This is a genomic window from Psychrobacillus sp. FSL K6-1267 (genome assembly GCF_038003265.1).
GTDB classification, from domain to species: domain Bacteria; phylum Bacillota; class Bacilli; order Bacillales_A; family Planococcaceae; genus Psychrobacillus; species Psychrobacillus faecigallinarum.
In genome coordinates this window covers 115,344-168,690 of record NZ_JBBOOR010000002.1, presented here as the reverse complement: position 1 = coordinate 168,690, position 53,347 = coordinate 115,344, and the positions used below count along the sequence as shown (strand labels likewise).

General features: G+C 34.4%; 40 protein-coding genes (1 of these 40 running past the window's edge). 14 read left to right on the top strand and 26 right to left on the bottom strand.

The window, feature by feature from the left end; all coding sequences use genetic code 11:
• The 15 genes from MHB55_RS22245 to MHB55_RS22175 form a co-directional block, all read right to left on the bottom strand.
• Nucleotides 1–6,191 (bottom strand): ZmpA/ZmpB/ZmpC family metallo-endopeptidase-related protein (locus tag MHB55_RS22245; RefSeq protein WP_340864001.1); only part of this gene is annotated, 6,191 nt, incomplete at its 3' end.
• Nucleotides 6,192–6,336: 145 nt separating this feature from the next.
• On the bottom strand, nucleotides 6,337–6,528 hold the full coding sequence (locus tag MHB55_RS22240; protein ID WP_340845309.1) for a hypothetical protein: 192 nt from the start codon (nucleotides 6,526–6,528) through the stop codon (nucleotides 6,337–6,339).
• 15 nt (nucleotides 6,529–6,543) lie between these two features.
• Nucleotides 6,544–7,530, bottom strand: coding sequence for a hypothetical protein (locus MHB55_RS22235; RefSeq protein ID WP_340845310.1), 987 nt, complete (start codon nucleotides 7,528–7,530; stop codon nucleotides 6,544–6,546).
• Nucleotides 7,517–8,068, bottom strand: coding sequence for a hypothetical protein (locus MHB55_RS22230; protein ID WP_340845311.1), 552 nt, complete (start codon nucleotides 8,066–8,068; stop codon nucleotides 7,517–7,519). The genes MHB55_RS22235 and MHB55_RS22230 overlap by 14 nt, the downstream gene beginning before the upstream one ends.
• Nucleotides 8,069–8,086: 18 nt before the next feature.
• The gene (locus MHB55_RS22225; protein ID WP_340845312.1) at nucleotides 8,087–8,407 is read right to left on the bottom strand and encodes a hypothetical protein; all 321 of its coding nucleotides are present in this window, start codon (nucleotides 8,405–8,407) and stop codon (nucleotides 8,087–8,089) included.
• A gap of 130 nt (nucleotides 8,408–8,537) precedes the next feature.
• Nucleotides 8,538–8,999, bottom strand: a complete 462-nt coding sequence (locus MHB55_RS22220; RefSeq protein ID WP_251554964.1) for a hypothetical protein — start codon at nucleotides 8,997–8,999, stop codon at nucleotides 8,538–8,540.
• A gap of 182 nt (nucleotides 9,000–9,181) precedes the next feature.
• Complete coding sequence (locus tag MHB55_RS22215; RefSeq protein WP_340845314.1) at nucleotides 9,182–11,254, bottom strand: hypothetical protein; 2,073 nt, start codon at nucleotides 11,252–11,254, stop codon at nucleotides 9,182–9,184.
• Nucleotides 11,251–13,116, bottom strand: coding sequence for an ATPase, T2SS/T4P/T4SS family (locus tag MHB55_RS22210; protein WP_340845315.1), 1,866 nt, complete (start codon nucleotides 13,114–13,116; stop codon nucleotides 11,251–11,253). The genes MHB55_RS22215 and MHB55_RS22210 overlap by 4 nt, the downstream gene beginning before the upstream one ends.
• Nucleotides 13,113–13,928 carry a hypothetical protein gene (locus MHB55_RS22205; RefSeq protein ID WP_340845316.1) on the bottom strand — a complete coding sequence of 272 codons (816 nt, stop codon included), beginning with the start codon at nucleotides 13,926–13,928 and terminating at the stop codon, nucleotides 13,113–13,115. The genes MHB55_RS22210 and MHB55_RS22205 overlap by 4 nt, the downstream gene beginning before the upstream one ends.
• 24 nt (nucleotides 13,929–13,952) lie before the next feature.
• Nucleotides 13,953–14,678, bottom strand: a complete 726-nt coding sequence (locus MHB55_RS22200) for a hypothetical protein (RefSeq protein WP_340845317.1) — start codon at nucleotides 14,676–14,678, stop codon at nucleotides 13,953–13,955.
• Nucleotides 14,675–15,628: a hypothetical protein gene (locus tag MHB55_RS22195; RefSeq protein ID WP_340845318.1), complete on the bottom strand. Its 954-nt coding sequence runs from the start codon at nucleotides 15,626–15,628 to the stop codon at nucleotides 14,675–14,677. The genes MHB55_RS22200 and MHB55_RS22195 overlap by 4 nt, the downstream gene beginning before the upstream one ends.
• Nucleotides 15,629–16,005: 377 nt before the next feature.
• Complete coding sequence (locus tag MHB55_RS22190) at nucleotides 16,006–16,500, bottom strand: hypothetical protein (protein ID WP_340845319.1); 495 nt, start codon at nucleotides 16,498–16,500, stop codon at nucleotides 16,006–16,008.
• Between the two features lie 17 nt (nucleotides 16,501–16,517).
• Nucleotides 16,518–17,993 (bottom strand): hypothetical protein, encoded by a 1,476-nt coding sequence (locus MHB55_RS22185; protein WP_340864000.1) that lies wholly within the window; start codon nucleotides 17,991–17,993, stop codon nucleotides 16,518–16,520.
• Nucleotides 17,994–18,261: 268 nt separating this feature from the next.
• On the bottom strand, nucleotides 18,262–19,083 hold the full coding sequence (locus MHB55_RS22180; RefSeq protein WP_340845321.1) for a hypothetical protein: 822 nt from the start codon (nucleotides 19,081–19,083) through the stop codon (nucleotides 18,262–18,264).
• 158 nt (nucleotides 19,084–19,241) lie between these two features.
• The gene (locus MHB55_RS22175) at nucleotides 19,242–20,243 is read right to left on the bottom strand and encodes a 30S ribosomal protein S1 (RefSeq protein ID WP_340845322.1); all 1,002 of its coding nucleotides are present in this window, start codon (nucleotides 20,241–20,243) and stop codon (nucleotides 19,242–19,244) included.
• Between the two features lie 387 nt (nucleotides 20,244–20,630).
• Here MHB55_RS22175 and MHB55_RS22170 point away from each other — a divergent pair, with 387 nt between their 5' ends.
• The 4 genes from MHB55_RS22170 to MHB55_RS22155 all read left to right on the top strand — a co-directional run bounded on the left by MHB55_RS22170 (nucleotide 20,631) and on the right by MHB55_RS22155 (nucleotide 22,598).
• The gene (locus MHB55_RS22170; protein ID WP_340845323.1) at nucleotides 20,631–20,822 is read left to right on the top strand and encodes a hypothetical protein; all 192 of its coding nucleotides are present in this window, start codon (nucleotides 20,631–20,633) and stop codon (nucleotides 20,820–20,822) included.
• A 202-nt stretch (nucleotides 20,823–21,024) separates the two neighbouring features.
• A complete protein-coding gene (locus MHB55_RS22165; protein WP_340845324.1) occupies nucleotides 21,025–21,465 on the top strand; it encodes an ASCH domain-containing protein in 441 nt (146 codons plus the stop codon).
• 196 nt (nucleotides 21,466–21,661) lie between these two features.
• Nucleotides 21,662–22,195, top strand: a complete 534-nt coding sequence (locus MHB55_RS22160) for a hypothetical protein (protein WP_340845325.1) — start codon at nucleotides 21,662–21,664, stop codon at nucleotides 22,193–22,195.
• Nucleotides 22,196–22,376: 181 nt separating this feature from the next.
• A complete protein-coding gene (locus tag MHB55_RS22155; RefSeq protein WP_340845326.1) occupies nucleotides 22,377–22,598 on the top strand; it encodes a hypothetical protein in 222 nt (73 codons plus the stop codon).
• A 128-nt stretch (nucleotides 22,599–22,726) separates the two neighbouring features.
• On the opposite strand, the gene MHB55_RS22150 is transcribed toward MHB55_RS22155, so the two are convergent.
• Together MHB55_RS22150 and MHB55_RS22145 are read right to left on the bottom strand one after the other, a co-directional pair.
• Nucleotides 22,727–25,522 (bottom strand): type IV secretory system conjugative DNA transfer family protein, encoded by a 2,796-nt coding sequence (locus tag MHB55_RS22150; RefSeq protein WP_340845327.1) that lies wholly within the window; start codon nucleotides 25,520–25,522, stop codon nucleotides 22,727–22,729.
• The gene (locus tag MHB55_RS22145; protein ID WP_340845328.1) at nucleotides 25,519–26,913 is read right to left on the bottom strand and encodes a replication-relaxation family protein; all 1,395 of its coding nucleotides are present in this window, start codon (nucleotides 26,911–26,913) and stop codon (nucleotides 25,519–25,521) included. The genes MHB55_RS22150 and MHB55_RS22145 overlap by 4 nt, the downstream gene beginning before the upstream one ends.
• A gap of 1,134 nt (nucleotides 26,914–28,047) precedes the next feature.
• Between MHB55_RS22145 and MHB55_RS22140 the strand changes: the two genes are divergently transcribed.
• The 9 genes from MHB55_RS22140 (at nucleotide 28,048) to MHB55_RS22100 (ending at nucleotide 39,014) form a co-directional block, all read left to right on the top strand.
• On the top strand, nucleotides 28,048–28,377 hold the full coding sequence (locus tag MHB55_RS22140; RefSeq protein WP_340845329.1) for a hypothetical protein: 330 nt from the start codon (nucleotides 28,048–28,050) through the stop codon (nucleotides 28,375–28,377).
• 17 nt (nucleotides 28,378–28,394) lie between these two features.
• Entirely contained in the window at nucleotides 28,395–29,699 is a 1,305-nt protein-coding gene (locus tag MHB55_RS22135) for a plasmid replication protein (protein ID WP_340845330.1), read from the top strand.
• A gap of 350 nt (nucleotides 29,700–30,049) precedes the next feature.
• Nucleotides 30,050–30,985 (top strand): coiled-coil domain-containing protein, encoded by a 936-nt coding sequence (locus tag MHB55_RS22130; protein ID WP_340845331.1) that lies wholly within the window; start codon nucleotides 30,050–30,052, stop codon nucleotides 30,983–30,985.
• A 908-nt stretch (nucleotides 30,986–31,893) separates the two neighbouring features.
• Nucleotides 31,894–33,444 (top strand): hypothetical protein, encoded by a 1,551-nt coding sequence (locus tag MHB55_RS22125; protein ID WP_340845332.1) that lies wholly within the window; start codon nucleotides 31,894–31,896, stop codon nucleotides 33,442–33,444.
• A gap of 480 nt (nucleotides 33,445–33,924) precedes the next feature.
• On the top strand, nucleotides 33,925–34,806 hold the full coding sequence (locus MHB55_RS22120; protein WP_340845333.1) for a site-specific integrase: 882 nt from the start codon (nucleotides 33,925–33,927) through the stop codon (nucleotides 34,804–34,806).
• A 123-nt stretch (nucleotides 34,807–34,929) separates the two neighbouring features.
• Nucleotides 34,930–35,547, top strand: a complete 618-nt coding sequence (locus MHB55_RS22115) for a hypothetical protein (protein ID WP_340845334.1) — start codon at nucleotides 34,930–34,932, stop codon at nucleotides 35,545–35,547.
• Nucleotides 35,534–36,268 (top strand): hypothetical protein, encoded by a 735-nt coding sequence (locus MHB55_RS22110; RefSeq protein WP_340863999.1) that lies wholly within the window; start codon nucleotides 35,534–35,536, stop codon nucleotides 36,266–36,268. The genes MHB55_RS22115 and MHB55_RS22110 overlap by 14 nt, the downstream gene beginning before the upstream one ends.
• 2 nt (nucleotides 36,269–36,270) lie before the next feature.
• Nucleotides 36,271–37,116, top strand: coding sequence for a hypothetical protein (locus tag MHB55_RS22105; RefSeq protein WP_340845336.1), 846 nt, complete (start codon nucleotides 36,271–36,273; stop codon nucleotides 37,114–37,116).
• A gap of 566 nt (nucleotides 37,117–37,682) precedes the next feature.
• Nucleotides 37,683–39,014: a replication initiation protein gene (locus tag MHB55_RS22100; RefSeq protein WP_340845337.1), complete on the top strand. Its 1,332-nt coding sequence runs from the start codon at nucleotides 37,683–37,685 to the stop codon at nucleotides 39,012–39,014.
• 281 nt (nucleotides 39,015–39,295) lie between these two features.
• Here the strand turns inward: MHB55_RS22100 and MHB55_RS22095 are convergent, their stop codons facing one another.
• The 7 genes from MHB55_RS22095 to MHB55_RS22065 all read right to left on the bottom strand — a co-directional run bounded on the left by MHB55_RS22095 (nucleotide 39,296) and on the right by MHB55_RS22065 (nucleotide 44,291).
• On the bottom strand, nucleotides 39,296–39,760 hold the full coding sequence (locus MHB55_RS22095) for a hypothetical protein (protein WP_340845338.1): 465 nt from the start codon (nucleotides 39,758–39,760) through the stop codon (nucleotides 39,296–39,298).
• A gap of 170 nt (nucleotides 39,761–39,930) precedes the next feature.
• Nucleotides 39,931–40,341, bottom strand: coding sequence for a DUF3888 domain-containing protein (locus tag MHB55_RS22090; RefSeq protein WP_340845339.1), 411 nt, complete (start codon nucleotides 40,339–40,341; stop codon nucleotides 39,931–39,933).
• Nucleotides 40,342–40,770: 429 nt separating this feature from the next.
• Nucleotides 40,771–41,238: a DUF2691 family protein gene (locus tag MHB55_RS22085; protein ID WP_340845180.1), complete on the bottom strand. Its 468-nt coding sequence runs from the start codon at nucleotides 41,236–41,238 to the stop codon at nucleotides 40,771–40,773.
• A 149-nt stretch (nucleotides 41,239–41,387) separates the two neighbouring features.
• A complete protein-coding gene (locus MHB55_RS22080; RefSeq protein WP_340845181.1) occupies nucleotides 41,388–42,395 on the bottom strand; it encodes a DUF4179 domain-containing protein in 1,008 nt (335 codons plus the stop codon).
• Nucleotides 42,373–42,915, bottom strand: a complete 543-nt coding sequence (locus MHB55_RS22075) for a sigma-70 family RNA polymerase sigma factor (RefSeq protein ID WP_340845182.1) — start codon at nucleotides 42,913–42,915, stop codon at nucleotides 42,373–42,375. The genes MHB55_RS22080 and MHB55_RS22075 overlap by 23 nt, the downstream gene beginning before the upstream one ends.
• A 222-nt stretch (nucleotides 42,916–43,137) precedes the next feature.
• On the bottom strand, nucleotides 43,138–43,590 hold the full coding sequence (locus MHB55_RS22070; RefSeq protein ID WP_340845183.1) for a VOC family protein: 453 nt from the start codon (nucleotides 43,588–43,590) through the stop codon (nucleotides 43,138–43,140).
• Nucleotides 43,591–43,826: 236 nt separating this feature from the next.
• The gene (locus MHB55_RS22065; RefSeq protein ID WP_340845184.1) at nucleotides 43,827–44,291 is read right to left on the bottom strand and encodes a VanZ family protein; all 465 of its coding nucleotides are present in this window, start codon (nucleotides 44,289–44,291) and stop codon (nucleotides 43,827–43,829) included.
• A 715-nt stretch (nucleotides 44,292–45,006) separates the two neighbouring features.
• Between MHB55_RS22065 and MHB55_RS22060 the strand changes: the two genes are divergently transcribed.
• Complete coding sequence (locus MHB55_RS22060) at nucleotides 45,007–51,609, top strand: DNRLRE domain-containing protein (RefSeq protein WP_340845185.1); 6,603 nt, start codon at nucleotides 45,007–45,009, stop codon at nucleotides 51,607–51,609.
• Between the two features lie 426 nt (nucleotides 51,610–52,035).
• On the opposite strand, the gene MHB55_RS22055 is transcribed toward MHB55_RS22060, so the two are convergent.
• Entirely contained in the window at nucleotides 52,036–52,902 is an 867-nt protein-coding gene (locus MHB55_RS22055; protein WP_340845186.1) for a ThiF family adenylyltransferase, read from the bottom strand.
• A gap of 2 nt (nucleotides 52,903–52,904) precedes the next feature.
• On the bottom strand, nucleotides 52,905–53,347 hold the end of the coding sequence (locus tag MHB55_RS22050; protein ID WP_340845187.1) for a hypothetical protein. The gene runs 550 nt beyond the window's last position; the window shows 443 of its 993 coding nt (coding positions 551–993); the start codon falls outside the window, past its right edge — the gene reads right to left on this strand; the stop codon is at nucleotides 52,905–52,907.

Below are 53,347 nucleotides of genomic sequence, written 5' to 3'. Positions count from 1 at the left end.
GCCTTTACAACCGCTTGAGTTGCTTTCACTAATAGGTCAGCTTCAGCTTGTCCGTTATCAATTTGAATCGCATCTAAACGATTTGTCAGGTCTATTTTGTCTTGACCATCTGATAATTGATTTACCAATGCACGAGCAGCATCTACGTCTGATTGTGTTCTACTTCCTTCGGCCTTTACAACCGCTTGAGTTGCTTTCACTAATAGGTCAGCTTCAGCTTGTCCGTTATCAATTTGAATCGCATCTAAACGATTTGTCAGGTCTATTTTGTCTTGACCATCTGATAATTGATTTACCAATGCACGAGCCGAATCCACATCGGCTTGCGTTCTACTTCCTTCGGCTTTTAACACCGCTTGCGTTGCTTTCGCTAATAGGTCTGCTTCAGCTTGTCCGTTATCAATTTGAATCGCATCTAAACGATTTGTCAGGTCTATTTTGTCTTGACCATCTGATAATTGATCTACCAATGCACGAGCCGAATCTACATCGGCTTGCGTTCTACTTCCTTCGGCTTTTAACACCGCTTGCGTTGCTTTCGCTAATAGGTCAGCTTCAGCTTGTCCGTTATCAATTTGAATCGCATCTAAACGATTTGTCAGGTCTATTTTGTCTTGACCATCTGATAATTCATTTACCAATGCACGAGCCGAATCTACATCGGCTTGCGTTCTACTTCCTTCGGCTTTTAACACCGCTTGCGTTGCTTTCGCTAATAGGTCTGCTTGTCCTTGATTATTATCAATAATTTGTTGTACTGCATCTAAGCGGTCGGTTAAGTCCTTTTTGTCTTGTCCATTCGGCAACTGACTAACCAACGGGCGAGCCGTGTCTACATCTGCTTGCGATTGAGAGCCTTCCGCTTTTACAACTGCCTGGGTTGCTTCTGCTAGTTTTTGAGCCTCGTTTTGTGCATCGATAACTTGTTGAACTGCGTCTAAGCGTTCTGTTAATACGGTTTTGTCAGTTCCGTTAGGTAACTGATTTACTTTGTCACGCGCTGCGTCTACGTCTACTTGCGACTGAGAACCTTCGGCTTTAGTCACTGCATCGGTCGCTTCAGTTAACTTCTCCGCTTCGGCTTTCGCATCGTCAATTGCCTGTTGTACTGCATCTAAACGGTTGGATAAATCGGTTTTGTCTTGACTATTCGGCAACAAATTCACCAGAGGTCGAGCAATATCTACATCCGCTTGGGACTGTGAGCCTTCCGCTTTCACCACAGCATTGGTCGCATCCGCCAACTTTTGAGCTTCGTTTTTCGCAATATCAATTAGTTGTTGTACTGCATCTAAACGGTTCGTTAAATCGGTTTTGTCTTGTCCATTCGGCAACTGACTAACCAACGGGCGAGCCATGTCTACATCTGCTTGCGATTGAGAGCCTTCGGCTTTTACAACTGCTTGGGTTGCTTCTGCTAGTTTTTGAGCCTCGTTTTGTGCATCGATAACTTGTTGAACTGCGTCTAAGCGATCTGTTAATTCGGTTTTGTCAGTTCCGTTAGGTAACTGATTTACTTTGTCACGCGCTAAGTCTACATCTGCCTGCGACTGAGAACCTTCGGCTTTAGTCACTGCATCGGTCGCTTCAGTTAACTTCTCCGCTTCGGCTTTCGCATCGTCAATTGCCTGTTGTACTGCATCTAAACGGTTGGATAAATCGGTTTTGTCTTGACTATTCGGCAACAAATTCACCAGCGGTCGAGCAATATCTACATCCGCTTGGGACTGTGAGCCTTCCGCTTTCACCACAGCATTGGTCGCATCCGCCAACTTTTGAGCTTCGTTTTTCGCAATATCAATTAGTTGTTGTACTGCATCTAAACGGTTCGTTAAATCGGTTTTGTCTTGTCCATTCGGCAACTGACTAACCAACGGGCGAGCCATGTCTACATCTGCTTGCGATTGAGAGCCTTCGGCTTTTACAACTGCTTGGGTTGCTTCTGCTAGTTTTTGAGCCTCGTTTTGTGCATCGATAACTTGTTGAACTGCGTCTAAACGATCTGTTAATTCGGTTTTGTCAGTTCCGTTAGGTAACTGACTTACTTTGTCACGCGCTGCATCTACATCTGTCTGCGACTGAGAACCTTCTGCCTTAGTCACTGCATCGGTCGCATCTGCTAATTTTTCCTCCTCAGCTTTTGCATCGTCAATCGCTTGTTGCACTTCATCTAAGCGGTTGTTTAAGTCCGTTTTGTCTTTTCCTTCAGGTAAAAGATTTACTTTGTCACGAGCTGTATCAACGTCTTCTTGTGATTTTGTTCCTTCCGCTTTCTCAACTGATGCAATCGCATCTGCTAATTTCTCCGCTTCAGCTTTTGCATCGTCAATCACTTGTTGCACTTCATCTAAGCGGTTGTTTAAGTCCGTTTTGTCTTTTCCTTCAGGTAAAAGATTTACTTTGTCACGAGCCGTATCAACGTCTGCTTGTGATTTTGTTCCTTCAGCTTTCTCAACTGTTACAATCGCATCTGCTAATTTTTCCGCTTCAACTTTTGCATCGTCAATCACTTGTTGAACTTCATCCAAACGGTTGTTTAAGTCCGTTTTGTCTTGTCCTTTCGGTAACTGGTTTACTTTGTCACGAGCAACATCTACATCTGCCTGCGACTGAGAACCTTCTGCCTTAGTCACTGCATCGGTCGCATCTGCTAATTTTTCCGCCTCAGCTTTTGCATCGTCAATCGCTTGTTGAACTTCATCTAAGCGATTGTTTAAGTCCGTCTTGTCTTGTCCTTCCGGTAACTGGTTTACTTTGTCACGAGCAACATCTAAATCGGTTTGAGTTTTAGATCCTTCGGCTTTTTCCACTGATGCTATCGCATCTGCAAATTTATCTGCTTCAGCTTGTGCATCGTCAATCGCTTGTTGTACTTCATCTAAGCGGTTGTTTAAGTCCGCTTTGTCTTTTCCTTCAGGTAAAAGATTTACTTTGTCACGAGCCGTATCAACGTCTGCTTGTGATTTTGTTCCTTCAGCTTTCTCAACTGTTACAATCGCATCTGCTAATTTTTCCGCTTCAACTTTTGCATCGTCAATCACTTGTTGAACTTCATCCAAACGGTTGTTTAAGTCCGTTTTGTCTTGTCCTTCCGGTAACTGGTTTACTTTGTCACGAGCAACATCTACATCTGCCTGCGACTGAGAACCTTCTGCCTTAGTCACTGCATCGGTCGCATCTGCTAATTTTTCCGCCTCAGCTTTTGCATCGTCAATCGCTTGTTGAACTTCATCTAAGCGATTGTTTAAGTCCGTCTTGTCTTGTCCTTCCGGTAACTGGTTTACTTTGTCACGAGCAACATCTAAATCGGTTTGAGTTTTAGATCCTTCGGCTTTTTCCACTGATGCTATCGCATCTGCAAATTTATCTGCTTCAGCTTGTGCATCGTCAATCGCTTGTTGTACTTCATCTAAGCGGTTGTTTAAGTCCGTTTTGTCTTTTCCTTCAGGTAAAAGATTTACTTTGTCACGAGCCGTATCAACGTCTGCTTGTGATTTTGTTCCTTCAGCTTTCTCAACTGTTACAATCGCATCTGCTAATTTTTCCGCTTCAACTTTTGCATCGTCAATCACTTGTTGAACTTCATCTAAGCGGTTGTTTAAGTCCGTTTTGTCTTTTCCTTCGGGTAACTGGTTCACCTTGTCTCGAGCTGTATCTAAATCATTTTGAGTTTTAGATTCTTCGGCTTTTTCCACCGCTAACTTAGAATCTTTTAAATCATCAATAAATTTTTGAACAATATCTAAACGGTTCGTTAACTCTGTTTTACCCTGTCCTTCAGATAATTGATCTACTAAATCACGGGCAGAATCAACATCTACTTGTATTTTAGTTCCTTCGGCTTTCTCGACAGCCAAAGTTGCTTCGGTAATTGCATCAAAATCTCCGTCAAGAGTGGGGACGTTCGGATTGAATACTAATGAAGGAAGACTTTCATTTTCTGTTATTCTCCAAATAGGTGTATCTCCCAGGTCTCCAAACTCAAATCCTAAATAAGTATTTTTTTGACTAGCTTGTTCTACTGTAATGGTTTGAGTAATATTATTCGAATGACCTGGCCCTACTAAGGTATCAATTGCAGAAATCCCTGATATTGTCGAATTATTATATACAATACCAAAAGCCTTTCCAGCTTTATCAATACTAGTGGAAATAACCGCTTCATTTAAGGCAAGTAAATTAGAATAGGTAGTGGCAGATGATTGACCTACTAGTCCACCTGTAAAATCTCCACCAATAACAGTTCCAGTTGCAAACCCATTTGATAGATGAACTGCTCCTGTTCCGACTAGTCCTCCAACTAACTTACCTCCTTCAATATCTCCGGTACTATAAACATTTTTAACAGAGAGTTCGGAAGAATTTCCTTGCCCTAATATACCACCCACGGAGTTATCCGTTGCCTTTACGTTACCAGTACTAAAACTGTTCTGAAGAACCCCATAACTGATTAAACCAACAACTCCACCTACGAGACTTTCTCCAGTTACATGAACAAATGAAGCCATTTCTTCTAGGTGAGCACCTTTATCACTCGAACCACCTATGATTCCACCAACGTATTGTTTACCCGTAACTGTTCCTTCAACAGATACATTTTTCACAATCGCAGCTGAAGATTGACCCATCAATCCACCGACTCGATTTCCACCTTGTATATTAACATTCGACAGATGAATATTTTTTATAGTACCTTTTTTTACATAACCAAATAGCCCTACATTATCCTTAGTTGTATTCACTCTCAACCCTGTAATTTTATGGCCGTCGCCATCAAAGTTCCCTGTAAACTGTTCAGCAGTGAGACTGTCCCCTATAGGCGTCCACTCGACACCTGTTAAATCAATATCATTCATTAATAAATAATCTACATTTAAGCTATCATTCATTTGTTGTAATTCTTCTTTAGTAGTTATAGCAGCATAAATGATGCCATCTCTCTCGACATAATTAACTTTTTCATTTAGTACAATATCGTCTAATGACTGTCTATTGAATGAAAGTACTGGCAATTGAGATACGGAATCGATTTCCCACAATCCTGTTGATATTAACTCTCTGTATGTTTCAGGACTTTTAACTCCTTCATTTGTCAGTAGCTTAGTAACAGTTTGCTGATTTCCAACTCCAATCGAAGTTTCAGGGAGGTAAACAGAAGAAATAGTCGATCCTTGACTAGCTTCACCAAAAGCCTTTCCTGCCTTATGAGAACTAGTGGATGTAACCTTTTCGTTTAGTGCATATAGATTAGAATGTGCCGTTGCTGGTGCTGATCCAACAAGTCCACCTGTATAATCTCCACCTGTTACAGTACCCGTTGCAAGCCCATTTGAGAGACTAAACGAACCATTTCCCACAAGTCCACCGACATATTGTGCTCCTTCAATATCTCCTGTACTAAACACATTCAATACCTTGACAGTTCCGGTTGCTCCTTGTCCTAAAATACCTCCAACTGAGTTACCACTTGCTTTTACGTTACCCGTGCTAAAGCTATTCTGAATTGTTCCATAGCTATTGGACCCCACTATTCCACCCACACTTGTTTCGCCTATTACGTCAACAAATGAAGCCATTTCTTCTAGAACTTTACCGTTAATATTTGAATATCCTACTACCCCTCCGACAAATTGTTTACCTGATACAGTCCCTTTAACGGATACATTTTTCACAGTTCCAGCTTGAACATACCCTACCAATCCACCGACTCGATTTGTACCTTTTACATTAACACCCGTCAAATGAATGTTTTTTATAGAACCCCCATTCATATAACCAAAAAGACCTGCCATATCAGTAGTGGTATTGACTGTCAAGCCACTAATTGTGAACCCGTCCCCATCAAAACTTCCTTTAAAAATGGTAGTATTCGAACCTACAGGTATCCAAGCCACCCCACTTAAATCAATATTGCCTGTTAATTTAAAGTGACTTGTTAAGTTATTTCGCATTTCATTTAACTGGATTTTATTTGAAATTAAATATGGATCTGTAATAGTTCCTGTACCACCGTCAAACAAACTTGCTGCCTCTGCGGATTCTACTCCGATAGAATACGGAAAATGCCCTGTAACTGGTAGGCCAGCTCCCATTGATGTAACTAATGAAGTTGCTAGTACAACCTTTGCAACTGGACTTTTCAATACATTATACGGAACTGATAACTCTACTTTGCTATTAGTCTTTTTCATTTTATTTCCCCCTAAATCAATTTTGATTTCAAATAATGTTTAAGCATGACTTTTCTTTTTATCTAGCTATATCTACTTTTTTAAAACAATCCTTCATTAGAATAATCGCCATTAAATTCCTTCCAACTTTTAAATCTCTATCTTTTCATTTATTTTCATCGTTTAGTACCTGTGTCTTTCTCTTATTTATATATTTATTGAATTCAACATTACATAGTAAAACTGCTCCAATTAGAAATAGAATTGCCCCCATATAAGTGAGTTGAAAACTTAGGGAAATCAGCGAAAAGCAAACCGATAACCCTAAAACAATACTGGCCTTATTTTCTTTTCTCATTTGTACGACTCCTTTTTAATTCTTAACATTGAGACAAGATTTTTCTATATATCCAGCTTTAGCAGCTTCTTTCTTGGAAGGGTAAATTTCCTCCACTTGATAAGGAAATCCACAAGATTTATTAAAGAAGATCCTTTCCCCATTAACGGTTGCTGCTTGTATCACATCTTCTTTTAATAATTTGGTCCCAGCTAATGCAAATTGATTAAATGTTCCCTCAGCTCGCTGATAGGGATAACCCTGTAGGAATGCAAATACACCTATATCATCAACCGTGTTGTACCAATCATCTTGAGGAATTAATGGAAGCATAAATTTGTATGTAATACCTAACCGTTTGGTGTAAGTGTTATGTTCGTTGATATAGTAGGATAGTTCTTCTTGAAAGGTATTTACAATAGTATCTCTGCGGATTCTTTCAAAAGTATCTCCATCATGCAGGAGTGGTATATTTACATCTGTTTTTATTTCATTTCGATTACCACTAACCCATTCATTCATACCAACATCAAATACAGTCACATAATCATCAAGCGTAAAAGATATAACGTTTCCTGATTCATCATGGTAAGTAAAAGGAATTTTAGGTAGCCAAGTTCTTTTTAGTTCTTTTAAGCCTTGTGCATTTGTAAACTCTCGGTACACATTAAAATGTGCTCCATCATAATCAAGGATTGCGAAAACAGGTATATATCTCGCCATAACATCTTCAGTAATCTTGTCTTCTACTTCCATATTTAAGGACAGTGTGTGAATAAAGGTTTGAAATGCTGGCTCTGGATTAACACGGTTAAACTTTAGCGAGTTATAGCCAGCTTCTGCAGAAGGGTCTACATTTGTTCTTAATTGATCAATTGCATCATGTGATGCTACGGTCATTGCCCTGTCATATTGTCTATTTAAATCCGTGAATGCCTTTGTATCTTCATAACGCCAAAGGGTAAATACAAGAAGGATAGAAATGATTAAAATATAAATTACTGAAAAACTAGTAATCCTCATTTAAAACCATCCCTCCATACGGTATGGAAATCACTACATCATTTCCTCCTATGCCCAAAGTGAAAAAGTCAAACATCATAGTTGCCTTTGTTTTAGACATGTTTTCTACATAAACAGAGAAAAAATCATCCTTTGATAGCTTATACATTCGCTCATTTTTAGGAATAGGGTTAGATTCATCAAAAAGAAAGTCTTTTATCTGTTCCCAGTAATATTCATCGTAATCAACTACATACTCGCCTGTGAATGTAGCTGGATTAGTTGGGTCTGTATAGATAGGGGTATAAACCTTTTTCTCGTGCTTTATTTCTGTTCGGAATAAGATAAACCCTAGCTCTAATTCCTGTTGAAAATCTTCATACATCTTTGGTGTTATGTAGCCCTTAGTTCGTACATTATCTACAAAGTCCGTTACCGCTTGTTCTGCTTTTAACTTCTGTAGGTTTTCTTCATTTTTGAAAATATAATAGGTAGGTACACAGAATAGGAGCAGCAACGCTATAAAATAAGATAATAATTTAGTAAATGAATCTGGCACAGTTGCCCCCCCTTTAGATCACAACTTAGTAAAATTAATTTTGGTAATTTCTCCACTATCATTCATTTCAAATACTTTGCTATATCGTGCGTCTAAATCAACGGTTTGTTGATAGGTCAATACATCTGCTTCCGTTTGAAATAAAATCCCGTCCACCTCGATTAAAATATTCTCTATGCTTAGCCGATACAGTTTGGCTACAACCTGGTTTCCATTCCAACTAACTTCCTCTGGAATGTGTGTTTCTTCTATAAAGACTGTTGCTGCAGAAGGAATATGCTCATATGCAGAAGCCCATTCCGTCATGGACCAAAATGTATAGGCTAAACTTAGCAGCATCAATATGAATCCCAATGTAAACTCAATTGTGCGATCAATAGTTTCATTCATCATAAAAATATGGGGGATACTAAAAGCTGTATCCCCTTCCTCCTTTTTAGGTAATGGAGTACCATACCATTAAACTTGCTTAGTTTTGTTGGAACTTAATTGCTCTTATAACTTGGTTAGAGTCACGAATTACTGTTGCTTTAAATAATCCTGATGGATTGACGTACTCTGCATGAGTATTGTTGTTTACATTCGTTGGTTTTGGAGCAGCTGTTATGGAATTACCGTCACTTGAGACAGTATTGTAGTACCAAGAACCATTTCCAGTACCAGTTTTTACGTAGATTCCTAGAGTTCCACCAGCACCGTCTTTTTCAAATTTACGTAAAGCATTTACCACTTGTGAACCTGCTACTTCAGTGCTGTCGAACGTTAAATATTTTGTATCTTTTAATTCGGACGTAACACTACTAAACTCGGACGTTGCTGCTTTACTGCTGTCTGTTGCTAAAATGAATACACCTACCACTAAAGTGATCAATGCTAGAGCAAGAAATATGGTTGCTCCAAATGACAGGGATCTTTCTGTACTGTTTTCCATTTCTTATTTCTCTCCTTTTTTGTTGAAAATGTATTGCTCTATATACTAAACAAGTCTATTGACTTGGCCGTACCATTAAATAAAGTACTGGAACAAAGCAAGGAAGATTATTGAAGTAAAAGTGATTGCCGATATAATCAATGCCTTCATTGGATGTTTGTCCATTTTATTGTTCTCCTTCTTTATTGAATCCGTGAAAATAGTTCTACCGATTCGGACAAAGCAAGATATACCAATGGAATTACGAGATAAAGGAACGTTAATGTGTATAGCGGAGCCATCGCTAGCTTGTTCGCCCACATACCTTTGGAATTTAAGGAACGAAAATTCGCCTCTTCTCTTTGCTCTAAGTAATATTCTCGTTCCATCTCTATATCATTAAAGGATTCGTATACAGAAATTCGAATGACCGCTAGCTTTAACCTCTCTACTATTTGTTGAAATGGTTCAAAACTTACTTGATCATTTAATTTTTCTAGAGCTTCCTCGGGACCAGCATCATAGTTTTGAATTGCTTCTTGTAGGGGTTCTTTAAAGATAATTCCAAACCGTTCTAACCAGGTCAGTAACGTAAAGACGCTAGTGCGCTCGAATTCTTTTAAGATGTTGAGTATTACAAGATAGCGATAAACTTCATTTTCCATATCTTTATAACGAATAGATCGTTGAAAATTTAGAATAAGGATTGGGATTTGAGCAGCACCAAAAGCAACTACGAATGAAATTAGAACCTCCCACCACTTAAGGAAAGCATTTTCAACATCAACCCATTTATCAGTAATTCTATTAACGGTCGCTTTAAACTGTTTGTCTCCTTCATCCGTTACCCCAAGTTGCTCGGCTACATAACTTTGTAACTTCTCAGGAGTTAAACCTTCTATCTTTTGAAGATCCTCTATCACCCTTCTATCGAAAGCTGCCCTCTCTTCCAGTTCTAACATCTCTTGTTCTGCAATATTTCCAGTCATTAGAGATTGTGGGACTGCTGAATATAAAGAGGAGTGTTTTTCCCTTGCATGGCCTAAACTAAGCCCCCCTACAAGTAATAGAAATACTCCTACTGCTATTAACATTCTTTGAATCGTTAGCCATTCAACTTTTAGTGGTGAATTAGCATCCTTTAATAGCTTGCTAAGAGTTAAATGTTGTTTTGTATTTTCTGCTGGAGAAAACATTTTTGCTAAAGTACGAACAATTCCTACTTTTTCAAACAACCATTTTTCTATTTGTACTTTTTTTAATTTGGCGCGGTATTTGGCTTCTGTAATTTCGCTGATTTTTCTAATCAATAAGTAACTAAGTATTGCCACGCCGTATACCAGTATCTCTGCTAAAAACCCCAATCGAGAGGTATAAAATGTCTCCATTATCGGGAAAGAAGAAATACCCCATTTTTGAAGTGGTAAAGCTAAGAAGACTGGAGTTAATGCAATTAAGCTAGAATAACGAACACGGTAAGATAGTTTCGCCCTAAGAAGTATTTCAGAGTTTAATAGTTGATTTACAGCTGTTAAACCCTGTAGAAAGGCACTTCCTTTAGTTTTACCGCCCATTTGAATGACACGATCACCTTGTTCCTTAATGGTTACTGATAAACCAGCAACAATTTTTAAGAATTCATTAGGGGCAACCTCGTCATACTTGTTTAATTCTTCTGTAGGATCAGCACTCGTTAAAATTTGATACATTCTATCTGCTTGTACTTTCATCTCCGGACCAACAAATTGCATACTCTCAAAGATCGCTTCATCGACCATTTTTGTCTGAGTATAATAAAATCTGACTCGGTTATTAAAATCTCTTTGTTGTTTTAACAGCCGGTTCTCTACTCGATAAACAAAAAAGTCTAACATAATCCCTGACACAAACAGGAGGCCAAGCAATATCCAAAATACAACTAACCATCCTGGTTGTAGAACAATTAAAGAAAGAACTACTAACGTGATAACCGCAAATATTCTAAATACAATTGTCATAACTGCTTCACGAAGGTTATACATATCGTAGACTGCTAGTGTCTCTATTCGAAGACTAATTCTTGCTAAAATCCCTTTAAGTACAGGAATACGCATTAAAAAGCTATAAGACTTCTGAGCAAATTCCTGATAGCGCGTCTTCCAATGAGGCTTGCTTGCAAATACATCTAATTTATTCTTTTTCGATTTATTCCCTCGAATACTGTTATAAACATATCCAAGGGCTATAATTACCATCCCGCTTATAGAGATAAACAAAATGATTTTCAGTAGTGTCATGAGGCATCACCCCAGTGTTTCTCAATAAATTCTTCAAATTCTTTCCTATCCTCTTCAGATAGTTTTCTTTTAATTTCTTCTTGTCTTTTCTTGCTAATCGGATTCACTGCAACATACTTTCCGTCTCTAAACTCTACGATGTTGCTCTCTACAAACTGTTTACGCTGAGTTTGTTGCTGAAAGTATTTAGTAGCAGACTCAAGCATTATATTTAATCTCTCTTCATGTGACTGTGGTGCAGGTAGTTCTTTGTATACTTCGCCATGCCCATGTACAGGTATACATTCTGTTATACGCTCAATAAACCGTTCTCCTACGTAATTCTGTTCTGGATGTATGTCAAACTCGATTACATTAACCACTTCTTGTTCGGCTGACTTTTCATCTGAAAATAGTTTTTCTCTCATCAAGGATCTTACTAGGTCGTTAACTAAATCTTGTAGAGTCTTTGCATGGTGAGTGAATAATGTAAACAAACTTGCAACTTGAGCAGATTGAACCACACTTGCCGCTACTGGAGAAGTAGCTGCCTCCCCTACAATATTTACATGGCCATCTGTCTTCTTTATGAAGCTCATTAGATCCTCACCTGTAACAGTTTCAGTTTCTTGGAATGTTAAGATGTTTCGTTTGGGATATAATTTCCGTAGACCTAACTCAAACATGGTTTCTACTACACGAAGGTTTAATGATTCGTGTATATATCCGACTACTATTTGAAGTAAGGTAGTCTTCCCAGAGCCTTGTGCCCCTGTTATAGCTGAAACTCTATTTCCTTTGACAAGGAATCTTATTACTCCGATAGGTAATTCCGCATTCTCTTGTGTAATCAATTGTTCTATTTCTAACTTTTTACTGTCATATTTCTTACGGATAAAAAAGTTCCATGACTCTGCTGCAGCTGGTCGAGAAACTGTTACACGAGAACCATCGTGCATCTCATTGACCATTAATGGCTTTGATTCCGACAGTTGACCAGGATAGTTATACTTGTAAACGTTCCCGACAATCCTACGGAGTTCAGATACTGTTTCAAAATCCAAGAAACTAATATGAATAGTCTTACCTTGATACATTATCCAAACACTTCTAAAACCACTGAAAGTATTGTTCATCATACTTGTTACTAGCAGCTGTTCATCATCTATATTTTCAAAACTAGAAGGAATATCCGATACTCCTCCGGACACACCATCGATAGCCATATCACATATTTCATCGATCACTCCGAAACCTTTATATGAGCTATAATTTCTCTGTGTGATTACACGAATTTTGTCTTCAAGAGAAAGGTTTTTTACTTTTTCTTTGTAAATAGTTCGTATTTCTAATTCATTTATCCGAAACCCGCCACCTTTTTTAGGTTTGGCAAGTTCATATTCATCAATCATTGTTCCAAGAGCATATTTTCCATGCTTTTTTTGATACACATATAACAAAATGTCAAAGCACTCACGGGCACTTAATTGATTAGGTCTATCGAAAGGAATAACCCAATTAACATTGTCTTCATTAAAGCCATAACCTTTCGTTAACTCATCAAACATAAATTCCCGAACATAGGTCTTAGCCGAGATGTTACCCGTATTACAATTTCTCAGCATTTCTTTGAGTTCTTTTTGCCTCTTCTTTTGACGTTCAAATTCTGTAGGGTTAAGCCCTAGACTATATAAGTCCATAGTGGTTAATTCCGTCATACGATTGGATATATAACTTTGAATTGCTGGAAGACTGTATTTTTCTCGTTCGTGCTCGTTATCTACTGTTACAACGTTTCTGTTTTGAAAAAAACGAATACCGACCACCAGCACAACAGTAGCTATTATGAGAAGGATGATTAGTAAGTTTAATTGGAAACTCATAAACCATCTTCCTCCTTCTCAAGCCCTAACGCTTTCCTTACACTTTCATTGACAGTCCGGATAGCTCGTATGAAGGAGTATGCCGGATCCCCATTTTGAATTCGATTTACTCGGTAGAAAAATTCCGCTACGGTGTGATTATTCATTGCATCCAAATAAGTTGGTGAAAAAGGTACAGGAAGGATTGGCACTTTCACTTTATGAGCTCTTTTTATATTTCTTACAGTGAGAGAAGAATTTTCCTCATATCTACTAATCAAAATAATATAAGGTTTATTTCTTAACTCCGTCGGAAAATAATCTCCTGTGAAAAAACGCTCAAGTACATATTTATTTTGTGGTAAACAAACCACAACTAAATCTGCTGCTTCTAATAGGGTCTTACTAGTATCATTATGTACACCTGCATGTGTATCGACCCAAACGGTGTCATAATGTCCCTTAGCTGAATATAGTATTCTGCTTATCGTGCGAAGGTTATCACTTGCTGAGTCCTCATTTTCTTTCAAACTCCCAATGAGTAAATCCATTTTTCTCTTGTAGATAGTGTCCGTATAATCTGGAATATCTTCAGGTTGTAATAAATTACTTTTTACTTTTCGTTCAAGTGCCTGTATTCCTGAATTTTCAAAACCTACCGCTCTTTTCTCTTTGCTATAATATGAATCCAATGGAGAATAGGTTAGCTGAGTATGGGTAAGTAAAGAATGACTAGACTGTTCTAATGAAAACAATGAAGCAATCGCTGCAGCATTTGCAGATGTTCCTCCTTGCCCATGAATCGGGGACCAGAAAACTATTAATTTTCCCACGTTACCCCTCCTTTCGTTTTATGCTTATTTAATTAATGCCGGTTGTTTTTGTTTACGGGCAAAGTTGAAGAACGAAGGCTTCACTGCCTCATTGATTTCCTTAATATGCATTTGATATATTTCAGAAACTATTTCGAATAAAATATCTTTGTATTGCTTATTTAACTTTTTGAAAGGAATCATCTGCTCGTGCTGCATTTGAATGCGAAGCGATTGTTCCAGTTCATCCGGCTCTATTAAGTAATTGATAGATCTCCAAGTAACTCGATGGTTCATTAGGTTATCAAAATATTCATCTAGTAACTTATAAGTAGAAGTAAAGGTAATTCGCTTCATTGTGGTACTTTCTGTTTCATCAAATAAGAAATGGAGCAGTTCTACATCACGGCTTTGATTAATTTTTTCATCATCACCTACATAGAAACGTTCACTAAAAGCTGGCCATTCATTTATGAGTAATTCAGTAGAATCTATGTCTACTAAAATCACATCGTAGTTTGTTGCCTTTTCGTTTTCACTTCGGAGCAGTTCCTCTACTTCCATCCAATTTTTTGCCCCGCACAGGATGTCTATATTGTGAAAGTCATAAAGTGATTGCCCTTCTTCTAAATGGGTATAACCATTTTTGTAAAACTCTTGGGAAGTAGCGTCTATGACTAACACTCGTTTTGAAAGGCTCGTAAGCACATGGCTAAAATAAAACGTAAAATCTGTCTTATTCCGGGTTCCAATTAACTGAATTAGTTTCATTCTGATTCACTTCCCTCTTCAATTTCACTTTCTTGATTAAATTGGTTTAAAGCATTTAATTCATCAGTTTCTCTTTGTTGTTCTGTACGCTCTTGCTTCACTAAGTTTTTATTAGTAGCTTCACCTTCGCGTAATTTTTGTCGTTCCTCTTCTGCCATTGCTTCTAAGCCCATTTCTAGATTTGCTCGATTTTGCTTTTCTAAATTAAGCTTTGCTATATTGACAATGTTTGGTGAGCTTTGTATTAGAGAAAGAACATTTTGTTTTACTGGATAAGTGATTTGAGAACCTATCTGCATTTCCCCATCTACATAAGGTAAAGCATAAATCTTCGCACCCTCTAAATAAGCATCTACCACAGCTGAACTCATCGATAGGATCTCAGCCTCGTCATTATCCATCCACATTGTAAGTCCGTTTCTTTCCTTCACTTTCTTTTTAGAGAAGATAATGTAATCATCCCCATTAGGAAACTGGATACGAACATCGACATATTCATTAGGAGCTAACTTAGTTGGTAATTCTATCAATGAGTACTCTACTTCCCTCACGTCATTTTCCACGTTCACATCTTGATAGACAAAAGAACTGACCATTACTGTTTTTTCCTCTAAATCTGTTCGAGCAAAAAATTGAGCCGTTTCAAACTGTGTGGGAATCATAATGTTTTCTGCTTTTGCTGCAAAAGGAAGGGACACTTTTACCAACATGTCACTAGTTATCGGATCTCCTCTTTCAACTTTCCTAGTTAAGGCATAGCCAACCTCACTCTGTAGAGCAGTTAATTCTAACTCTTCCATCTGTTCCTTATATTGCTGTTTGAGGGCAAGTTCTCGTTCCTGCGTTTTCTGATAGTAGAAGTAACCACCTACGCCTGAAATGATGAGCATAGTTGCAGCACCGATTAAACCAGACCATATTAATTTCTTCGTTCTTAAACGAATTTTCACGTTCTTATTTCCCCCTTATTTTTTCACCTAAATTCGAACTCACATGATGTAACTGAGATATGTAAGAAAACAAAAAATACCCCAATCAAATAGATAAAGACGTCAAAAGACGCTCATTCTACATGATTGGGGTATTCCCATTTTTTAATATTCAATTAAGTTTCAAGAAGTTCAATTATGATAGGTATTCCCGGTTATTACAAAATTTTAATGAAAAGGGAATCCTTGAAAAGTGTTATCCATAATTTATCATGCACCTATTTAAAAGTCAATAATTGATAATAAAAAAGTGGGTATTATTCTATACTTTGTTGACCTACTAGGTGGTTCTATAGTAATTGTTCATATAAAAGCAACTTATCGTGGAAACCGATTAATTATTGAAAAATTACAGTAGGAAAATACGAAATTAAGTTTTGAAAATCTACTGTACTCGTTTTTTTTATGACAGCCAAAATCTTAATGTTTTTTCCAGCTGCATTTTTAATAGCCACTCCCATTTCGTAAGGATGATTATCATATATATATTGAAAATCATTAATTACTAAGCAATTTACTATAGAATCGTTTATTAAACGTTCCATATGTTGTACTTGCAACGAATCATTTTGTAAGTATTGAATACAGTTTAATTGTTCATATTCACCTGAAGAAGTCTGATCGCTAAGAGAAATTACCTTACCATTAAGTGCTTTAGTCAAACCACCAAATTCCTTTTCATAATCATAGACAACAACTTTTTGTCCTTCATTAACTAATTGCGTAATATAATTCTTTACGGTCGCGTTCTTACCAGTGCCTATTTCACAAACAATCGCTATGTTACCTTTTACTATTTTAAGCTCATACTCTCCCAAACTTTGTTTTAACACATGAATTCCTCCTCTTATTATCCAATGATATAAAAAACTCCTAATACAGCTACTGTAATAGCAACACTAGCTACACTTGATATAATCAACATGCCTCTTGAGAAGGTTTTCTTAGGTGACTTAATAAATTCACCCAGCACATCATAAAGAATCTCCTCTACATCCGTAGATGGTTCATAAGGGCTTACTTGAATGGGGAAAGAATATACAGAACGCCATTCTAACCTTTCCTCTAAGTCCTTTCTAACACTTTCAACTGCTCCAGGAATGAGATAACATACATCTTCATGATTCGGATATATCTTTTGGAAAGTCTCAATCCAATGTAACTTCCACTCATCTCCTGAGCATACAACGCATTTCACATGGGAGCGTCTAAACTCTTCCAGGTAAGGAGTGTCTTGTATACTCCCTAAATCCAATACTACATATTCATATAGCGGAAATATCTCATATAAATCTTGTCGTTCTCTATATTTGTAATGAGTAATTCCTTGCATCTCGAATGTGTTTATACTGGATAGCATTCTTTTTTCACCCTCGTATAAGGTGTGAATACGATCATAGTCCTGTGATTCATTACCTTCTACCAATGCAACAGAATGTCCTAAATCCTTTAAATAACTTGCTATACTTATAGCGGTATGGGTTGCACCTATATGAGGGACCACGCCTGCCACACTTATTAGAACTGTGCCAATGATAGCGGATCGTTGTTGTACCCTGTCTATAGGCATAAACTCAATAATGTCCCCTAATTCCAACTCTGTCTGAAACTGTTTTTCTTGCTTGGCTTCCGCCTTTGCTTTGGGTATCTTTTCTTTTTCTACTTTTGGAGTATCATTACGCTTGGGTAATGATACTTTTCCGGCCAATTCTTTTAAATCCTGGGTTCTTTCCGATAGTTGCTTACCAATAGCTGCTTTCTTTTCACTAAAATCAATTTTAGGCTTTTTAACAGTGGATGCTACAGGTACCGCAGTAACCTCGTTATTTTCCTCTACGTCTAATTCTTCTTGTTGTTCTACTTCACTGGTATCTGTTGTTTCATCAAAAGATAGAGTAAGACCGCCAACTTTGAATTTTGAGACATTAGCATATCTAGGTGGAGCAGATAACTGTTCCAAGAAATTTTTAGCGATTATTTGTCGTTCATTAAAAATATCAAGTACATTATGTGCGACTAAATCACCTAAGAACGGATCGTTTTTTGGTCTTTCACAAATGAAGACTACACGCATATCTTCCCGATTGACTCGCCAAGAATTGATAAGGGTTAACAATTCTTGTTCCTTATCTTCTTTTGTATGTAAGTCACTTGGTAGGTAAATATCATGTAAAATTAGGATATTTGGATTTTCTAATTCAAGAATATCGTTTAAGTATTTCCGATGATGTACGTCATTGTCTATTACTTCAAAAGCGCCCTCTTCAAAGTATTTCCGCAAAATGTTCGCCATAGAAGGCTCGCCTACTGCAAGGAGAATGGACAATATAAAACCTCCTTCAAACAACAAAAAAATACCCCAATCATGTAAAAAAAGAACGTTCAGTACGTTCATTTACATCATTGGGGTGTTCCCGTTTATTTATATATAATTAATGGTTAAGTTTATATAGGGAACTGGAAGAATAAGTTTCCGCTTACTCTTCCAGTGTGTTCTCTTCACAAGATTAAAAACCTTGAGAAAAGGTGTTATACAAATAATTTATCATTAAACATATGCCAAGTCAATATAGCCTGGAGCAGCTGATAATCTCTTACTTCTTTGCTAAATAAGAAATACGAACACGTTGTACTTTATCTTTCTCCACCTTGCCAAAGGCAGTCTCTAATCCTTTACTTTCATCAAACCATTCGTCAATAACTAACCATACGTCAAAAGGAAACGTATTTAATCTCAGTTGTTCGTGAATGAATAGGGCCATACTTACAGAGGAAACAGAAATGGCTACTACCTGTAAATCAGTATGAGCAAATCCGTCTATTTTAATTGTATTATCCCTGTTATGCAGATAACGTAACTCTTCTAAACGTGATTGGAAGTAGCCAATAAAATTTTGAGCCATTTGAGCTCTCTCCATAATAATCTGCAATTCCCCTTCTGGGCTATTGACCTTCATCACTGCAAAAGGTTTCTTATACTTGCTAAAACCACCGACATAAGGGTACCAAGACCAACCTCTCACATTTTTGGACTCAATCCCTAGACAACGAATTTCATTCATAGCAACGTATCTTTGTATACCCATTGAATTGTCTAACCAGGATTCCGCTGCAATGAATTTGGACTCTGGATAAAGATGAGAGAGAAGCTTATATCCGCCTATCCCAAGTGTATGAGGACCTGGGGGACGGATAACTTCTTTTCCATCTTCCTCAATAAAAGCTAATCTGCACTTATGACGTTGCACAAGACCATACTTAGCTAAATGGCGTAGGTGCTTACTGGTAGCCGAAGAAGATTGCAAGGAAGACATATATCTCCTTAATTGATCTTCATTCGCTGCTCCGGCATCTCCAACTACTTTAAGTACCGTTAACATATCTTTATTCAGTTTAGAAGTGTTTATTAGCTCCAATACCTGTTCCGTCCTAGTCAAGGGTATGTATGAATCGGGAAGCGCTACCGTTGACTTGAAATTGGGATGGTCCCAAATCGAAATGGTACCATCCTCCCGAGGAAAAAGTTGGATCATTGCCTGTTCCATTTCAACAGGCGAACTTGTTTGATTAACCATTATTCGTCAAATAAAAATGAACCAAAGTCTTTTTTATTCCGCTTCCCTCGTGGGTAACCAATAATAATCACTCTTCCTCTGCGAGCTTTTGTATCTAGCTTCTGCAAACGACATGAAACAAAATCATCAATACTAGGCTCATCCAGTGCTCCAACTTTGCTAGCTTTCAGTTCTACTCCATCTTCAATTTGTACATAAATACCATGAATAGGGTGAACTTGCGTAACACGACCAGCAATTACTTGCCCCACTTGAAGCATATCCGCAGCTATTTCCCACGGATCTTTAATTGCAGCTTTTCGAGAAACACGAACTGCTCTCTTTTCTTTATCGAACATTAAGACTTTAACGGTTATCTTTTCTCCTGGTTGTGCATCTACTACATCTCTTTCTCTCCATGACCATTCATTACGGTACATATATGTGTCTTCCCCATTGATATGTACATAGATAATACCCTTTTGCTGATTATAGCCAGTGATAATACCATTAAATTCAACACTATCTAGTAAGTTGTTCTTCTGTAAATCTTCTAACTGCTCCCAAAATACTTCTCGTAATTTTTCTGCAGCTTGTTTCTCTGAAAGAATAGCAATGCTACTAGGTAAATCTAAATGAGTAATAACGAAGGATTCTTGCAATGTAACAAACTGCTCCAGATTACGAAAACTACGTTCTTTAAACTCCGAAGCAGGACAATAACCAGTGATTCCACCTGGTAAAGCTACAATCAAAGTACTCTCTTCTTGCATCTTTGGAGGTAATTTCATTGATTTAACACTGCGAATAACCCCTGTAACAATTTCACCATTTCTCTGGTGGTTTGCTAACTCTTCTAATTTCGCATTGGATTCCCATGACTTAGATACTTTCACTTTCGGAGTAACTTTTTCAGTGGTAGATGATAATCCTTCTGAATTATTTACTACCTCAGTAACCTCTCCGCTAGTTTGTGTTGCTATTGTTTCCTCAATTTTTGCCTCTTCTGATTTTGAGACCATGAAGACACTTCCTCTCTGTTTGATTTAATTCACTCAGTATTCATTGGTAATTCAATCATTCCCTCGGCAGAATCATGCCTTCTGAAACACAAAAAACCCCTCATTAAGAAAACGATTGTTACATCGTCTGCAAAATGAGGGGTACACCCTATAAATTTATTAAATTATTCTAACCGATTGACTATATTGTACAAATACATCCATACTCATGCAAGATTTTTTTTAAGGCTATGTTAAAGGCTAGGGTTGTTTTTTCGTGAGGAGAACTTGTTTGTGAAGTTTTCCACTTAAACTAACGGGGCAGTTTAGTTTAACAAGGAAACAAAGCGTTGTCATAATAAAACCACTCAATTAAAATTGGTGAGTGTTCTTTTAAGGAGTGGAAATATGTTTAGAAAAATATGGGTTAATTTACATTGGATTTCTTTGGGGAGTTTGTTATTGCTTATAATTCCTAATGCCATAATGAATAATTTAGACACACTTGAGGTCGGGCAATTAGTTTATGATATTCTTGTGGCTTCTATTGGTATTATTTCTACTTGGCTACTATTTAGATATAAAGATAATTTTAGCTAACGAGGTGCTTTAGCAAAATATGGCCATCCTTTCGATGGTCTATTTTTATGTCCAAAACATTAAGTTGATCCCAGATTTGCATTGTGAAATGTTACACTTAAACTAACGCACAGGTTAGTTAAAGAGTGTTGTTTAACTTGCGTTCAATAATTGGGCAATTTTGGAGAACAAGAAATAAATTTATGTTTAAGGGAGATTATTAATGGATAAGGTACAACAATTTTGGAATGATTTTTGTGTAGCAAATAATAAGGAAGGGACGGAATATAGAGGTGCATTTCAATTTGGAGCTTTGGCTGATTGGTTAGCTAATTTAGTTGTCGAGGGAAAGAAGACAGCGACAACTTCGGGGTTTGTGTTTTATGAGTTAGAAAAAGAAGCAATACCCCAAGCAGGCGAATATTATATTGTTCTAAATGGTCAAGATGATCCTGTCGCAGTCATTCAAGTTCAATCTGTCGAAGTTGTTCCGATGAATGAGGTAACAGAAGATTTCGCCTTAGCAGAAGGAGAAGGGGATTATCAGTTTTGGTGGGAAGCACATGAAAAATTCTTTACCGAAGCACTAAAAGAATATGATAAAGAATTCTCGCCAGAAATGTTAGTTGTATGTGAGCAGTTTGAAAAGGTATATCCAAAATAAATAGTAATAAAATCGCACGCGATTGTTTAATAAGCGTCGCTGTTCATATTAAACTAACGAGATGCTTTACTTCAAGAAGGAGTATAGCCTTTTTCTTATTGAACTAAAGTCGCAGTTTAGTTCAATAAGAAATGTCATAAATAATTTTCATTAAGCTTGGAATAATACACCTAAAGATACTTTGAGGTGAAGAAAAATGACCAGAACTATTTCCCTATTCCTGCTTTCATATTGTTTGTTATTTTTATTGACCGAATTTGCAACTGCAAACAATAAGCCCAGTCCTTATGAAGTAATATATCCTGAAATCGGATATAAGCCTGTGGAAGAAGCATCTAAGGACTTTGAACAACATTTTAAACAAAGACTAAAGCTACCACTTAGAGTTCCCCCGATAAGCTTCACTCATCATTTCGGAAGATTTAATGATTTAGAGGGCGACACCAATGACTCATTTGAAGTAGAATTTATCAGTGATTTATCATCTGAAAATCATTATAAAATTGATGTTCGACCTATTAAGTACGGTATTCCTAAACGAGAGAAGTATGTGTTAAAGACCTTTGAATTAAATAATGGGAATGAAGCCACTTATATGACTATTTCAGGTTTTAACGTGCTTGTTTTTGAAAGTGAAAATTGGCAGTATATGCTAAGCATCAATAAGCAAGTTTTAGATAAAGTTACTCCCGAAAACTTAGTTGAAATAGCTAATTCTATTGATTATTGAGTCGAAGCAAAAATTATTCTTATTAAGCTAACGGGTGCTTTAGCAAAATATGGCCATCATTCGATGGTCTATCTTTATGTCCAAAATATTAAGTTGATCTCAGATATACATTGTGAAATGTTACACTTAAACTAAATCAGCAGTTTAGTTGAAGATGATATAATTAAGGAGACAAATGTAATTGGAGTGGAACGAATACAGAATGGATAAAATAAAACGCTATTTAACAGAGCGGAAAAAATCATATTTTTTAATTGCTACATTTTTTGTTTTAATATTTATTATTGTTATTTTTATATTTGGACCTCCGAGGTATTATGTTGTACCAATTTTATCGATGATAATAGGTTACGGTAGTGTGGAGTTTGTCGGATATAAGCTCTGGAAAAAAGATAAATTTTGAATTTATCTTTTTTGAATTAACGGGTGCTTTAGTAAAAAACACTATCAAAGTAAAATGAGCCAGGAAAAAATATCCTAGCTCATTTTTTGTGTATTTTAAATCAACCTTTACCTTTAACATAGCTTTTTTTAATTAGAATCAGTATCATTGGTTTTTCCAGTCAATTTCTGAATGTCCTGTATGAACTGTTCACCCTTTTTGCTCAATTGACTTTGTGTATAACCACTTCTTGTAACTGGAGCAGAAGCAGATGTAACACTTGATTCACCCTCTATAGGTTCATATAGCTTTGAAAGTTTCGCCTTTTTCTCTTCCTTAACGTCCGTCTCGCTCAAGACTTTTATAGGCTCTATTTGAGCAGCTTGTACGCGTGGAGTAGTAGGCTGACTTTTTAAAGAGATTTGAGAGAAATCAATTATTTCAGGCATAATCTCTTTAGAATTTGCTTCTTTGTCATTTGAGTCAGTACTCCTAGGTGAAACGGGAGCAGCTGAACTATTGTAAGTATGAGCAGGAACTATATTGCTATCCGTTGAATCGCCATAACGTACCTCGTCTCTAGGTTGAGTATCCATTGCAATATTAACGATACGTTCAATTTCATCTACATCAGACGCATTAATTTTCTTAGCAAGTTCAAGTAATTCCTCTTCACTCATTACCACTTGTTCATTCTTATAGTATTTCTTATTTTTACTCTCTGTTTCTTCTATGCTTTCAATAACATCTAGAGCACCTGCTCCTAAACGATAGTTTCGTCTGCTTTCCAACCATACATTTAACGATTTCTCATCTGCTACAATTTTTGCTTTAGTATAACGTTCTTCAGGAATAAAGTTAGCATCTATCTGTACGACGGGCATAGGTTTATTATGGACAACCAATTTAACCGCACATTGAAAAGCTTCTTGATACATAATTTCTCCGCTCGTCATTGCCATATCCCTTACCTTAGAATAAGACGAGCCTGAACGTGATACTGGATCTTCTTGTAATGGTGAGACTGACATCTCACTTTGCCCTTCTTCATAGACGTATTTTTCTCCAAACATCTTAGAGAAAAAGTCAGCATCATAAGGAGACACATCCCCATAAACCATCCGGTTACGCAAAGTACCGATAATAGTCATCATGTAGAATTCACCAAATTGGTCGGCCATTTGAGCAAGAGATTGCATAATCGGCGTGATAATAACCTTATATTTACGTGCCTGTGCTGGAAACTCTCTAAAGGAACTATAAAAATAATCTGGTGCTTCATCTATAACAATATGGTGAAATGGTGACACCTTTGGTTCTCGCCTGAAGGTACCGTTTTGCAAATTCATTAAAACAATCTTCCCTAGCACTTTAGCTAAGTCTACTAGTTCCCCCTTAGCTGTATTAACAAGGAGCAGTCCACCCATCTCGAAATGTCTATCAAAGTCAAAATCACTGTCACCGAACAACACTCGACGAATCAATTTATTCGCGCCAATATCATTTAGAATATTTCTTAATCCCTTAACATCTGTCTCAAGGGCATCCATATATATAATATCTCCACGCTCATTTCGTTCTTTAATTACGGAATTACCCTGTCTAATAACCTTAGGAATAAGATTTAAGTTAAACCAATCGTCAATCCCTTTAACAATCTTCCAATGATTTCTCTCATCTCTATTTACAATTTCATTTATTTTATCAGGAATAGTGGTCTTTAAAGCAAGTTGCATAGTTCTTACCAGCTGAGGGTCATTATACATATCTAACAACATATCCAAATTGACATCTTTATTAGGATCATGCAACTTCAATAAGTATATATGGTGTTTCAAATGGTTACGTTGGGCTTGCTCGAAATAAAAACTGCCTCCCCCGGATTTGTTGTCACTCAACCCTGCTATAATCTGAGCAAAAATTTCAGCCACTTTATCTACTGGACCTCGCATTGGGTTAATACTTGGCGTGTTAGGATCTAGTGGATTTATATATGTTATCGCTTCATCGGGAATTCCATGAGCTTTTGCCAATTGGTAGACATTTTTACATAAATCGTTTGATGGTTCTATGATGGATAGACCATTCAAATATCTCCCTAATACATTTTGGGATTTATAATCAGCACGCTGTGATATTGTCGGGTAGGCTTTCACAAAACGAACCATATGGTCTAAATCTTGGTCGATTATAGGTTCTGCTAAAGCAGCTGTTTTCCCAGTTCCAATACTACCTACAATTACCGTCCCAAGTGTTCTGTCTCCTCCTGGTGAAGTAACCATTTCCTTATCAACGGATGTTTCCCCTAAGTATATATCCGGCATATAATCTGTTTTTTCCAACTCGCTGAATTTTTGTAACCATCTGCCCCTCCATTGGAAGTTAAAGAAGGCCTTTCTTAATTCCACATCAAATTCAACATACTTGTTCAATAAAAAATAACTAATAAAGAATAAAACTAGTACAGGTATTATGGTTATCATCAAATAAAAACCTTGTACCTGTCCTATTACTAGATTTTCAAGAATACCGTTTGTATCTACGTTGTTACCTTCAAATATATGTGCAAGCCTCTTATCAAAAAAAGGTAATAACCTTCTTCGTGCTTCAGACATCCCATAAGCAGCGATACTTCCCCATAGGGTCAATAACGAAGTAAGGAATATTAATACTCTTAGCTTTGGTGTTTGAAAAGCCTTAGCCCTTGTACTAATCAACCAACTGAATGCTGTTAATCCCATTACTAGTAAGACTGCTACGACACTAACAATTTGACTGTCTCCAAAAAGGAGCGGGAAATAAGCTGTTTCTACACCTATCTGCTCCGTTCTGAAATAGGAGACTACCCTTACCCATGACCGCATACCAAAATATAGAGTAGTTAACCATAAAAGTAAGACTGTTAGGAAAGGAAACCATACACTCCATTTAGACTCATTTATCATATAAACAACTTCACCTCTTCTTTCTTATAAGGCGAAGCAAATCTTTTGGAGTAAACTTTTTTCTCATGGTCACCATTACTTATTTCAAGAGAAGATATGTCCCTTAAATAGATGTTTTCATACAATTCATGGCCATATACATCTTCATCTGCTGACAATTCTTCACTGTAGATTACATTCAAATATAAAGGATTATCTCTATTGCTTGGAACTAAGTTATATTCATAAGTTAAATAAGCATTGTTTCTCATACGTTGATAGCTGCTTACTGATCCTTCTTCCGAAAATAAAATTAAATGTCTAGATACTAGGACTCCTTTTTTCTTCATTTGAAGGAGTAACTCTCCATCTAACCTCTTATCTCTATTAGGGAGCAGCACCTCGTTTAATTGCTCTATCTGTAAACTGTAGTCTTTTGCAATATGTTTTTGCATTTTGTCATACCAGGAGCCTGTACTAAAGATGCGATCAATGGAAAGTATTGGACCATTGTTTAATAAATGCTTCACTATACTAGGAACTCGCTTGGCTGTTGCAACATAAAAGAGAAGGTTTTCTTTCCATTCTGTATAGGGTGGAAATAACTCTTTTAAGGAATTAATTCTTTTATCCCTATTTTCTTTTCGCAAGTCTTTACCGACAGCAAAATCTAAAATACTTGAATCTGTAACAGCGAAAATAACTATTAATTCCTTACCTAAGCTATCCAGATATTCAGCCATTTTCAAATAACGAATGTACTTTTGATTGATTTTTTCACCACGTTGGCTGCCAGTGTCAACTTCAATGGCAATAATTCTATTATCTTTCTCAAAAACCCAATCTGGTACTATTAAGCCTTTTATTTCATCAGAAACCGTTTCTTCTGATACCCCTAGGTGTGGATGCCTACTACCTCTAATATGTGAGAATCCCTCAACGCTTCTTGTATTACTTAATAGTTCCAAAAAAGTGATATTAGCTAAATATGAGGTTGCTCTAGTGTGCAATGAAGGTAATCTTCTTCTCTTTGAAAGCGTCATAACTTTCCTAGCTTCCTCTTTTTCAATAAATCCATGACTTGTCAAAACCTCATACCCTCGCTTATTTAAGCGATAATGATAGTAGGTTAAGCCAGCCAGTTGCCCTTTCTCACTTAAACTTTCTTGCAACCGGTCCAACAACCCAGATTGAACGAACTTTTTTAAACGATTAGAAATCCAATTGGAGTTACGTTCTCTTCCGTAAGTCATTTGGTAAAGGTCATGAATACTTGGTGCTCTCATAGAACCGTGTATATAAATTTGGGAGAGTAAGAGTAGATCCTCGCCTTTTAATACAATACCAGTCCATTGTTCGTCCTTTGGCAACCGTATAGTAGGATAATCATTGTCTAATAACTGTTTATACATAGTTCTCCTTTCTAAACGAAAAAACCCCGACAACAAATAAAACAAGTGCTGAACTTGTATCATTGATTGTCGGGGTACTCCCGTTTTTCTATATAAAATTTTCACTTCGGGAGAAGTATAACATAATACAAAATCATTGCCTATAAATACTTACATTAATGTGTATTTGAATGTAAATGTGCTTTTTCTTATACATTGCTTTTAGTGAATAATGACACTGTAATTAATTACAATCTGAAACAAATGGACTCACATGCAGTTTTAATATTTAGTCTCGCTTAGCAAGTGTCTATTTACTTTGGTCTTTTATAGGTTTGAAGTTATCTTAGGGTAAATATTCTACACACACGGTCTTTACACACACCTTTCTCCCCTTCTTTAATGTGTGTGCAGCAATCCCCTTTAAAGGATGTGTGAAGATTATTTATAGTAAGTGCCATAAATAATATAAGGAAATACTGAAAAAGTATAAAAAATTTTTTTCATAAAAAGAACAAAAAGAATAATTTTTGCCCACTCATTATTGAAAAGAAATAATTATTCAGTTGAGGAAAAAAGATTCCTATTTGTCCGTTAAAAGAGAAATCTTTTTATTCATTTACAATGTCTTCGATGATGAACATTAAAATAAGAGAATCTGAGAAATTGAAAAGAAAAGAAAAGAAAAAAACAAAATAATTTTCCCTATCGTTTAAACCGGATAGTGGAGTTAAAGTTTTTTCTATACTAGATAGAGGGAATTACGGATGGAGCCCATCGAATAAAAAGTATCTCACTGCTCTTAAACACGTAGAAGGGTTAAAGGAAATATTAGATATGTATAAACTGAATTTGTAAATGAAGGAATAGATCTAATAAAATTATTAGTGAATTTATTTCAAATTTTCAACCTTTATTAATCTATATTCTTCATTTACTGCGGAAGTAACTGCGTTATTAATAGCGTAAGTTATTAACGCTTATTTTATAAGTATTTATAGTAGTAATTATTAGTTGCATTTTCTACAAAAGACGTTTATTATAAATCTTATAATAAGTATTGCGTCAGTAATTGAATCAATGATGGCGTGAATGAGTAAGTCATTGAAGCACAAAGAGATGCAGTAAAGTTTTTGCGAAAGTAGAGGTGATAATATGCCGTTAGAAAAGAGAGATATATTCGAAATATTAACCAGTAATCTATCAGAAGAAAGTAAATGGTTTTTATTTGCCTTATCTACTGAAAAAGTGCCTTTACACAAGGAAAATTTAAGAGACGTAGCAAATGAACTTTTCAAGCGAGTTAACACTCATGATAAAAAGAAGCAATTAATTACTTCTCGTCATAGCTTAGACATTCACACTGCCAGACTAGAAGGCGCAGGACTAGTTAATGTCCAAAGAATTGGTCAAATACGAATTTATTCATTGACAGAGTTAGGTACGGAGTTACTAAATTATTTAACAAACAAACAGACTAATTAAGAGATGGAGTGAAAAATATGAACAACCAAAAAAATTCAATTTTAAAAGATGAAAATATAAAACTAAGCCTTAGATTTGGTTTCCTAGGTTTAGGTATGGGTGGCGGTTCAATTGCTGCAGCATGTTCGGAAACTTTAACAAGTATCACTAATGCTCGATACCCTTACACAGCATTACTTATTAATACAAACTCTCTTGACTTAGATAAAGTGGATGTTAAAAATCCTAATACATCTAAACTCCTTATTGGAGATGGTCGTGGAGCTGGAAGAAACATTGAATTAGGAGAAAAAATATTTACTACCAATACGGACAAAATAGTAAGTAGTATAAATAAACAATTTAACAATACCGATTTCCTATGGATCGTTGCTGGTTTAGGTGGAGGAACTGGTACGGGATCTATTATAGAAGCAATCAAAATACTAATGACTAATGGGTTCAACAAGAAGTTTGGACTTATACTTACCCTTCCACGTAAAAATGAAGGACAAACCGTGTTAGCCAATGCATTACAACGATTACAACAAATTAACAATGCTATGAAAGGTCTAGGTTCAATAATCCTTGTCGACAATCAAAAATTATACGATAATTTCAGTGAACATAATCCTAACGCTTCTGTATCTGAATATCTTCAATTTTCGAATCGTTTTGTTGCTGAAACTCTTCATGAAATGAATGTGGTAACATCTACCTTTAAACCAGTAGGAGAAAATCACTTTGATAGTTCAGAGTTTTTGAATTTAATTAAAACACCAGGAGTTTTACATTTCGCTCGCTTCACAAGTAAAGCATCAGAAATTGATTCTTCTCAAAGTATTTCCCATATAGGAAAGCTAAAGGAACAAATCGAAGATGGCGTTTTATCTGATGGTTATAATTTAGGAAAGACTTCTAGACTTGCAGTAAGTATTTTGGCTAATCAATCAACAGCAAATAGATTATTTAACTTTGAATTTGCTAACTCTATTGAGGAAGAAATCAACGACTTGGCTCCCCTGTCAAATGAAAGACCGATAGCACAATATGTATATCAGAATAAAGAAGTAAAAGATGTTTATTTCTATGCAGTCTTTGCTGGACTAGCTTTACCAAAGAGAATCAATGAACTTGTGCAAGAAAACAATAGATTAATAGAACTTCAAGAAAGTTCATTCAATGAGCCCGAAGATATTTTCGCTGGTTTAAAGCAAAAACAAAGCAATGAATCAAATGAGGATACTGATTTTTCATCTTTATTTGGGAAGAAAGAAACTAACAAAGATGAAGGAAAGTCTGAACAGGAAATGTTTGAAGCTTTATTCGGCAAAAAAGAATAATTTTCTCTTTTCTTTTAAAAGGGTTAGAATGGTCACCCCCTTTCTAACCCTTTTTACAAAAGAATAGAAAAGAAAAGAAAAAAATAATAAGAGACGAAGTTAAAAAAGAAAAGAATAGAAAAGAATAATTTTTTTAAAGATCCATAACTTTAATTTATAAATTTTTTTTTCTATCCTTTTGTTTTATCAAAGAAGAAAAGAAAAGATTATTTTTTCCAGTAAAAATCTTTTCTTTCGAAGAGAATATTTCGATTTTCTTTTCTAAAAAAGAAAAGAAAGCCATTGAGAAAACTTTTACAATTATGATACTGTAAACATACAGAGTTTGGTCATTACAGGAGGAATGTAAGATGGAGATAAAAGAAAAAATAGAACATATCAAAGAAAACTTGAAATTTGATCCTTTGTTTGAGGTCATTCAAAATGCCAAACTTGAAGATGAATTATTCCAAGAAGAATTTTTACAAGAAATTGATATTAAAAAGCATTATGGTACCGTCAAAATAGCGGAATGGTTTTCAATGAGTGATTCTGGCTTGCGTTATTATATAAAACCATTTCCTTATTATCTATTTGATGAAGATGCACCTAATACAGATACAGCATATCGATTAAGTTTTATTTCTATCATCAAGTTGAAAATGATTACCATGCTAAAGGATGAATACAAGATAAAAGGGCTGGAAAGATTAATTGGCGGAGCTCATATTTCTTATTCTGATACTACTAACTTGCCGACTAAGAACCCATTTGACCCTCAAATAGAAAAACTAGCGTCAATCGTTGAACAAATTACTAAAACAGGGCTATTCCAAATAGAAGAAAATAAAGAAGAACTGAATATCTCATTAAGTGATAATTTTTTAAACTTTATAAAGTACACACTTACTCCAGCTGAGATTGAAGTAAATCAATTGAAGGAGAAAGAAAACAGGTTACTAGCAGACCTAAAGATAGAAAATCTTCGCCTTGATCACACTAATTCAAGAATTGAAGACATTTCAAGATACATTCAAGTGATGGAGCTAAAGGACCAATCTGAAAAGAATAAAGGTTTCCTTAGCAAACTTTTTGGTTCTACAAATAACCAGAATGATACCATTGCTTTTATTTCTAAAGCTAAAGAAGAATATGAGTTTTTGAAAGAAAAGTTAAATGTAGTAAAAGAGACAATAAAAAATCAAGAAGTAGAGTTAAAAAATACACGTTTAGAAATAGATCAAAAACAAAAATCTATTGACTCTAATAATCATTTTTTAGAGGAAGGAGAAGATAAAGATGTTTAACATTCAACTTTTTAATGTAAATAACTTAGCTAAATTAACACTAGTGGGTATGGTACTATCTGCGGCTGCTTTATTTTTAACAAATTAATATAAACATGAAAAAAGCCTCGGTACTTATGCACCGAGGCTTTCTTCTGACCACTCCACCCAAATAAAAAAGTAATTTAAATGAAGTTCCATAATTAAGTTGTTTTAATCGTACCAAATGTTTTATTAAAAGACAAGCAAGATTACGAATTTATTTGTAAAACAAAATATTATTGCGATAGGCTTAATATTTTGTTACTCTATAAATGACCACTCACAACGAACATCGTCAAATAATGATAAATTCTGCTTAAGAAGCTATTATTTATCGTATTTGAGGATAGTCGTTTATTTCTGTATACATTTTACAGAACCCAAATATAAAAGTATTTTTTTGTTGGTTTCTTTTTAAAAATGAACAGAAAAAAAGAACTTGCCACCACAACAAGTTCTAAGGTCTTTCCTAAATTTTCGATTGAATGCACGTACAGCTACCAACTGTACCCTTCGGCCTGGCTTGCTACCAACAAGTAAGAGCTGAGAAATTAAATCATAATCTCTTTCACTTGGATCATTCTCAAAAAACGAGAAATTCCGGGGCGTCTTTCTTATTGCCAAAAAAGGTATGTGCAGTTATTTATTATAATAACAAACTCAAACCCTTTTGACAACTAGAAAAATTGGCCTTTTTGAAAGAGTAATATAGTGTACTTTACTGTTGTTTTCGACAAAATATCACACGTACTCTTCGACTTAGCTGCTTCTTTAGGTTTTTATTCTAAGATATTACCACTGTACATATTTACAGTGATATTTTATCCATAAAAATAAAACCTTCCTACAAGATGTAGAAGGTCCTACAGAAATAAGGGGATAATAAAATGAGTAATTTATATGCTTTAAAAAATGATATAAAAATTGGCTACGCTAAACCATCCAAGAAGCATATGTTTAGTTTTGCTAAAGGAGATCTTCCACTTAACGGGAGTACTATGAAGTTTCTTTTAGCCATGTCCAAATATATTGATTCAACCAATAGAATAGTAATTGACGTTAATATACTCGCAAGAAAATTACATATACAAAGAAAAACTCTACAAGGAATTTTGAGAGAAGCTAAGTATTACAAGCTAATCTACTTAAAAGATGGTTTTTATTATTCAAATTTTCATGTAGTTACTAAAGGTAATTCTACAGAAATGGAGTACATTCGTTTACTGGATGAATACACTTCTCCTGTATTCTTAAATTACACATTAAATCTCCAAAGATTACTCTGCTATTTTTTAGCTACTTCTCCTATGGGGACACAGCAAACATACAATATTGTTCAGTTATACAACAATAAAATGAAAATGAAAAAACATCGTGGGCTAGATACTTTAAAGAAAACTGGTGGACTTGATATTTTTCCTACCTTCAAAGACTTACTTAACGGCTTATCTGTCTTAGTAGAAAATGATCAGATTGAGTTAAAGCTAATAAACAAGGCAACTGGCCATAATATTAAGCTTAATTCATCGAACAAAAATACTAAGGATATACTATTTGCACATTTTAATATGACTGAAGATAAAAGAAAGAATAGAATAACTAATGATGTACTTTACAACGAATTAATTCAGGTGAAAATCAGTAAACGGTTGTGTCAACAAAACTGTAAAGTAATTGCTACAGAATATGAGATTGAAGAAATGGCCCTTGCTAATAACTTCAGTTTTTTCGATATGCCCGAAACTCAAAGAAACTATTTAATTGGAATTAAAAATAGTTTAATGGGTTTTTGTCCTCAATCAGGTGCTACACTTTTTAGAAAAACACTACTAAACTATTTTTCTGAAAAAGGTCCCCTGGTTCTTTATCATGCACAAAGAGAAAAAGCAGTTAATTACTTCGTTGATTTTTATCTATTACCAGAAGTACGTAACATTTTAACTGGCGCTGCTTTACACCAAAATATTATGGCTACACAATTACGTGACATTAAGTTCAACGAAATACTTACAGCTGGGTATATTGTGTCTTTAGGAGATATTTGCGGTTTTATAAAGTTTTATTCTAAATATGGTTCCACAGGGGACATGTATTTGTTACATAGCAATTTGAGAAAGCATTTCATAAATACCAGTACTTTTAAACATGAGGGTTGGTCCAAATTTAATGAGAAACTGGATTTACAAGTAGAATCAATAATTAATATTTGTAAAACTATTTTTAAAGAAGACGTACGTTCATTAGATACTTATCTTACTAAATTAGCTGAAAGTGGCGTTATGTCCAATAAAGAGAAGCTAGAAAAAGAGTTAGATAGACTATTAAATATTGAACCAATAATAAAAGCGAATTTAAATGAGTTAATACTCAATATAGAGGATGAAGATGAAAATAGAATGAAGGTCCCTTTTTATAATTGGTTAGAAGAAAGAGAATAATTTTGAAAAAAAATTCTAATCGCACCTAGAAAGATCTACTTATTATTCGTAGGTCTATTTGTCATGCATTTAAATATTCTATTTTTTAACAAAATTTTTTTATAACTAAAATCTTATAGATTTACCGAAGAGATTCAATTTCCTATGCCCATTACTTCCATTTTTTAACTTATTAAAAAGATTATAATAAAAACAAAAAATATATATTTAACTTTAATAAGTTATATTGTTCCAACTTTAGTTAAATGTATATTGATGTATATTCCATTTTTTTACTTTATGTTTAGAAAGCCTATGTTTAATAGGACTCTGCTCGGTCTATTTTGTGCAATATATATTATGTATAGGTTTTGATATTTTATTTGTTATTAATTTTGTAATTAAATTTGATATATAATAACTTAAAACAAACTAAGAAATATTCGATATAAAAAAAATATGCTAGACTAAACATAAAGAAAAAAGAAAGGAGAAAACAGTATGCCATTTGGCTATGAAAATTATCGTTTAAAAAATGGAATTAGCCCAAAAACTGTTGTGAATGAAGTAAGTCTCATTCAATCCTTTTTAAAATTCGTGGATGAATATTATAATCGATCAGTTGCTCCTCATGAAATACGACCAATAGACGTTAAAAACTTCTTGGATATTCAAAGAAAAAAGCCTATAAAAGATTCCACTGTAAACAGAAAGCTTGTATATATAAGAGTTTGGTTTAACTACATGTGGGAGCAAGGGAAGATACCTGTAGACTTTATGGAGAAGTTTAAATATGACGTATTAGATCTCACACCTAAAACGCATAAAATTACTTTAAATTATTTTGAATTACTCAGTAAAAGAGATAATGTCTATATGAACTCAGAAATGCCTTTAAATGCAAAGCTATTTTTTTTATTTGATTTAAGGGGCATGAGAAGAAGAGATACATTAGGAGTGACTATAAAAGATATAACAGATCTTGGAGATGAATTAAATGTCCTTGTAGAAACAAGAGATGGGACTGCAACCTTTAATCTTACTCATCCAGGAGAGATTAGTGTATTGCTACAAGCCATAGAGAGAGCCGTATTTAGAGACACCCAATACCTTTTTACTGTCAAGAAGAAGGACCAGTATCTTCAAGAGCAACTATCATCTTCTTCAGCAACCAACAAAGCCTTAGCTAAAGTGCTAGGATTTAACTTACACTCTGAGGTAGTAAGGTTTGCATACGTACACTATTTACACATAGCAAAACAAGCAAAATTAGAAGAAATACAAGAATTACTAGGTACAACCAGGGAACGAGCTGCAAATATATTAAAAGAGGCTCTTGTTCGAGTAAACAATGTAGATTATAATATGCAAAGAACCTCTTAATTTTGACTATAATAAAATACTTATAATGGGAGCACCCCATAGTAGACGTGAAGAGAATACTTCGCTTACTATGTGGTGCTTTTTTTCATACTAAACATTAAAAAGGGGAGGAATATTAAAAGCATGCATTGTATCCAAACATACAAAAATCCTAAACAGATTAATCAATTACAAGCACTAGAAAACTTGACTATCGTTTTGTTACTTCAAAAGCCCATATTTAATAATTCAAAGAGATTAATACAAGTACCATTCAATGAAAATAAAATACCGTTCCTCGAAGAATATATTCTGAGGTATAATCTTAGTTCTCATGTGACTTATAAAAAAAACTTAGTAACATTACATCACTCAATAACTGTAGAAAATCTTGTGAGAGATTGGACTCCAAAAGGACAGGTAATAGGTATTAATCCTAATAAAGTATCTAGTGATTTATTTATGCTTTGGATATGTCTATTTGCAAAGAAGACTGATAAGAATGTGATAATTGAAACAGAATTAGAGGATCAAGTGAAACTTACCATATGTCGATTTTTCCGTTTACATTTACAAACAAACTTGATAGATAGGGGTAATATTTTTCAAATAAGGCCCTTTACAAACCTAATCTTAAAATCGTACCAAGAAAATAGATTTTTAGAGGAAACAAAAGAGCTGAACAATTTATTAACTGATAAAGATAGAAATAAACTAAAAAAGATATTGAACTCTTGGGAGGATTATAATGGTGTCTCATAAAAAAAATAGATACTTATTTTTGGTAATAGCTGCTTCGTTAAGTTTAAGCGCTTGTTCTGACTCGATTTTTAAAGAAAGGGTTTCGGAGAATGAAACAAAGAATTTAAAAATAGAGAAAGATGAAAGTGAAAAAAGTAATGATGATTCTCCACCAGCTGAGATTCATATATCAGATGAACAAAAAGAAGTTATAACTGATTCTGAAACAATAACTTCTGCTGAAGATGCCGTAAAAAACAGTGAGCTATCGTTGAGACAAGAATTAGAAATTATCGAAGTGCCAGAGAAGGATGCATATACCGACGTTAACGAATTTTCTCAGTACGTAAATGGATTGTTTTTTCTTTACCATTCAAAACAAATAGATGCTGAAACTTTCTATAACAAGATAAATCCTCACTTTAGCAAGGAATTTACAGAGTATCTACCAAAGGATAAGGAAGAACAAATTCAAGTGTTTAATGTACTTCAGAAAACTTTTATAAAACAACTGAAATCTCCCATAAAAGAATACCAAATTACAAATGTTGAGATTGGTAAACGAATAGAAGAAGCCAGTGTATATAGAAAATATATTCAAGCAAATGGAGAATTGATTTATTATGAATCGGTATTTATTAAACAAGATGGAAAATGGCTTATTTTAGATGATAGCCCTGCTCCACCATATGTTATAAGTTCTGATATTGAATCTAAATTCGAAAAAAAGAAAGGGGATTGAGCATGCAATTAACAGAAATTACTTATACAGAGGTTTATAATTACTTTCAAGAACAATTTAAAAATAACCTTGAATTTAGAGAGGAAATAAATGAGCTTTATTTGTTTTATCGAAGAAAATTATTACTTCACGCTAAGCAAAATCATCAACAAGACTTAATAGAATATGATTTTGAAGAAGTCGTTAAAAGCACTATTTTTAATGGATATTATATTATGAAGCTCATTTTGTCAGATAAGGATACGGTTTTATCTGATGATGATTGGATGCTAAATCCAGGAACAGCTAGGAATGAAATACCTAAGTTCTTAAAATCTATAAATAATGACAACGCCCTAGATTGGAAAACAGAAATTAACCACCGATTTAGCATGGAAGTATTAAATAGTATAGAAAGTGCTTATGATCTTACAAAGTCATTGATTCGAGAAATAGCAGAGTACGGTGTATTTAAAGCATTTATAGAGGATACTCGGTACAAGGGAAGTATAAATAGCGAAGAAAGTAGCTTACTACTAGGAAATTCAAATGATTTATACTTTCTTTCACCACAGGTTTATACGGTACCTTCATTTGTTACATTACAACATGAAATATGGGATTTGTTTTTTTGGTCTTCGTTAAACAAAGAAGACTGGGTTGGAACTGTTCATCTATCTAAATTACCAACCGATGAGGATAAATTAATTTATTTAATTGAATTTAATATTTCTGATTTAATTATGGAAGCAGAGAAAATGGAAATCATAGAAAAAATGGTAAGTAATTTGCCTTTAGAGATCCGTTCAGCCTTACAAATTAGATTATATAATGTTAGCCAATTAGATCTTGTATCTATAAACTTATAATAAGAAAAGCAGTATCTACAAGCTTAGTAGATGCTGCTTTTATAATGAAAATATTAATAAAATGAATTAGTTTTTAAAACAATATACGTATCATTTGTCATTAACTGAAGTTAAGAATTTTTGTCTTTTTTTATATATTATATAAAAATACAATACTACATGTTTAGTTGTTTATTACATAATGTTTATATTGTTTAAATGATTAATGTTTGTTTGTTTATTGTTTGCTAATCTATAATCTCTTAGAGCTTAATAGGTTGAGAGAATTTAAAGGCAACACTTTTGGTGAGTAATACTACATAATTGGTGTCATCTATAACATTTTTGGTGAGTAATATTACTTTTATGGTGTTAAAGGCAACAGAAATGGTGTGAAAGATAACAATTTTGGTGCGGTAAAGGCAACTAAATTGGTGACAAAGGCAACAATATTGGTGAAATTCAATTTAAAGGCAACATTTTTGGTGTAATACTTACAAAGACAACAAAAATGGTGTTATTTAAATCAATTTAATACTATTAAAATCAGTATTTTATTAAATTTATAGAGGAAGGCAACGTAATTGGTGTTAAAGGCAACGAAAATGGTGGCATACAACGAAAGGCAACGCCAACGGAATCTATATGTTATACTGTTTTTAATAAAGAAAGTTGGTGGATCAATGTCTGAAATAGTTGAATTAATTATTAGTAAAGATAATACAGTAACAAAATCAAACTTACTAATTGAAGCAGCATACAAACTTACTTCATCTGAGTTCAAACTAATACAAACCATTTTCTCTAATATCCAACCGGATGATACACAAACTAATACATATACCTTTCCAATTAAACAGTTTTTAGAATTACTAGAACTGAAAGGACAATCTGGGTACTCCGAATTAAAAAAAATTACCTTTGATTTGTTTAAAAAACCAATTTCTATAACCATCGCAGAAGAAACAACACAAATAACTTGGTTATCTTTGGTTAAATATAACGACAATAAAGGGACGATAACGATTGAAATAAATAAGTTTTGGGAGAAATACTTACTTTCTTTAACAAGTAACTTTACTTCCTATAAGTTATTTAATATCACTAATCTAAAAAGTATTTATTCTCTAAGGTTATATGAGTTATTGAAGTCACGAATTAATCTCAATTCTAAACGAGTGATAACTTTACAAGATCTAAGAGCTAAAATGGGCATTGAGCCAGATCAATATCCTAAATACTCTAACTTTAAGCAACGAATTATCCTACAAGCTCAAAAGGAACTGAAAGCAGAGTCGGATATATACTTTGATTTTGTAGAAATTAAAAAGGGTAGGTCAGTAGATAAAATAGAGTTTCATATATTTAGAAATATCCCCAAAGAACCTAGCCAACAATTAACGGTAGAAACACTTTTAATTGAGCAAAATAATCTAAGTCAATTTGGTTTAAAACCAAAAGTAATAAGTGAACTTATAGATAAGTATTCTACAGATCAAATTGATCGCAACATTGCTTATACTAAGGAAAAAATGGTATATGGTGAAGTAAAAAAACCAGCTGCTTATGTGATTAAAGCGATTGAAGAGGATTATGCTGCAGATGCTCCTGTTAAAGAGGATTATCAAGATAAACTTTTAGCTAAACTGCAAGGTAATAGTGCTTCAGAAGAAAAAGAAAAATATGACCGGACCATAGAGGATTTTGAAATTCATCTGCTTAGTGTAATAGATTTAAAAGAATCATTAGGGATTAAACCAGACGACATTCAAAAGGCTGCCTATGAGCAGCTTATGGAATATCAAAAATATCAAGAGAAAAAATATGATAAATTGGTTAGTCCTAAGTCTATCAAAAATACCTACCTAAAAAGTATTTGTATTGAGGTTCTTAGTAACATTTATTCATCTAATACATAGATATTAATATTAAGGGGCTTCAAAATAAAAATCAGCACTTTTTCTAAGGCTTTGTAGAAGTAATTTAGTATATCGAAATTTAAGACACTGTCACTTTGTTTTGTATTTGTATTTTTGCAAAAGTAGTATGCAACTATTAAGTAAATCAGATTTAAATTCTTGGCTATATTAAAGGTAAAGATTGATTTAAAATACACAAAAAATGAGCTAAGATATTTTCTCCTGGCTCATTTTACTTTGATATTGTTTTTTACTAAAGCACCCGTTAGTTGAACAAGAATCTATTCTATATAGTCAATTAGCTTTGCTGGAACTTGTTCAAAAATGTAAACTTCAGGGTTATTAAAAGGCTTGTGTTTCAAATAATCAGCCAGGGTATGCATACTTGCCCAATACTGTAATATTAAATCCTCCTTTGAGGGTAATCCTTCAACATAGCCTTCCATATGAGCAAATAAATCACTTGATATATCGAAGTTAAAAACTAAAATTTTATTACTGAAGACAGGAAATCGAAAATAAGGTTGTTCTTCATATGGCTCCAGATTTGCCCCAAAGGCAACTTTAAAATCAATCCATGTTGATAAGTTTCCTGGTCTGAAACGTTCTGTTAGGTCAGGAAAGAAATTTGCACCTCTTGAATACCATTTTGTTGCTGTTCCATGGTTTAAACCTTCTTTTAAAACCCTTTGTGGGCTTATACTTGAGTCAATATCATCTTCAATAACTAAATGATACAAAAACACAGAATTTCCTCCTTTCGAACGCCTTCCTCAATCACTCTAATTTTACCTCATATTTGCAAAGGGATATTTAACCTTCTTCAACTAAACTGCTGCTTTAGTTCAATAACAGAAATGGCTTTACTCCTTCTTGAAGTAAAGCACCTAGTTAGTTGAGTTAATGGTAATAATTTTTATTGAGATAAATGTTTGTAATCTAATATTTCAATCTTGAAATCGTGATTACATTTCAGCTTATTAAGCTTGCCACTATCACAGGAAGGAGATATCCTTACCTTAACTAAATCTTCTTTAGAATCACCAACTTTTTTCGAAGGGATTTCAATTCTTACAGTAACATCGTAGGAATGATTGTCGTTGTAAGCTATATCAACAATCCCTTTCCATTCCCAGTAAAAAAGGGTATTTTGCCTATACTCCTTTACCACTCTTTTATCAATAAATGGGAATAAAATGTCTAAAAGGATGTCCTCTGTTGTGACATATATTCCTTCTATTGAATTGGTTTCTGATTTAACAACAACTTGCGTTAGAGTAAGAGCAATAAATAAAAATCCTAGTAAGACTAAATATCGCTTAACCATCAAGATTCACCCCATATTTATGTTTACTCCTTATTCTTCCCACATTATCTTTTCTTATTAAACTAACCTGCTGCGTTAGTTTAATAAGAAAAAGCTACCATTACAGGCAGCCGCTTGTTTATTTCAAAAATATATATAATATTGCAAAAATAAATTACTTTTGGGGTGATTTGGATGATTGCAAACTATTTGCTAACCAAAAAATAATTGTGAAAACTAGAATTGTAAATATTTTTTTACATCTATCTCTATACCAATCCACAAGGTGTAAAGCGAAACAATTCCATAAAAAATAATTACGCTACTAATGTTATATTTTTCGAAAAACCTAGTATTTTTTTTCATTTCCAACCTCCTCATTTGATATGCTTTATAACTCTTCTAAAGCACCCGTTAGTGGAATAAGAAGGCATAGTTATAAATCATCAGTTACCAATTTGATAGCTTTGTTCTTGTGTCATTTTTATCAGTAATGTATTGGAGGTTTCCAAACCTTTTTATCTTTACATTATCATATAATCTTTCAAGTTTTTCATTGTCCTTACAATAAATCGTGACATAAACAGAATCAACAACTAATAATACGAGTTCACAATCACTATTTAAAAAATCTCTATACGTCTCAATTACTGATGGATTTTTCTCTTTTGAGTAAGCTTTTAAGTCCACAAAAATGAGGTAATATCTATTATCTTCTAAAAGTTCTTTAAGGGATAAGCCCTCTATCCAGTTTACCTCGTCTGCGAATAGTGGTTTTCCTAATTCATCATCCTCAACTAAATATGATTCCTCGCCTCCACTTAGCCAAATGAATTTAGTAATTTCAATGGGGGTTAAAACCTCCCAAAGAAACCTTCCGTATTCATTAGGAATTTCAAAACTGATTCCTCGTTTCATTTCTTCACCTGCACCTTTCGTTCAATAAGAAAAAGGCTTTACCCCTTCTTGAAGTAAAGCACCCGTTAGTTTAAGTGCAATCCTTCACATTACTCGTATAACAACAAATTCTACACCTTGAAAGATTGAGGATATTACATTATCACTAGTTAATTTAATTCAATTGTAATAGGATCGAAATCAATTCGTTTATTATCACTAGTATTACTTACATGAGCGAAAGGGTAAAATGTAATGGATGTTGCTTCTGGGTCAAGACCATGAATCGTTGCATTCCACGTGAAATCTTCACTTGAATCACCATCCTTTGTACCAGTTCCTCCATTATAAGGGACCTTATATTTATTGCCCAAATTATCAATCGCACTTAACTCAGCTTCTACAATGTCCCATCTATCATGAATAGAAGGTTCAACATCTTGGAGATAATTAATCGTTAAGTTAACATCCGTTTTGACTGCGTCGATTAACTCGACCGATACACCATCTTGATGACTTACTCGTTCATTAATCGCGATATGTTTTCCTTCTAGTTTGTTTAAAGAGAATTCAAAATGCCAGTCTCCTTCAATTGTTTGGTCTTCTGAATAAATTTCTTGAGGATTCCAATCTATATTTACTTTGTCTTGTGAGTTATTACGCATAGATAACGTCATCATGCCAAAATAGCCGACACCATCCACATACTCTCCTTCATAGCCACCACCACTTACATTAGTTGGCAGATTTTTAAAAGTTGGAAATGAACCTAAATCTTCTTCTGTTCGTAAAACATATGAAAGGGTTACTGTATTGCCATCGTAAAATGCTTTCTCAATAATTATCTCTATCCCATTGCTTTTTTCAGCCAAACCTATATCTGTACTGATTTTCTCGTACGCTTGATAGTAGTCTTCTTGTAAGATGAAATAGTCGAATGCCTGGCCAATAATAGGAATTTGTGTAACAAAGTTAGCAAATGCGGGTGATACGTAAGCAGATGAAACAGTACAAATGGATATTAGCCCTGCGGCTGCAATATATTTAGCCATTTTTTTGTAGGAGAATTTTACATGCTTCTTCTCCTTTTTAAAAGCGTCTGACAATATAGCATCTAATTCTTTAGAAGGAACAGGAATTTCATTAAGTGCCTCTTTAAATTGGTTTTGTTCGTTCATCTATGTACACTCCCTTTAATGTTTTTTTTATTTTTGTTAACGCTCTCTTTCCGTTAGATTTGACTGTACCAATCGGTTCACCAAGTATCTCTGCTATTTGCTCAAAAGTTAAATCCTCATAATATTTTAAAAGAAGGACTGTTTTATATTTTTCATCTAATTGATAAATCGCATCGAGTAAGTCCATCTTTTCATCAGATGTTGCTATTTCTGTGGAGAGGGATTGAAATTTTAAGTCATCCATTGAAATCACTTTCTTTTGTTTTTCAAGTACACCAAGTGATACGTTGATACAAATTTTTATCAGCCAAGTCGAGAAATACTTTGGCTCTCGCAACTGATGAATAGTCTCAATTGCCAACAGCACTGTTTGCTGGAAAACGTCTAAAGCATCCGCTTCATTACGAACATAACTATAAGCGGTTCTATAAAGTTTCTCTTTTTCTTGTTTAAGTAAAAACAGCAGTGCTTCTTGGTCTCCTTCCATCGATAGTTTTACTTTTTTTTCGTTAACCGTCATCTTTTTTCACCATCCTATCTATTAGAGAGCGTACCTTCAAAAAAAGATGCACTTTTTTGAAATAAAAAAGAACTATTCAAATGAATATGTCCTTTTAATAACTTTTTATTAAACACTTTCCTAATTCAACTAAACTGCTGCGTTAGTTCAATAAGAAAAAAGGCTTTACTCCTTCTTGAAGTAAAGCACCCGTGAGTTGAATAGGATTTTCTACAGTTACATCTATCGTATCAGCCACTCTTCTAATGTCATCATCTTAAAATCTTCTTGAGTATCTAATCTAATTGGCGTGATGAACTCAATTGAGTTACCATCTGGATCATCAAAATAGATTGCAGCATGTGCATGGGGATTATTAGGTAACACAAGTGGTTGACGATGTTCATCAAAGCCAAATGAAGTACGAATAGCTATCCCTTTTTTATTTAACCATTTCTTAGCCAAGATGATATCCTCTTTTTCTACTCGAAATGCGATATGACGTAGGGAAGGATGATAAGGTATCTCAACTTTATCGCTTTCCCATAAACCAAGCCAACTTTCTCCTTTTACAATCCAGAAAAAAGCTAGTTTGTCTTGTTTATAGGCTTTCTCTAATCCCAAGTTTTGATAAAATAAAATCGATTTTTCTAAGTTACTTACTGGTAAATGTGCTTCATATAAACCTTTTATCAAAGTAACACCTCTTTTTGAAATACTACATTTATAGTATCAATAAAAAAAATTGTTTGCTTCATTCAAAGGTCTAATGTTATTTAATTACTTTCTCCAATCTAACCTTATTCAACTAAACTGCTGCTTTAGTTTAATAAGAAAAAGGTTTTACTCCTTCTTGAAGTAAAGCTACCCGTTAGTAAAAAACGGAAGTTATTTTTTCCGTACTGTCCAATGATAATAGCAAAGTCTATTTTTCATGCCACTATCTTAAAAATGTTTTTGTACGCTATAAATAGCATGAATCCTATAAAACAACTTATTAGGTTTAGAATAACGTCATCTACATCAAAACTACCTAAAAAGAAAATTAACTGGAGAATTTCTATGCTGAGTATTAACAAGAAACAAGAAATCAACGTTTTAACTATATTTCTTTGGGAAGGAAAAGCCGCGGGGATTAGGAATCCCATAGGTATAAAAGGAATGATATTCCCTAGAATATTTCTAAAAGCTATACCAAAGCTTATATCATCTATATAAGCTTTAATTGTTCTAAAAGGAACTAAGTTTGCACCTGATTCTCCTTGAGATCTACGCTCCATATTCATTTGTATGGTATTGATAAGATGTTGTATATTTCCATTGAACTTAATCACTATAAAATTAAGCACTAGTAATATGTATATAGTAAATAGAACTTTCCAAATATTTTTGAACATCCTTGAAGACCTCCGCAATTTTTATTCATCTCTAATGATTTGATTTTACAGATTAAATTCTTGAACTAACCTGCTGCGTTAGTTTAAGTGTAACACTTCACAAACAAGATCTCCTCAAGAAAAAACAACCTAAGCCTTTAACATAGCCAAGTTCTTCTACTGCTTCATCCAAGAAAACTAAGGTATTCACATCAAATTTAAAAAGGGAGTAAACAACGTTATTGAAAAGCACACATCTTATAGTTGAGATGTGTGTTTTTTATGATATAACACAATACATAAGATTCAGATGCAAAATACTTATATAGATTTATAAAAATTTTTATACACTATAAATTAAGAAAGTATAAATATAGAACAATTTTCTTTTATTATATTATTGTAACAAAAGAACAATAGCGATAACTGTATACCAAAAAAAGCCGTAAAAACGAGTAACAAGTTACAAGGAAATATAGTTGTTGATACCTATATATATGATGTACTTCTTCCTAATAAAACCTACCGACTATTGTCAGTTAGGCTTTTTTAATTTATTTTCATAGTAAAACAAATCTAAGCAATTACTTAGATAAATATAATTATTTTAATATTTTATTAGACTTTTTTTTATGTAATTTTACTCATATCTAATTATTTTAATATAGTTTATTATAATCCTCGCTATGGAAAATATTCCTGCAATGGATATTAATTTTTTAGGAGGTAATAAGTTTTGTATAAAGCATTATTTAGCAAATATTTATGTAGCATTTTAGCAGCATTACTAATTTTTACATCAATACCTATTAACCATTTGGTAGTAGAGGCGACTGAAAATACAGTAATAGAAAAGGAGGAGGCGTCTGCCCAACTTAAACAAAATGAATTACCTGCTATTTCATCAGGAGAAGCTCCCCCTTTTGAAGAGTCGGAACCAAAGGAGATGCCGGAACTTCGTACAGAATCCTCTAAGGTTATTGATAATGGGGATGGAACATTTACCATGCAAATGTTCCAAGAACCGGTTTTTCGTAAGAATAGCGGAAAGTGGAGAGAAATACAGCCGGAGATAAAAAAACAAAAAGCTGGAAAGTTTTTTGCAGGTGAAACTACTAGTGAACTTGCAACAGATAATACGCTTCTTGACATTCAATTTTCCCCTAAATTAAATGAAAACAAGTATGCGGTCCTTTCTTATAAGGGACACACGATATCTTACTCATTCATTGAAGCCTCCGGAAAAGAAGGGGTTCAAAAAGCTAAAAGTACAGATGCTACTTATGATGAAAATAAGATTGTTTATAAAGACATTCTCCCTGGTTTAACGTTACGTAATCTTGTATTTGATGGAATAGTAAAAGAAGATATTATTCTAAATCATAATAATGGGACAAATAGCTATCATTTCTTTGTAGAAACGGATTTAAAGGCAAATATAGAAGAAACAGGTGCAATTACCTTCAGAGACACATTGGATGAAATTATCTTTACGTTACCGAAACCATATATGACAGACTCTAATATCAATCCAGAGTCCACAGAACCTGAGCGCTCAGAAAATGTTCACTTTGAATTGAAGCAAGAAGAAAATGGATATGCGTTTACAGTCGTGGCAGATCAAAAATGGTTAGAAGACCCAGCGAGAGTATATCCCATCTATATAGACCCAACGACGAAGGTGCAAGCGACTCAAGATGCTTCTGTGTCGAGTGCTTATCCCGACGCCAACTATGGAAAAGACTGGGATAGTGGATTAGGAGCGTTTATATTAAAGGCAGGGAATTATAGTTCCGCAACGGGTGAAAACTTTGCCTATGTGAAAACACCTACCCCATCATTACCCTATGCAACTATTGAAACAGCTATATTCAACATATACAATGTTCATTCGTATTATCCTGAAACGAATACTGGTATATGGCTTGATCGAGTGAATGGTCCGTGGGACGAATCAACTCTCAAATGGAATAACAAACCAACATCTTCCTTGTTTACTTCAACAAGTGTCTATAAAGGAAATTGGGCTACTTTCAATGTTAAAAATGCAGTAAATGATTGGATCAAAGGAACAACTCCTAACTATGGATTTAAACTCCATACGAATGGAAATGGTCAAACGTTCTGGAAAAAATTCTATTCCTATGAGCATGGTGTTCTAGATTACCGTCCGCATTTGAATATCTCTTATTCATATCTGTCTCCTAGTAATCTTTCTGCAGAGACCTATAGCTTAGGAGACGATACGGGATATATCGATTTACAGTGGAGCGCAGTAGCAGGAGCTACTAGCTATAATGTGTGGTTCTTTGACGGGAAAGAGTATAAACCAGTCAATGTAGGTAAAAACACCAAATGGTCCACAAAAGATAAATCAGTGTGGCCTAAAGAAGGAACCAATCTTCCAGTTAATCCTCAAGCTGTTTACCAAGCTTCGGGAGGGAATACTTATAACGATCGAACCAACTATGCTATCTCTGTAAGTGCAGTGTTTGCGAATGGCGAAAGTCCAAAAGCAAATCCTATTGTACCGAACATTCCGGACTTAGCGATGCCTCAAATTTCTACAGGAGTTGCCTATAGTAATCAAATCGGGACAAACTCTGGTTATGTTAATTTAGATTGGGAACCAATTGAGGGAGCTACAGGCTACAAAGTTTGGATTTTTAATGGACTTAGTTATGAATCTTTTGATGTGAAAGATGCTACTAGTTGGACGACACAAAATAAAGGTATTTGGCCAACTGCTGAGGAAATAAAAAACGGAAGTCCAGAGAATCTGAAACTTCACCAGGATGGAAAAGGACTTGAATTTCCAGTGGATCCTTCACCGATGTACGCTAAAATGGGAACAAAATATGCCAGTTCTAAAAACTATTTCTTCCGATTAAGTGCGTATAATGCACATGGAGAAACAGTATTTTCCAATGATACATTGATCACTAAAATGCCTCAAGGAACTGAGCTTTTAGGAGCAGAAGATTATTGGACGATGATTGATGTTCCAAATGGTACAGTCAATGCAGCAACAGGAAATTTAATGTTAACAGCAAACGATATTTCTATATATGGAAATGGACCTGGTTTAGGAATATCTAGAACATATAATAGTCTTTCACCAACTGTTGGATTATTCGGGAAGGGCTGGCACAGTGACGCCGAAATGAGTATTGTTCCGCAAGGTCAAGATGCTAAGTTCACTGATGAAGATGGTACTGTTCATCTATTTAAAAAGCAAGTCGACGGGACTTATAAAGCCCCAACTGGTATATATCTCGATTTATCAGAAACAAATGAACAATATAAGCTTGAATCAAAAGACCAGTCAATCTATTACTTTACGAAAAGTAACGGAAAACTATCGAAGGTAACGGATCGCTACAATAACTCAACAGAATATCTATTTACTTCTAATCAATTAACAATAAAAGAATCATTTAAAGATGAAACAAAAAATGCCACATCCCGTGAGATAATTATCTCGCTCAATGCAAATGGTCGAGTTGAAAAAATAACAGATCCATTACAAAGAGTCATTTCATTCAAATATAATCCTTTAAATCCTGATTTGCTTGAGCAAGTGATTGACAGTAGTAATCAAGTTACAGAATATGAGTATAATGCAAACACGGAATTGATTAAGTTATATGAGCCGACACATACCACTGTTAAACCAGTAGTAACAACTTATGCATATTTAAATAATCGGTTGGAAAAAGTGACGGATGCCAAAAAATATGACTATTCTTTAGACTATAACGAACAAAAAAGACAGTTATTGTTGACAAATCCTAATAATTCACAAATCCAATACTCATTTAACGAAGCAGGAAATCCTGTTCAACAGATTGACACTGATGAGGATGGATTGAAGCTAATCACTAGCTATGTTTATGTAGGAAACAATTTAGAAGAAATGAGAAGCCCTAAGGATCAAAATACTTTGAATCCAACCGAAACATATAGTTACGATGATAATGGAAATTTAAAGACATCTTCAATTTATCAAGACAATCTGAAATTTAAGTATGATTACAATGAAAATAACGACATTAAAAAGTCTGTTGTTATCGAGGGTGAGAATCCAAAGGAAAAAGAGACAACTATATCATATGACGAATATAATCCAATATCAGAAGTAGACTTAAGTGGAAATATATCATCTTTTTCAAAGTACAACCAATTTGGAGATAAACTAGAATCAAGTGCACCAATTGGTGTATCAAATAATTTGCTTATAAACAACAGTTTTGAAGAGGGAACAACATCTTGGTCAACCTTACGTAAAAATGACAAAGGAACTTTAGCTATCGACACAAATGCTTCTAATGGTTTGTATGGGGTTAAGACATTAAAGATAAATGTAGATTACAGTTCATTAAATAATGAACTTGGATATGTTGCTGCATCTCAAGAAATGACAGTTGAACAAGATAAAAACTATATACTTAGTGGAAGAGTGAAGACAACTTTAACAAAAGCATATGCGTTTTTTAAAATTGAGTTCTTAGATAAGGAAAACAACATCATATCATCGGTACACAATCGTAATAGCACATTGGCTGGAGACAGAGGATGGACAGACCGTCAGTTACCATTTAAAACACCTAAAAATACAGCCAAAGTTCGTGTATTTTTAAATGTGGAACATAAAGATTCAAATGCTTCAGGAGAAGCGTGGTTTGATGCTATCCAATTACAAAAAGCAGAAGTCTCTTCTAGCTATAATCCTATTGTGAACAGTAGCTTCGAGGGAGGGCTTACTAATTGGGCAGGAACTGGTGGTGTCACAGATACAAGTGGGTTTGATGGAAGTAAGTCACTAAAACTAACAAGATACGCCACACAGGAGCCAGGAATTTATAAACAAACAATTAATATTGGTCAAGATTCAACAGATGAACCTTTTCCAATAACATTAACGGGATTATCTAAGACAAGTAATATCAGAATTATTGAAGGGGTGAGTAAAGAAGATTATTCCATCGCCGCATCAGTTCACTATGTGGATGGTACTTCCAAAGAATTTATGGAAGGTTTGAGTAATAATCTGGATTGGAATCTTGCGTTGATTAGCATTCCTACAACAAAGCCGATTAGTAAAATCGACGTCTCACTTCATTTCAAGGGAAATTATGCTGGTACTGCATGGTTTGATGCTATACGTTTGACAAAAGGTTCGGTCGTTACTAAGACTAATTATGACAGCAACGGATATTTAAATAAAATTGAAGATGAAATGGGATATACGACATCCATTCAGTACGATTCTGTCGGCAATAAGAAAGTAGAGATGGATGCAAAAGGGTCGAAGAAAATTTTTAACTATTACGCAACAGACCTTTTGAAGAACCTTCTACTCTCTAATGGAACGTCCATTCAATACGGATACGATAAAAACGGGAATATGAAATCGAAGTCCATCACAGATAAAGATGGGAAGTCACAAGTTTTTGGATATGATTATGATGAAATGAACAATCTGACCAATACAACAGGTCCATTGAATGAAGTAACTATCAATGAATATGATACTAACGGAAACCTAACGAAAACAATTTTACCAAGAGGAAACGCTCTTTCGTGGACTTATGACGGTGTAAATAGAGTTAAAAGTATTTTCTATAATAATGAAGAGTATTTTAACTTTAAGTATGATTTAAATGGAAACGAAGAGTCCGTTATGTATGTAAAGGAAGCAAGGCAGAAATCTAGAGCATTTGATTCTTCTAACCGAGTCAAAGACTTGAAGGATCGGGAAGGGCACCAGCAGTGGAACTATCTAGCCAAAACTGATAAGTTAGATAGTTTCATCTTTTCACATGGAGCCTTTACGCAAACAAATAAATACGAATATAACCAGTTGGATCAAAATACACTTGTTACCACGGGAGATGGCAGTTACCATTTTGGCTATAATGATAAAGGAAATGTTCAAACATTCACATCAGCTAACGGGGCAGGGTCAACTTTTAACTTCGATGATCGGGGACTAGTAAGCAACCTTTCCATTGGAACAGCAGACGGAAAAGAAATTTTAACGGAAGACTACTCTTATGACTCGAATGGAAACCGTACAAAAATAGACTATCTTGATGATTCATTTATATCATATGATTACGATGACCAAGAACAATTGATAAAAGAATCTTTAAGAAATGGACAAGTCAATGAATACGCCTATGATGGCTTTGGAAACAGAAAGAAAATAACCATTACAAATAATGGACAAACTACAAATAAAATTGCAATATATAATATAGCCAACCAATTAACGCAATTTGATGATGAGACCATTACTTATGACACCAACGGCAACCGAGTAATAGATGGACAGTATATCTATGAATGGAACAATGCCGATGAGCTTATTTCTGTTACGAATATAGGAGAATCTACTCCGTTTGTCACATATCAGTATGATGAGAGTGGAAGACGAATTCAGAAAAATGCTAACGAAGTTGTTACCAACTACCATTATAATGGGGACAGTATCAACGTTCTTTATGAAACAGATGAGAAAAACAATGTCACAAGTTCTTATACGTATTCAGAAAATGGTCAGCTGCTTTCAATGAAGAAGGGAGTGCAAACTTTCTTCTATCATTATAATGCCCACGGAGATGTTATTGCTTTAACTAATCAAAATAGTGAAATAGTGGCTACCTATAAATACGATGCATGGGGGAATGTATTAGAATTTGATGAAACAGACCAAGTGAAGGACAATCCTTATCGTTATGCAGGCTACCAGTATGACAAAGAAACAGGATTATATTACTTGATAGCTAGATACTATCAACCAGAATCTGGTGTATTTTTATCGCAAGATCCTGATCCTGGAGATAGTGATGATATACTTACACAAAATGGGTACACATACGTCTCTAATAATCCGATTAAGTATACTGATCCAGATGGCATGAAACAATTGCATCAAGGAGGAGTAGGCGGGGGTGGCGGAATACCTTGGAGTATATCTAAACAATATATTAGTCCTGTTAAGGTTAAGGGTATAGGTAATAATAAAATTTTCTGGGGTTCATGGAATAATTATAAAAAGGTTAGAGTTAATGGGCAAACATATGCTAAAGTAGGTACCAGGCTTTATTCTAAACATGCAGTTGACAGAATGCAACCAAGTGGCAAAAGATATGGAAGTCCAATTACTCAAGCAGGTGGGGACTATGGCAGAAGCGTGTCTCCAACCTATGTAGAAAGTGTAATTAAAAATACTAAACCTGTACTTCAACAAAATGGTAATCTTTCATATACGTCTGGAAGTTTACAAGTAATAACTAATAAACAGGGAGCAGTTGTTACTATAATTACAAAGTAGGTGGCTAAAATAGAAGAAAGAAATCATATCAAACAGTTATGTAGAAAATTCAAAGAGAAAGAATATGGTCTAGTTGAATTACAAAGTAGGTTAGAAACATCAATATTTCCTATTGAATTAGAAGAGTTGAAAATTTTAGTAATAAACGAGTTGGAAGAAATTAGATTTACAAAATTGGAAGAGAACTTCTATCGGTACGGATTAGAAGTAGTAAATAAATTATTGAAAAACATAGGATAAAACTATAAAGAATACAAGAGCAGCACAATGGTCGAATTACAAGTAGACTAACCTGAAATATTAAGACATATAAAACACCTACGAATCTATACATTAATTAAAAGTGTAGAATCGAAGGTGTTTTTATATGTGAAAAATTATCTGTGAAATTTTGGATGGATTAAATTTCTCTACCAGTAACCGTGTTTAGTTGCTGCTTTTAATAGGTGTACATCTCATATTATTTTTCTTTGCGTGAAAAACAGTCATATGAGATGAAATTGTATCCTCTTCAATTATTTCTGTTAATATACTCGTTATTGCCATTGCAGCAAACTTGTTAACGATAAGTCGTTGAGGTTCGCTAGCCGTTAAATCTGTACAAGATAGCTCACTTGGCCGTAATTCATCTGTATCCTCTAAAATGTCAGGGAATACTTTAGCGACTGGGTCTTGTTTAAATAAATTAAAGTTGACTCCAGTAACTACTTGACCAGTCCAACCACTTGCGTTAAATTCTTCAATTTCATTTTTGGTCCACTCATTTTTGGGTCTGTTCATCCAATCCGATGGCATTTTAGGAGCCTCATTACCAGCGTCTATATAGATACAAGGTTTGTTTTCCATAAAATACTGATGCATAATTTTTCGGGAGTAATTATTATCAACTGCTCCTATTAAAATTTTTACTCTCATCTGATTGTAAGGATATTGATAGTACTCCGAGGAAAATAGATTCTCAATATCCTTTGTACTTTCAATATACTTTTCACTATAAGTACCAATTCTTAAATCGTAAGCATGAGAATATCGGGCTGCTAAGACATCCGCCTTTTTAAGTCCCACTTCCTCTTCTAAGAACAATTGATTACCCAAATTTTTCTCTTCAATAATATCAGGATCCGCTATTACGTATTTTGCTTGGCTTTCTGATACTCCAATTAATTGGCTAATATGTTGAGCTAAATATCCACCTGTCCCACCTGAGCCGATTTGTAATATGTTATAAAAAACGCCTCTATAGGGTGTATAGTTACTCTTAGCCTTATCTTTTATCTTGATTGATTCAGTCATTACTAAATCACCTCGATTTTACTATCTTCATAGTTTGGTAACTCTAAAAATGGATTCTCAAAAATATCATCCATATGTTTTTCTTTATGACCTATACTCTCTGATATGAACTGGCGAATATATAAGTCAGGAAAATATTTATTTATTCTCCCTACAATTGCATAAAGCATACCTGGTATTCGTTCAGATTCATTGTCTTGCTTAGAGGGTGCCACTGCAAACAAGTGATGAGAATGAATTTCTAATATCTTGGTCGCATCGATAAACCTTTCTGCTAGCTCTCTACTACTTTCCGTCACTTCCACGTTGTATCTATTAATATTTTGTTGAGGAAAATCCAAAATAAAAGATTTCGTATGTTTTTGATAATATATATCAGCATGTACTTCTAATTCATGCTCCCCGTATAACTTAGCAACACTAATGAAGTTTGATAGGATTTTGT

Excerpts from the sequence above, each read along its gene's own strand:
- MHB55_RS22150 (WP_340845327.1), bottom strand. The coding sequence starts at position 25,522 with ATGATAAATGAGTCTAAATGGAGTGTATGGTTTCCTTTCCTAACAGTC.
- MHB55_RS22105 (WP_340845336.1), top strand. The coding sequence starts at position 36,271 with ATGCAATTAACAGAAATTACTTATACAGAGGTTTATAATTACTTTCAA.
- MHB55_RS22175 (WP_340845322.1), bottom strand. The coding sequence starts at position 20,243 with ATGGTCTCAAAATCAGAAGAGGCAAAAATTGAGGAAACAATAGCAACA.
- MHB55_RS22090 (WP_340845339.1), bottom strand. The coding sequence starts at position 40,341 with ATGGTTAAGCGATATTTAGTCTTACTAGGATTTTTATTTATTGCTCTT.
- MHB55_RS22215 (WP_340845314.1), bottom strand. The coding sequence starts at position 11,254 with ATGACACTACTGAAAATCATTTTGTTTATCTCTATAAGCGGGATGGTA.
- MHB55_RS22080 (WP_340845181.1), bottom strand. The coding sequence starts at position 42,395 with ATGAACGAACAAAACCAATTTAAAGAGGCACTTAATGAAATTCCTGTT.
- MHB55_RS22140 (WP_340845329.1), top strand. The coding sequence starts at position 28,048 with ATGCCGTTAGAAAAGAGAGATATATTCGAAATATTAACCAGTAATCTA.
- MHB55_RS22145 (WP_340845328.1), bottom strand. The coding sequence starts at position 26,913 with ATGTATAAACAGTTATTAGACAATGATTATCCTACTATACGGTTGCCA.
- MHB55_RS22075 (WP_340845182.1), bottom strand. The coding sequence starts at position 42,915 with ATGACGGTTAACGAAAAAAAAGTAAAACTATCGATGGAAGGAGACCAA.
- MHB55_RS22170 (WP_340845323.1), top strand. The coding sequence starts at position 20,631 with ATGTTTAGAAAAATATGGGTTAATTTACATTGGATTTCTTTGGGGAGT.
- MHB55_RS22120 (WP_340845333.1), top strand. The coding sequence starts at position 33,925 with ATGCCATTTGGCTATGAAAATTATCGTTTAAAAAATGGAATTAGCCCA.
- MHB55_RS22085 (WP_340845180.1), bottom strand. The coding sequence starts at position 41,238 with ATGAAACGAGGAATCAGTTTTGAAATTCCTAATGAATACGGAAGGTTT.
- MHB55_RS22115 (WP_340845334.1), top strand. The coding sequence starts at position 34,930 with ATGCATTGTATCCAAACATACAAAAATCCTAAACAGATTAATCAATTA.
- MHB55_RS22210 (WP_340845315.1), bottom strand. The coding sequence starts at position 13,116 with ATGAGTTTCCAATTAAACTTACTAATCATCCTTCTCATAATAGCTACT.
- MHB55_RS22225 (WP_340845312.1), bottom strand. The coding sequence starts at position 8,407 with ATGCTGCTAAGTTTAGCCTATACATTTTGGTCCATGACGGAATGGGCT.
- MHB55_RS22065 (WP_340845184.1), bottom strand. The coding sequence starts at position 44,291 with ATGTTCAAAAATATTTGGAAAGTTCTATTTACTATATACATATTACTA.
- MHB55_RS22200 (WP_340845317.1), bottom strand. The coding sequence starts at position 14,678 with ATGAAACTAATTCAGTTAATTGGAACCCGGAATAAGACAGATTTTACG.
- MHB55_RS22165 (WP_340845324.1), top strand. The coding sequence starts at position 21,025 with ATGGATAAGGTACAACAATTTTGGAATGATTTTTGTGTAGCAAATAAT.
- MHB55_RS22235 (WP_340845310.1), bottom strand. The coding sequence starts at position 7,530 with ATGAGGATTACTAGTTTTTCAGTAATTTATATTTTAATCATTTCTATC.
- MHB55_RS22110 (WP_340863999.1), top strand. The coding sequence starts at position 35,534 with ATGGTGTCTCATAAAAAAAATAGATACTTATTTTTGGTAATAGCTGCT.
- MHB55_RS22240 (WP_340845309.1), bottom strand. The coding sequence starts at position 6,528 with ATGAGAAAAGAAAATAAGGCCAGTATTGTTTTAGGGTTATCGGTTTGC.
- MHB55_RS22130 (WP_340845331.1), top strand. The coding sequence starts at position 30,050 with ATGGAGATAAAAGAAAAAATAGAACATATCAAAGAAAACTTGAAATTT.
- MHB55_RS22135 (WP_340845330.1), top strand. The coding sequence starts at position 28,395 with ATGAACAACCAAAAAAATTCAATTTTAAAAGATGAAAATATAAAACTA.
- MHB55_RS22220 (WP_251554964.1), bottom strand. The coding sequence starts at position 8,999 with ATGGAAAACAGTACAGAAAGATCCCTGTCATTTGGAGCAACCATATTT.
- MHB55_RS22125 (WP_340845332.1), top strand. The coding sequence starts at position 31,894 with ATGAGTAATTTATATGCTTTAAAAAATGATATAAAAATTGGCTACGCT.
- MHB55_RS22160 (WP_340845325.1), top strand. The coding sequence starts at position 21,662 with ATGACCAGAACTATTTCCCTATTCCTGCTTTCATATTGTTTGTTATTT.
- MHB55_RS22055 (WP_340845186.1), bottom strand. The coding sequence starts at position 52,902 with ATGACTGAATCAATCAAGATAAAAGATAAGGCTAAGAGTAACTATACA.